Source organism: Paenibacillus sp. 203 (assembly GCF_037027525.1).
Classification (GTDB): Bacteria; Bacillota; Bacilli; order Paenibacillales; family Paenibacillaceae; genus Paenibacillus; species Paenibacillus polymyxa_B.
Genome location: NZ_JAXCHD010000010.1, coordinates 1 through 57671 on the forward strand (window position 1 = coordinate 1; position 57671 = coordinate 57671).

At 45.5% G+C, this 57671-nt stretch carries 56 protein-coding genes, 1 tRNA gene and 1 other annotated feature (1 of these 58 running past the window's edge); of the genes, 10 read left to right on the forward strand and 47 right to left on the reverse strand.

From position 1 onward, the window contains the following. Positions 1–226 precede the first annotated feature (226 nt). The 5 genes from WA407_RS20740 to WA407_RS20760 all read right to left on the reverse strand — a co-directional run bounded on the left by WA407_RS20740 (position 227) and on the right by WA407_RS20760 (position 4419). On the reverse strand, positions 227–1330 hold the full coding sequence (locus WA407_RS20740) for a glycerol dehydrogenase (protein WP_023989402.1): 1104 nt from the start codon (positions 1328–1330) through the stop codon (positions 227–229). A gap of 133 nt (positions 1331–1463) precedes the next feature. Beyond that, a complete protein-coding gene (locus WA407_RS20745; protein WP_268820018.1) occupies positions 1464–1997 on the reverse strand; it encodes a GNAT family N-acetyltransferase in 534 nt (177 codons plus the stop codon). Positions 1998–2213: 216 nt separating this feature from the next. Further along, positions 2214–3200 carry a ketoacyl-ACP synthase III gene (locus WA407_RS20750; protein ID WP_235309432.1) on the reverse strand — a complete coding sequence of 329 codons (987 nt, stop codon included), beginning with the start codon at positions 3198–3200 and terminating at the stop codon, positions 2214–2216. A gap of 31 nt (positions 3201–3231) precedes the next feature. Then, positions 3232–3582 carry a hypothetical protein gene (locus WA407_RS20755; protein WP_029517714.1) on the reverse strand — a complete coding sequence of 117 codons (351 nt, stop codon included), beginning with the start codon at positions 3580–3582 and terminating at the stop codon, positions 3232–3234. A 183-nt stretch (positions 3583–3765) separates the two neighbouring features. After that, positions 3766–4419 carry a cell wall hydrolase gene (locus WA407_RS20760; protein ID WP_235309430.1) on the reverse strand — a complete coding sequence of 218 codons (654 nt, stop codon included), beginning with the start codon at positions 4417–4419 and terminating at the stop codon, positions 3766–3768. Between the two features lie 457 nt (positions 4420–4876). Between WA407_RS20760 and WA407_RS20765 the strand changes: the two genes are divergently transcribed. Continuing rightward, positions 4877–5542, forward strand: a complete 666-nt coding sequence (locus tag WA407_RS20765; protein WP_235309428.1) for a cupin domain-containing protein — start codon at positions 4877–4879, stop codon at positions 5540–5542. Positions 5543–5654: 112 nt separating this feature from the next. After that, positions 5655–5885 (forward strand): hypothetical protein, encoded by a 231-nt coding sequence (locus WA407_RS20770; RefSeq protein WP_025719727.1) that lies wholly within the window; start codon positions 5655–5657, stop codon positions 5883–5885. Positions 5886–6072: 187 nt separating this feature from the next. Here the strand turns inward: WA407_RS20770 and WA407_RS20775 are convergent, their stop codons facing one another. Beyond that, positions 6073–6201: a hypothetical protein gene (locus WA407_RS20775; RefSeq protein ID WP_013371969.1), complete on the reverse strand. Its 129-nt coding sequence runs from the start codon at positions 6199–6201 to the stop codon at positions 6073–6075. Between the two features lie 168 nt (positions 6202–6369). Between WA407_RS20775 and WA407_RS20780 the strand changes: the two genes are divergently transcribed. Further along, a complete protein-coding gene (locus tag WA407_RS20780) occupies positions 6370–6636 on the forward strand; it encodes a DUF2642 domain-containing protein (RefSeq protein ID WP_025719729.1) in 267 nt (88 codons plus the stop codon). A 72-nt stretch (positions 6637–6708) separates the two neighbouring features. On the opposite strand, the gene WA407_RS20785 is transcribed toward WA407_RS20780, so the two are convergent. Then, a complete protein-coding gene (locus WA407_RS20785) occupies positions 6709–8253 on the reverse strand; it encodes a GH25 family lysozyme (protein WP_336078281.1) in 1545 nt (514 codons plus the stop codon). Positions 8254–8493: 240 nt separating this feature from the next. Continuing rightward, on the reverse strand, positions 8494–9519 hold the full coding sequence (locus WA407_RS20790) for a YeiH family protein (protein WP_235309422.1): 1026 nt from the start codon (positions 9517–9519) through the stop codon (positions 8494–8496). A gap of 118 nt (positions 9520–9637) precedes the next feature. Between WA407_RS20790 and WA407_RS20795 the strand changes: the two genes are divergently transcribed. After that, positions 9638–10525 carry a LysR family transcriptional regulator gene (locus WA407_RS20795; RefSeq protein WP_235309420.1) on the forward strand — a complete coding sequence of 296 codons (888 nt, stop codon included), beginning with the start codon at positions 9638–9640 and terminating at the stop codon, positions 10523–10525. Positions 10526–10589: 64 nt separating this feature from the next. Here the strand turns inward: WA407_RS20795 and WA407_RS20800 are convergent, their stop codons facing one another. From WA407_RS20800 to WA407_RS20830, 7 genes are all read right to left on the reverse strand, one after another. Then, positions 10590–12167: a glycoside hydrolase family 43 protein gene (locus tag WA407_RS20800; protein ID WP_336078282.1), complete on the reverse strand. Its 1578-nt coding sequence runs from the start codon at positions 12165–12167 to the stop codon at positions 10590–10592. Positions 12168–12183: 16 nt separating this feature from the next. Then, the gene (locus WA407_RS20805) at positions 12184–13140 is read right to left on the reverse strand and encodes a pectinesterase family protein (RefSeq protein WP_235309416.1); all 957 of its coding nucleotides are present in this window, start codon (positions 13138–13140) and stop codon (positions 12184–12186) included. Between the two features lie 25 nt (positions 13141–13165). Beyond that, positions 13166–14050 (reverse strand): dienelactone hydrolase family protein, encoded by an 885-nt coding sequence (locus WA407_RS20810; RefSeq protein ID WP_336078283.1) that lies wholly within the window; start codon positions 14048–14050, stop codon positions 13166–13168. 23 nt (positions 14051–14073) lie between these two features. Beyond that, positions 14074–15435 carry a glycoside hydrolase family 28 protein gene (locus WA407_RS20815; RefSeq protein WP_254330506.1) on the reverse strand — a complete coding sequence of 454 codons (1362 nt, stop codon included), beginning with the start codon at positions 15433–15435 and terminating at the stop codon, positions 14074–14076. Between the two features lie 131 nt (positions 15436–15566). After that, positions 15567–17087 carry an extracellular solute-binding protein gene (locus tag WA407_RS20820; RefSeq protein WP_028540499.1) on the reverse strand — a complete coding sequence of 507 codons (1521 nt, stop codon included), beginning with the start codon at positions 17085–17087 and terminating at the stop codon, positions 15567–15569. Between the two features lie 28 nt (positions 17088–17115). Beyond that, positions 17116–17739 carry a YesL family protein gene (locus WA407_RS20825; RefSeq protein WP_013311055.1) on the reverse strand — a complete coding sequence of 208 codons (624 nt, stop codon included), beginning with the start codon at positions 17737–17739 and terminating at the stop codon, positions 17116–17118. A gap of 21 nt (positions 17740–17760) precedes the next feature. Continuing rightward, a complete protein-coding gene (locus tag WA407_RS20830; protein ID WP_023989418.1) occupies positions 17761–18720 on the reverse strand; it encodes an ABC transporter permease in 960 nt (319 codons plus the stop codon). A 269-nt stretch (positions 18721–18989) separates the two neighbouring features. Between WA407_RS20830 and WA407_RS20835 the strand changes: the two genes are divergently transcribed. Next, positions 18990–19889 (forward strand): carbohydrate ABC transporter permease, encoded by a 900-nt coding sequence (locus WA407_RS20835; protein ID WP_013311057.1) that lies wholly within the window; start codon positions 18990–18992, stop codon positions 19887–19889. Here the strand turns inward: WA407_RS20835 and WA407_RS20840 are convergent. Next, positions 19886–22147, reverse strand: coding sequence for a helix-turn-helix domain-containing protein (locus WA407_RS20840; protein WP_235309414.1), 2262 nt, complete (start codon positions 22145–22147; stop codon positions 19886–19888). The genes WA407_RS20835 and WA407_RS20840 overlap by 4 nt on opposite strands. Positions 22148–22315: 168 nt before the next feature. Here WA407_RS20840 and WA407_RS20845 point away from each other — a divergent pair, with 168 nt between their 5' ends. Next, the gene (locus WA407_RS20845) at positions 22316–23812 is read left to right on the forward strand and encodes a GDSL-type esterase/lipase family protein (RefSeq protein WP_235309412.1); all 1497 of its coding nucleotides are present in this window, start codon (positions 22316–22318) and stop codon (positions 23810–23812) included. A gap of 280 nt (positions 23813–24092) precedes the next feature. Continuing rightward, positions 24093–24425 (forward strand): hypothetical protein, encoded by a 333-nt coding sequence (locus WA407_RS20850; protein WP_025718617.1) that lies wholly within the window; start codon positions 24093–24095, stop codon positions 24423–24425. Between the two features lie 90 nt (positions 24426–24515). Here WA407_RS20850 and WA407_RS20855 read toward each other — a convergent pair whose 3' ends face one another. Then, positions 24516–24734: a LysE family transporter gene (locus WA407_RS20855; protein WP_235309410.1), complete on the reverse strand. Its 219-nt coding sequence runs from the start codon at positions 24732–24734 to the stop codon at positions 24516–24518. Positions 24735–25092: 358 nt separating this feature from the next. Here WA407_RS20855 and WA407_RS20860 point away from each other — a divergent pair, with 358 nt between their 5' ends. Then, positions 25093–25335, forward strand: coding sequence for a PepSY domain-containing protein (locus WA407_RS20860; protein ID WP_235309408.1), 243 nt, complete (start codon positions 25093–25095; stop codon positions 25333–25335). 835 nt (positions 25336–26170) lie between these two features. Next, positions 26171–26566, forward strand: a complete 396-nt coding sequence (locus WA407_RS20865) for a (deoxy)nucleoside triphosphate pyrophosphohydrolase (protein ID WP_235309406.1) — start codon at positions 26171–26173, stop codon at positions 26564–26566. A 121-nt stretch (positions 26567–26687) separates the two neighbouring features. Here the strand turns inward: WA407_RS20865 and WA407_RS20870 are convergent. The 11 genes from WA407_RS20870 to lspA form a co-directional block, all read right to left on the reverse strand. Then, positions 26688–26761: transfer RNA gene (locus WA407_RS20870), tRNA-Ile, on the reverse strand. Between the two features lie 124 nt (positions 26762–26885). After that, positions 26886–27050: a hypothetical protein gene (locus WA407_RS20875; protein ID WP_014282411.1), complete on the reverse strand. Its 165-nt coding sequence runs from the start codon at positions 27048–27050 to the stop codon at positions 26886–26888. Positions 27051–27196: 146 nt separating this feature from the next. Beyond that, positions 27197–27838: an orotate phosphoribosyltransferase gene (pyrE, locus tag WA407_RS20880; protein WP_336078284.1), complete on the reverse strand. Its 642-nt coding sequence runs from the start codon at positions 27836–27838 to the stop codon at positions 27197–27199. Beyond that, positions 27835–28629 carry an orotidine-5'-phosphate decarboxylase gene (gene pyrF / locus WA407_RS20885; protein ID WP_336078285.1) on the reverse strand — a complete coding sequence of 265 codons (795 nt, stop codon included), beginning with the start codon at positions 28627–28629 and terminating at the stop codon, positions 27835–27837. The genes pyrE and pyrF overlap by 4 nt, the downstream gene beginning before the upstream one ends. A gap of 67 nt (positions 28630–28696) precedes the next feature. Then, positions 28697–31912: a carbamoyl-phosphate synthase large subunit gene (gene carB, locus WA407_RS20890; RefSeq protein WP_235309404.1), complete on the reverse strand. Its 3216-nt coding sequence runs from the start codon at positions 31910–31912 to the stop codon at positions 28697–28699. A 1-nt stretch (position 31913) separates the two neighbouring features. Beyond that, positions 31914–33050: a glutamine-hydrolyzing carbamoyl-phosphate synthase small subunit gene (carA, locus tag WA407_RS20895; RefSeq protein WP_336078286.1), complete on the reverse strand. Its 1137-nt coding sequence runs from the start codon at positions 33048–33050 to the stop codon at positions 31914–31916. 62 nt (positions 33051–33112) lie between these two features. Beyond that, complete coding sequence (locus WA407_RS20900; protein WP_336078287.1) at positions 33113–34435, reverse strand: dihydroorotase; 1323 nt, start codon at positions 34433–34435, stop codon at positions 33113–33115. A 58-nt stretch (positions 34436–34493) separates the two neighbouring features. After that, entirely contained in the window at positions 34494–35408 is a 915-nt protein-coding gene (locus WA407_RS20905) for an aspartate carbamoyltransferase catalytic subunit (RefSeq protein WP_023989427.1), read from the reverse strand. Beyond that, on the reverse strand, positions 35405–35971 hold the full coding sequence (gene pyrR, locus WA407_RS20910) for a bifunctional pyr operon transcriptional regulator/uracil phosphoribosyltransferase PyrR (RefSeq protein ID WP_043882258.1): 567 nt from the start codon (positions 35969–35971) through the stop codon (positions 35405–35407). The genes WA407_RS20905 and pyrR overlap by 4 nt, the downstream gene beginning before the upstream one ends. 505 nt (positions 35972–36476) lie before the next feature. Beyond that, positions 36477–37448: an RluA family pseudouridine synthase gene (locus tag WA407_RS20915; protein WP_069289976.1), complete on the reverse strand. Its 972-nt coding sequence runs from the start codon at positions 37446–37448 to the stop codon at positions 36477–36479. A 1-nt stretch (position 37449) separates the two neighbouring features. Then, positions 37450–37941: a signal peptidase II gene (gene lspA / locus WA407_RS20920; RefSeq protein WP_023989430.1), complete on the reverse strand. Its 492-nt coding sequence runs from the start codon at positions 37939–37941 to the stop codon at positions 37450–37452. A 235-nt stretch (positions 37942–38176) separates the two neighbouring features. Here lspA and WA407_RS20925 point away from each other — a divergent pair, with 235 nt between their 5' ends. Continuing rightward, positions 38177–38911, forward strand: coding sequence for a TraR/DksA C4-type zinc finger protein (locus tag WA407_RS20925; RefSeq protein WP_069289977.1), 735 nt, complete (start codon positions 38177–38179; stop codon positions 38909–38911). Positions 38912–38933: 22 nt separating this feature from the next. Here the strand turns inward: WA407_RS20925 and WA407_RS20930 are convergent, their stop codons facing one another. The 19 genes from WA407_RS20930 to spoVE form a co-directional block, all read right to left on the reverse strand. Beyond that, positions 38934–39326, reverse strand: coding sequence for a DUF5665 domain-containing protein (locus WA407_RS20930; RefSeq protein WP_250268823.1), 393 nt, complete (start codon positions 39324–39326; stop codon positions 38934–38936). Between the two features lie 140 nt (positions 39327–39466). Further along, complete coding sequence (gene ileS / locus WA407_RS20935; protein WP_336078288.1) at positions 39467–42556, reverse strand: isoleucine--tRNA ligase; 3090 nt, start codon at positions 42554–42556, stop codon at positions 39467–39469. Between the two features lie 79 nt (positions 42557–42635). Then, positions 42636–42915 (reverse strand) — a binding site (T-box leader). Between the two features lie 162 nt (positions 42916–43077). Continuing rightward, positions 43078–43587 carry a DivIVA domain-containing protein gene (locus WA407_RS20940; protein ID WP_023989434.1) on the reverse strand — a complete coding sequence of 170 codons (510 nt, stop codon included), beginning with the start codon at positions 43585–43587 and terminating at the stop codon, positions 43078–43080. Positions 43588–43759: 172 nt separating this feature from the next. Next, entirely contained in the window at positions 43760–44542 is a 783-nt protein-coding gene (locus WA407_RS20945; RefSeq protein WP_069289980.1) for a YlmH family RNA-binding protein, read from the reverse strand. A gap of 8 nt (positions 44543–44550) precedes the next feature. Next, on the reverse strand, positions 44551–44808 hold the full coding sequence (locus WA407_RS20950; RefSeq protein WP_023989436.1) for a YggT family protein: 258 nt from the start codon (positions 44806–44808) through the stop codon (positions 44551–44553). A gap of 7 nt (positions 44809–44815) precedes the next feature. After that, positions 44816–45268: a cell division protein SepF gene (locus WA407_RS20955; protein ID WP_013311078.1), complete on the reverse strand. Its 453-nt coding sequence runs from the start codon at positions 45266–45268 to the stop codon at positions 44816–44818. Beyond that, positions 45259–45960, reverse strand: coding sequence for a YggS family pyridoxal phosphate-dependent enzyme (locus tag WA407_RS20960; RefSeq protein WP_069289981.1), 702 nt, complete (start codon positions 45958–45960; stop codon positions 45259–45261). The genes WA407_RS20955 and WA407_RS20960 overlap by 10 nt, the downstream gene beginning before the upstream one ends. Before the next feature lie 8 nt (positions 45961–45968). After that, complete coding sequence (gene pgeF, locus WA407_RS20965; protein ID WP_336078289.1) at positions 45969–46853, reverse strand: peptidoglycan editing factor PgeF; 885 nt, start codon at positions 46851–46853, stop codon at positions 45969–45971. A gap of 82 nt (positions 46854–46935) precedes the next feature. Beyond that, complete coding sequence (locus WA407_RS20970; RefSeq protein WP_336078338.1) at positions 46936–47280, reverse strand: YlmC/YmxH family sporulation protein; 345 nt, start codon at positions 47278–47280, stop codon at positions 46936–46938. Between the two features lie 112 nt (positions 47281–47392). Continuing rightward, positions 47393–48175: an RNA polymerase sporulation sigma factor SigG gene (sigG, locus tag WA407_RS20975; RefSeq protein WP_007431182.1), complete on the reverse strand. Its 783-nt coding sequence runs from the start codon at positions 48173–48175 to the stop codon at positions 47393–47395. Positions 48176–48271: 96 nt separating this feature from the next. Continuing rightward, complete coding sequence (sigE, locus tag WA407_RS20980; protein WP_013311082.1) at positions 48272–49012, reverse strand: RNA polymerase sporulation sigma factor SigE; 741 nt, start codon at positions 49010–49012, stop codon at positions 48272–48274. A 106-nt stretch (positions 49013–49118) separates the two neighbouring features. Beyond that, on the reverse strand, positions 49119–50105 hold the full coding sequence (spoIIGA, locus tag WA407_RS20985; RefSeq protein WP_235309386.1) for a sigma-E processing peptidase SpoIIGA: 987 nt from the start codon (positions 50103–50105) through the stop codon (positions 49119–49121). 188 nt (positions 50106–50293) lie between these two features. Beyond that, positions 50294–51418 (reverse strand): cell division protein FtsZ, encoded by a 1125-nt coding sequence (gene ftsZ / locus WA407_RS20990; protein ID WP_013311084.1) that lies wholly within the window; start codon positions 51416–51418, stop codon positions 50294–50296. Between the two features lie 67 nt (positions 51419–51485). Continuing rightward, positions 51486–52760 carry a cell division protein FtsA gene (gene ftsA, locus WA407_RS20995; RefSeq protein ID WP_336078290.1) on the reverse strand — a complete coding sequence of 425 codons (1275 nt, stop codon included), beginning with the start codon at positions 52758–52760 and terminating at the stop codon, positions 51486–51488. Between the two features lie 199 nt (positions 52761–52959). Next, positions 52960–53724 (reverse strand): cell division protein FtsQ/DivIB, encoded by a 765-nt coding sequence (locus WA407_RS21000; protein ID WP_061828510.1) that lies wholly within the window; start codon positions 53722–53724, stop codon positions 52960–52962. A gap of 56 nt (positions 53725–53780) precedes the next feature. Continuing rightward, positions 53781–55091 carry a UDP-N-acetylglucosamine 1-carboxyvinyltransferase gene (gene murA / locus WA407_RS21005; RefSeq protein WP_336078291.1) on the reverse strand — a complete coding sequence of 437 codons (1311 nt, stop codon included), beginning with the start codon at positions 55089–55091 and terminating at the stop codon, positions 53781–53783. After that, positions 55081–55986: a UDP-N-acetylmuramate dehydrogenase gene (gene murB, locus WA407_RS21010; protein WP_235309384.1), complete on the reverse strand. Its 906-nt coding sequence runs from the start codon at positions 55984–55986 to the stop codon at positions 55081–55083. Before murB ends, murA begins: the two co-directional genes overlap by 11 nt. A gap of 146 nt (positions 55987–56132) precedes the next feature. Then, complete coding sequence (gene murG / locus WA407_RS21015; RefSeq protein WP_336078292.1) at positions 56133–57242, reverse strand: undecaprenyldiphospho-muramoylpentapeptide beta-N-acetylglucosaminyltransferase; 1110 nt, start codon at positions 57240–57242, stop codon at positions 56133–56135. Positions 57243–57248: 6 nt separating this feature from the next. Beyond that, positions 57249–57671, reverse strand: the end of a protein-coding gene (gene spoVE / locus WA407_RS21020) for a stage V sporulation protein E (RefSeq protein WP_061828513.1). Its footprint extends 675 nt past the window's final position; 423 of the gene's 1098 nt are visible here — the last part of the coding sequence; its start codon lies beyond the right edge, outside the window — the gene reads right to left on this strand; the stop codon is at positions 57249–57251.

Consider the following 57671-nt stretch of genomic DNA (forward strand, 5'->3'; position numbering starts at 1 on the left):
CTTCTACTGGATAGCTAACTCTCGTTGCCAACGTAAAAACACCTCCAAGGTTATCTCCATATCTTACGACATGGCTTGATTCTCTTGAAGGTGTTTTGATTTGTCTCACGTTATGGGGTCAGTTCCCTTCTTTTGTTTCACAAGTTAGTGCACGTAAACGAAACGGGTCTGCCAGTGATGTGACAGACCCGTTTTTGTAAACCCATTTTCGTGATTTAGGAAGAAACTATTCTTGATAGGATTCTGCTATTGCATTCGCTGCAATGATTGCATTGTACACGTCAGCAGGACTAACCGGGAACGGCATGTTGACCATTGTATCATTCGATGCACAAGCAGCTTCAGCCACTTGGCGCCATTCAGCCTCAACAAATTCCTCTACACCCAAGTCACGAAGCGTCAACGGAAGGCCTACATCCTTCACCAGTTTAATCACGGTTTCCAGTTCCTCTTTCGGTGCATTTTCCAGCACTAGCTGGGTTAACAAACCGAATGTAACTTTCTCACCATGCTGTGCTTTATGGAGCGAAGGAACAGCCGTCATGCCATTATGAATGGCATGTGCTGCTGCCAATCCACCTGATTCTGCACCAACACCGCTCAGATAAATAGTAGCTTCAATCGTATCCTCAACCGCACGAGTATATACTTTACGATCCACAGCACGTTTGGCCTTCACAGCATTTTCCAGCAACGTATCATAACAAAGACGAGCAAGTCCCAGTCCTGTAGTGGAAGGCTTGTTCAGAACCAGGTTATCTCCATTGGCCTGATAGCAGGCACGAGCTTCAAAATAAGTGGCCAGTGCATCACCGATTCCAGCTGCAAAGAAACGTGCAGGCGCTGCTGCCAGGATGCCTGTATCCGCCAGTACAACGTCTGGATTAGTAGGCAGGAACAGATATTCATCAAAAGAGCCATCTTTTTTGTATATAACCGCAAGCGCGGTACAAGGAGCATCTGTAGAAGCAATCGTTGGGAAAATAACAACAGGCAGCTTTTCATAATAAGCCGTTGCCTTGGCGGTATCCAATGTTTTTCCCCCGCCAATCCCTATGATAATGTTCGAACCATGTTTACGCACCAATTCGCGGTTACGATCAATCTCTTCTTTTGTACATTCATATTGAAATTTCTCGAAGACCACCTGGTTACCAGCTGCTTCAATCGAAGCACCTGCCTCCTTTTGGGCCCTTTCAAGTATGAACTCATCACAAATGACAAAGGCTTTATCGCCATAATCCTTAATATAGTCATTTAACGACGAGAGTAGATTTTGTCCAGAAATAAATTTCTTGGGTGAAGTAACGGACCTTACAACGTTTGCCATGTAAATTCCTCCTCAGCTTTGACTCATACTCAAATTAATAATGATTTGGGCATGTGACCCCTTAACTATAAACCTCTTTTCACGTTATTAAAAGGCTTATTATGGAATATTTTATGAACAAATTGTGTATCTATTATATTTGAACAGTCGAGCTCCATTCAGAATACAGGATACCCATCATGATACGATCATAACTGTTACCATCACGAAGAACAGCGGAACGAACTCTACCCTCAAGCTGGAACCCCGCCTTCTCATAAGTTCGGATCGCTTGTGTATTGTACTCAATCACATCCAAGCCGACCCGATTCAAATTGAGCTCATAAAACGCATAACGAAGAATGAGACGTACCGCTTCTGCCCCAAAGCCCTTGCCGAGGTAGTCCGTATTACCTATACCTATTGCTAGCTGTCCGCTGCGATTATTCCACTCAATCCCGTGGATAGCAACAAATCCGATCAAGACATCATCTGCCAATGTTCTTAATCGAAAATAGACCTCGTTAGAGCGGGGAGATCCTTCTGACTCCATCTGTTTCAACGTGTAGGGGAGCGCCAAATCCGTATCTACATTTCGCAGATACTTCGCATCCTCACCCCATTTGAACATCACTTCGGCATCTTCTTCCCTGACTGCGGCCAATTTTATTCGTTCCCCATAAAACAAATTTTCGATTTTAATGACTCTTCAGCTCCTATTATGAATTGTGTGCCATGTTTTCCGTCATAATTGTCATGCTATCCGATGTCCGCAATATAAGCTCTCCCTTTTAATTCAATGTTTAAATTTTACAAAATAATCAAACATAGCACAACCAAATCATTACAATTGTCATTGTGTGACACACAAAAAAGACCTTACAGCTGCAAGGTCTTCGCATAACTAATATTTAAACAACATAGCAACCAGCTGGTATCCAGCTCCAATCGTCCAGAACAGCACATAATCACCGCGCCGGATACGACCCGATTCAATACCTTCATATAGCGCAATGAACGGGCTACTGGTACCTGTGTAACCATATCGATCACCCACATAAATCATTTGGGCATCCTCTAGCTCCAAGTGATCCTGAATCTTCAATACATTTGCTAACGAGAACTGAGACAGACAATAAGCCCGTACATCCTGAGGCGTCAACCCATTCTTTTTTAAAATGCGTTCAAGCAGATCAAATGTAGGAGGTAAGGCCATATTGGCGTCAAACGGAAGCCACTGAATATATTTTCCGGGGGCGTTCCTTTGGAGTGTTGCCGCTAACCCCTGAGCCGGGTACAAAATTTTATCTATATTGACTGGGTCCGTAAAATACATTGAATCTATAAAACCGGTGTCTTCTTCTGTACGCTCCAAAATAGCCGCACATGCAGCATCTCCATAGTTCGCATAAGTAATCTCATCCTCCGGACCGGAAATGAGTGAATTATAATCTGAACCGATAATAAGGGCTGCCCGCACGTCAGGATTAGATAGCATCGACCGACTGGCTTGGTCGACAGCGACTGTCATCCCTGCACAATTCGCGTTGGAATCCATCACGGCCACATCATGTCTCGCCCCAATCGCCTGGTGAACAAATAAGGCATTCATCGGAAACAGTGACTCAGGAACTTGAGTGGAGAACACGATCATATCCACATCACGGCCTGTCATACCGGCTTGTTCCAGAGCTTTTTGCGCAGCTGCAATTCCCATTGTTAGGCCGTTTTCGTTCGGATCATCAATGATATAACGCTGTTTTCTACCCATATGCTCCATGAAGCGTCGAATATCTTTGCCCCGCTCGTCAAAATGGCGAACATAATATTCGTTATCCAACGAATGGGGCGGATGGTACACACCCAGTGCTTTTATTTTGATATGGCTCATCAGGTTTCCCCCTTACACATACGTCAGCGCATTATTGTACGACAATATCTACGTTGTTTAATCCTGCTTCACGTGCTACTCGACCAAGCTGCATTTTAATAATGGTTTGTTGAAGACTGATGCCAAAGATTACTTTGGCAAATCCAGTTTCTTTGTAACGTACAAATGAGCCCTTCAATTTTTCCACTTCTCCCGGACCCAAAAGTGCCATCTGGGTACAATCTACCTTGAGTGTAAAGCTTGACGCCTGAATGGATGAAGTTTTGGCTACATAATCTTTTACAAAGCTATCATACTCCTCCTGGCTAAATACTCCATTCACCGCCATATGTACCGTTTTCATGGCTTGATCGACTTCGATAGTGTAAGGATGTTGACTCATTTAGAAAGACTCCTTTGATTTCATTTTTTTGTCTATTAAGAGTATCGGAATAATAGGTAGAATTTTTAATATTAAATCAGATAAATTGCCACTAAAATATTACAAATTTGTGAATATAAAAAACCGTCACTGCTCCTAGAAGAAGCAACTGACGGCTGGAAATTTGCGTATTCTCATTTGCAATTAATTCGTAAACGTATGGCGACCGAGTGAGATGACAGCCGGGCGACTTTTACTCCATTTGGCTGTGGCAATGGCCGGGTTGTAATAAAACAAGGACCCATTGGTTGGATCAGCACCATTAAGTGCCTGTCTGGCTGCACGGTATGCCGTCTTGTTTGGTTTCAGGCGGTATTGACCATCCTGTACAGCGGTGAATTGGCCAGGCTGCAAAATAACGTCCGGGATCGAGCTTGGAAACTCGCCGGACTGCACACGGTTTAATACGACAGCGCCAACAGCCACTTGACCTTCAAACGATTCTCCGCGCGCCTCAGAATAAATGATACGAGCCAGTTGATCCAGCGCGGTTACGCGCACCTCTCCGAAGGATTTCAGCTTGGCTTGTGTTGCCGCTCCGGCTACTCCATCAGGTGCCAGACCATTATCTCGTTGAAAACGAGCCACCGCTTTACTGGTCAGAGAACCATAGTACCCAGTAAACCCAGCCTTGAAATAACCGAGCGAATGAAGCTGCTGTTGAAGCTCCAGCACCCGTTCGCTTTGAATCCCTTTCTTCAAAGCTGACGTTTGTGCTTGTGCTTGTCCTGGTGCGACTGACAATACAGTACCTAACATACATGCGCAGGACAGGATTAAAATAGATAATTTTTTCATATTCCAGACAACCTCCTCTTTCATGTTCTGTCCGGTGCAACCATTCCGGCCTGTACAACTCAGGGACGTTTATCCGATGATGTTTCTTATGACATAACTTATGCCTAGCTGCAGAAATGACGCGTGGCTACATACGGAATGGGACAATCAAGCTTTCACACGTCCGTTGCAGTATACCACAAGCCGCATTTACGTATCATCCGGCTCTGGTCCTAAGACTACCCAAGCAAATAAAACGCCATCCCTAAAGGGATGACGTGTATTAAAAGCAATGAATCATGTACTGACCACACTTGAATACGTGACTTTTTTCGCTATTTTTCGCTTCAACTTTCCCGGGATCGGAGCCTGATTTCTACTAATTCAAATCATATTTGCGCGCACACATATATAGGCGTATGCATAGGGTAGCGTACGATCATCAAATCTTGATTAACAGAAAGGCTGGAAACGACGCGTGAATTCATATATGGATTACACCTCTCCTACTGTACAATTCACCTATGATTTAAGCGACAATGTTTTGTTTCAGAAGGATGCTCAAAATTCGATCAACGAGCTGTCGATCCAGCAGCTGAATACATTAGCAAATGTATCGCTGCTGGATATTCGCCTCAGCACTGCTAATGTTGTGGAGCCTCACTATCACCAAAATGCCACAGAACTGGTCTACTGCATCTCTGGAGCAGTAACCGTGTCACTGATTAACCCCTTTACCCGTGAGTTACGACATTTTCCGATCACACCTGGCCAAGTGGCTAACGTCCCTCAAGGATGGTGGCATTATCTGGTCGCCACGATGGATAACACTCATTTGTTGACGATTTTTGATGCCCCGACCCCTGAATTCATACTGGGATCTGACATTTTGCGCCTAACGCCAAATAACATTCTGGCTCATACTTACTGCCTGGATGAGAATAAGGTTCAGGAAGCGCTCGCCCCTATTAAAAAACCTGTCATCATCGGTCCTCCCAATGACTGCAAGCAGCAGCCCCCCCGAAAACCAGGGATACATGTAAGGCTTGCTGATGCTTCATCACACCCTCAGGTCGTCCCCCAAAGAGATTACGCCTATACTAACGGATATCCCGGCTTCTCTTTTAATCCCTATCAAGAATAGGCTAACTCTAGTCAGGTCTTAAGTTGAAGGGAATACCTTTTCCCTGTATGTTCGCCGTTACCATAAGACCGTCCCTCTCATAAAATGCCAATGTATAAGAGGGGGTGATGGAATGGACGCTTACTACAACTGTTTGAACTGCATGAATAAAAAGGTGCGTATTCTCACCATTGACGGAAAACAGTACGAAGGAACCATTATGGATGTGGATCGTAATAATGTGTACTTAAAAACAGAACGGAACGGACGTGTACAAACGTCTGCCTTTTATCCTGGCTACGGGTATGGGAATCAAATCTTAACTTTGAGCCTGTTCACCCTGCTGGCGATTGCGTTAATTTAATCCTGATCCATTGTCCGTTCCTGTCTATAGATGCCAATGTAACTCAAATGACAGCTGCCCAGCCCGGCACAGTTTGTGTAGGGCTTGTACGCTGTTATTTGAGGTGTTTTACATACGTTCCATCCTCTAATACACTTAACCCCCCATCGGTTATATACCAATGGGGGGTTAAGCTACTCAGTTCATTTTAAACCCATAAAGACTTCGTAATGATAACGAGCAGAATGAACAGTACCAGAATAGCTCCTGTCGATGTCCATACTCCTGGGTAGCCCCCTACTGAACCGCCACCACAACCTCTTTCACATTCACTCATGGTCATTGCCTCCTTCAATTCAAGGTACAACATAGCTTATGTATTGAGCTTTCCTACGGACCGGGCTTTTCGGCAATGTTATGAATGTTTTTGCTGATGGGCATTAGCCTACACCTTTCCTAGGCAGGAGCATAGGATAACACAACTAATCTTGAAGGAGTGAAGCAATTGAATTCAAATCAAATGCTCAATTACAACGTTAATCAACCTTTCCCCCACCATCCTACCTCTCACCACGTCGTGGTGCACCCTGTAGATCCGTACGTCGTAGAAACATTAAAATCGGTGATCGGCAAGTACGTTGTACTTGAGACCACACGTGGCAGAATTGATGGATGTGTAGTGGATTGTAAGCCTGATCATGTCATTTTAGATGTATACGGAAAAAAATTCTTTGTTCGAATCAGCGAAATCGTATGGATCATGCCCAACTAAACAAATTAGACATTAAAAATCCTCGCAGATCCTATTCCGGATTCGCGAGGATTGATTATAACGTTGATTATGCTAATCAAGCTCTCCTGCCAGTGAAGCCCGGAGTTCATCTATCGTTCCGTTGTATTCATCCAAATCGACTTGGCCTTGAATACCCGGAACACTGCCTGTGCTACTGTACTGCCAAGCCCACCAGCTATTCCAAGCTGGGACTGCGGTCGGCTTTTGCGTAGTGCTGTATCGGGCTACCCACAGCTTATACATAGAAAATGTAGGATCAAACTTGGAAGCAAAGACATTGCCCGTGTATACGATCGGCTGACGCCCGGTAAGCCTCTCCATTTCATCCAAAAAAGCATGCGCCACTTCACTAATTTGTGCAGGAGTAAGACCTTTGGGGTTATTTTCATAATCCATCACAGGGGGTAAATCCAGCCTGCCTCCTGCTGAATCTATAGCCCTGGCAAAATTAGCTGCTTCCTGACGAGCTCCATCCGCAGTAGTAGCGTTCAAAAAGTGGTAAGCGCCAACCAGGATGTTAGCATCTCTGGCACCCTGCACATTTACTAAAAATTGATTATCTTGATATTTTGTGCCCTCTGTAGCTTTAATAAAAGCAAATGTCTTGCCTGCCGCCGCCACTTGCTGCCAATCAATATTGCCATTATAGTGTGAGACGTCAATCCCTTGCGCGTGTCCATCGGAAGAAATCTCAGGTACAACAGGTATGGTAGGTATAACGTTCTCGGTAGTTGATGGCTCCTCTGTTTGCTGATCCAACGCTATAACCACCTTACCATCATCCGCATTGAGTACATGAAAGGGTGTACTCTGATTAAGATCGACCACGATGCGTACCGAGGCTGGGTTTGTACTAAACATGGAGTATCTTACTTGGGAAACATCTGGATCTTCTGTGACTGGAAACCTTCCTTGTCCACCATTGTTAAATGATTGCGAGGATGGAAATTCCTCAGCAAACTTTGTATCCGGTATATCTACAACAATACGGTCTGCATGAGTCAACGTGGTTACTTTGGGGGTTACTTTTCCATTAACAGTTATAGTTAATTGGTGATTAGCGAAGCTAATTTGGTTTATAGCCGTGCGCGCACTCTCTTTAGGATTACTTACAGCTGGAGTAGTAGGATGATCATGAGTGGACTCGCTATTGCCGCTTGAAGTAGGAGGAGTCGTCAGGAACACGGTTTTAAGCTCGTTGTTCCAGGTCACATTCATTCCTGTCTGCTCCGATACAAAGCGAAGCGGAACATAAGTCGTCCCCTCTTTAAGCAAAGGAGCTACAGCCAATCCCATTTGATGATCATTGACAGAGGCTATGGGATTGTTGACCTGAAGACTGAGGTTAAGATTTTGCTTATGTATAGTTATGGTCCCTGTCTTCGACTCCCAATTCACGCTATAACCCAATTCCTCTACAATGAGACGGAGTGGAACCAGTACATTCCCCTTTACTTCTTGAATCTGAACACCTTTGCCAACACTTATATCTTTACCATCCAACTGAAGATGTGAACTCGAAGATGCAGCATGACTTTCTCTTGGAAATGCTAGTAGAAACAGAAACAAAAAAGCAAATAAACAAATTTTCTTCATTATGTAACCTACCAATCTCTATATTTTCGCTTATGAAATTCTTGCACTCTATGATTCTCAGGACCTCTATTTTGATAGACGCGAATCATATGGTAAAAGTTACGATTGATTCAGTACATATTTCAGTCTTATCATACAAAAGTACTAAAAAGCTCTGCCAGCTATACAGCAAGCAGAGCTTTTTTCAGTTTTATTAATCTAGTTTACTAGCAATCTTATCACCAAACGAATACTTCATGTTCACACTGTTAAAAATGTTAACCCTATAAGAATGATCGAGGTAACAGATAGTACCAGTAAGGGAAGCATTGCTTTCTCCCGCAAAGCCTTAAAGCTCACATTCAGCCCCATACCTACCATAGCCATCGTTAACATAAAGGTGGTAACTTGAGAAATTTCGTTCGTCAGACTAGATGAAACTACAATATATTTCCCAAAAACATAGCTACCCACAATACTTGTAGCCATAAAGCCGATGAGGAACCAGGGAAACTCCACTTTAGCGTCTGTACGAATTTTTCCAGTTCGTTTCATCCAAACCATTAAAACAAAGCTGAGCGGTATGAGTAAGAAAACACGCCCCAGTTTGGCTAATAAACCCATTGCAAGAGCATCCTGTCCGGCAGGCGCTGCAGCTAAGGCCACATGTGCAATTTCATGTAAACTGATGCCCGACCAGATTCCATATTGCATATCCGTCAAAGGAAGCCAGGGACGAAGCACAGTAAACAAAATGGCAAATACCGTTCCAACCAAGGCAATGAGTCCTACTCCTATGGCTGTATCCTCATCTTTGGATTTTAACAAGGGAGAAACCGCTGCAATCGCTGCTGCACCGCAAACTCCTGTTCCAATACCAAGAAGAAGCGAAAGCGAAGCATCTGCCTTAAAACGTTTTGCCAGCCAAACCGTAAAAAAGATGGAAAATACAACGGTGCCCACATCACGCAAAAGTAAACCCAACCCATGATGAATGACAACATCCATGTTCAGCTTCAGCCCAAATAACACAATCGCTCCACGTAGTATTTTCTTTGCTGAAAACTCAACCCCCGAGCGCACAGCTTCAGGGTATCCCCACAACTGTCGGTACAGAATAGCGAGAAACATAGCACCGGCCAATGGACCTACATAATGAAAACCTGGCAATTCGTTCAGGCCGTAGCCTGCCAAAGCAAATAACATCGTGAAGATAATGCCAAATATACGCTGGAATAATCGCCCTCTGTTCGAAAATAATTTGGTGTGTTGTGTATGACTGTTCATGGTGAACCCCTCCAATTCTACATGCATCCAGCTTAATATGTTTTTTGTCATAAGAAAAATAAATCATTATAATAATTATAATAAGTAAATAGATATGACGTATTTGGAGGAATGGGCTTTGGACCAATCTTTAATCGTATTTGTTAGGGTCGCGGAGAAACAAAACTTCACACGAGCTGCCGAGGTGTTACACATGACCCAACCAGCGGTAAGTCAATATATTCAAACGCTGGAACGTAGCGTAGGGACCCGCCTCCTGGAGCGTAGTAATAAATATGTGCGCTTAACCAAAGCAGGTGAAATTGTGTATCATCATGCTCAGGAGATTATCCGTCTCCATACACGGATGCAATATTTGGTGGACGAGCTGATACATACGGCAAAAGGAAACCTGTCGATTGGCGCAAGCTACACATATGGCGAATATGTGCTGCCGCACGTGATTGCGCAAATGAGAATCCAGTATCCACTCATTCAGCCCTCGATTACCATCGGCAACACTCAGGAAATTGAAAAACTCATGATCCATAATCAACTGGATGTAGGCATTATCGAAGGAGAATTTCAGCATGACCATTTACACATTGAATCATTTGCTGATGATCGAATGTATATCGTCGTTCCGCAAAATCATCGTTTGGCGGGTAAATCTCAAGTGGATTTAAGTGAGCTGCAAGAGGACATCTGGATTCTGAGGGAAGAAGGTTCTGGAACCCGGGAAGCGGCTGAAAAGATGTTTGCACGGCTTCGGTTCTCCCCTTCTCATATGATGAATTTTGGCAGTACACAGATCATCAAAGAGTCTGTAGAAGCAGGCTTGGGGATTTCTTTGCTGTCCCAATGGGTCATTCAGAAGGAACTTGCTCTGGGCACATTAAAAGTACTGGATATTCATAATCTTCCGGTCATTCGAAAATTCTCCTTCCTAACTCCTTCTTCGACATTTGAAACGAAAGCAAGCACCGCTTTTTTGGAGATTTTGCGAAGTTATAATGTGAAAAGGTAAAGTGCAGAAACCATGAAAAAAAGCACCCATTAAGGTGCTTTCAACATATTCATTATCATGTTTTTTATGAGGAAAGATGATCCATACCCTGATATAAGAAATGAGAAAAATCAGCGTAGCTTCCTTGGAATTGTTGCATATCATGAGCAGCAATACCTACAAAATTCCCTGTAAAACCACCGGATAAAAAGCTGATATCCTGCATTTCAAAAAGCCGCTTCCACGCAGGTTTGTCTCCGACTCCATAATAAAATTGCCCGTGGGATGCATGGACTTCCACAGCTAAATGTATAGGAAAATCGTCCTGAAGCGTAATCGCTTGGGGAACTAAGGTAAATGTGTTGGCTTCACATCGCATTATGCGCAGTACCTTCCCTTGTCCCTCCTCATAGCTAATATAGGCGTACAAATAATCTTCTTCATTAAGGTACAGTAGAAGCCCCGCCATTTGCAAATAGCTTGTTGGCTGATACTCCAATGCTGTTTCCACCCGGAAATGATGATCCGTTTGCCGAATGGCAAGCACATGATGCTGGAACAGACTTTGAATGGATTCTCCAGCTAGAATCCGAAGATAACCGGGGCGCTGGCTTAATGAACACCAGCTATCATCCGCCAGGATACGCAATGTGTTCCACGTTTTATCTAATGTGGGTCCCTCGAAAAAATCCTCGAAAATATAACTCTGCTGCTCTTGATTAACCGAGAACTTCCCTTGAGGTGCGGGCACTTCCAATTGAGGTGTATGGCCCCCAGCGGTTAATCGCAGCCAGCCTTCATCATTCCAGTACACTTGCTGCAAGGCTGTTTCCCGTCCTAAAATGGCATATTTCCCCTCTACTGGACGTGTGCATAAATGAGCCATGTACCATTCGCCGTCCGGTGTTTGTACAAGACTGCCATGTCCTGCGCATTGTAACGGGAAATCCAGTCGATCACGTGACGTAAGCATGGGGTTGTGCGGGTCTACTTCATATGGCCCGGATATCTGCTTCGACCGTGCTACGGTAACGGCATGCCCCGTACCCGTTCCGCCTTCCGCTGTAACAAGATAGTAATAACCGTTTTGCTTGTAGATGTGAGGCGCTTCTGTTTTCTTCAAAGGAGTACAATCAAAGATTTTAACAGGCTCGCCAATGAGTTGTTGTTGCTTGCTGTCATACTCCTGCATGACGATACCGGAAGATTTATTGCTTTCCAACATACGGTAATCCCACAATGCGTTCAACAGCCATTTGCGTCCGTCCTCATCGTGAAATAAAGACGGATCAAATCCGCTACTGTTAAGATAGACGGGTTCCGACCAAGGCCCTTGGATCGTAGGCGCCGTCATCACAAAATTATGAACATCCTTGAACGGACGTTTGGTGCTTTTCACATCCGTATAGAGCAGATAAAAAAGGTCATCCGCATAGCTAAGCTGCGGTGCCCAAATGCTGCAATTTTTCGGGTTTCCTCTTAAATCAACCTGATCGGTCAAAATATCTGTGCAATGTTCCCAATGGGCCAAATCTTTGGACTGGTACACCCGTACTCCAGGCAACCACTCAAACGATGACACCACAATATAGTAAGTATCCTCGACTCGTGTAATACACGGATCGGGATTAAAGCCTTTTAATATGGGATTTTGGATCATCATGAGACCTCACTTCTCCTTACTTCCAAAATGTGACTTCATCAAATACCTGTTCCTTGCTCCATACTTCTGTTCCCGTTTCAAAACAATCTGCCCACGGAACACGTTGCTTACGTAACGTAGCAACTTCATCGGGTCCGTTATATTCCTGATAACAGACCGTTTTCTCGTTCGCGACATTGTTCCAATTGTCCCAGCCACGTGGGTCAATATGATCGCCCATTTTACAATCGACAAATACGGTCTTGGCATACTCCCGCCACGGACGCCCCAAAAAAACCGGGGTAATATCAGCTTCTGCGGTTAAGTAGCAATGGTTGAATACATAACCATACGCTTGTCCTTGCGGCGTAGAGGCGGCTGTGACGTAGCTCGTTTGGTTGTCATGATGGCGTAAACTGCGAATCTCGCAATCTTCAAAATACGCGGTAGCCCCACCAAAAATAAAGTCCACCGTCCCCTCTATATAACAATGCTGGTAGAGCTGCCGATAGTGCCTATGATGCTCCTTCAAATGGATTCCACCAAACTGGAGTCGTTCTTTCGGTGCAGGAGGTAGAGGGCCTGTAAATAAAGTATCCTGGTGCCCTTTAAAGGTACAGTTTCTAAAGACCGTTTCATCACAATGAGCGTATACCGCAACGGCCTGCCCAATGGCTTCTCCCTGTCCTGCCGTGTTGGAAATCGTGAGATTTTCCAAGATCAGATGGCTACCACCTAAAAATAAAGTAGGTGTGGCAAAGGTCCCTATTTCCTCACCCGCTTCATCCTGCTCCTTGGCATACCGATCCATTCGAATCTCTACCTGTCCGATGCCTATAATATGAAGATATGAACGGTAAATTCGCACCTCTTCCTCATAAGTACCTGATAAAATAGTTAGCGTTTCCATTTCGTTGGAATCCGACTGCTCCAATACAGCAATCGCCTCCTGAATCGTATGGAAATCGCAAAAGGATTCTTTTCCAACTAGCATGGTTACCCCGATCCTTTCATTTGATTTACAGGTGTTCAGCTAAAAATAACTGCCACGCCGTTCGCATTTCCAACGTCTCCATATGTCCACCGCCCGCAATCACAGGCTGCCAATGCTCAGGGTGACCTGCTTCCTGGTAAGCTTCCAGCAGACCTTTTGCCAAATGCTCGACTCCCTCAATAGGACACATCCGATCATTTTGACCTGTTATACTCATCCGTGGACGAGGTACGATCCGCTTTTGAATATCCAAGGTGGTAAAATGCTTCAACAAGCCAGGGACATAGGAATAGAAACCATGATGATCCAACCCCCTTTTGGCGATTAGCGTATGGGCATCTACCTGTCCACAAATATCAACCGTCACCTGTATCCGTTCATCTAACGCAGCCATCCACCATGCCACGAGTCCACCCATCGACATACCGATTGTTGCGATACGGGAAGCATCAATATCTTCACGCTGGCACATATAATCCACCAAGCGACGGTTATCATACAGCATCATGCCCCACAGCACTTGGCCCTGCCAGAGCATTTCCTTTACCAGCTCGCTCTCGGTTTTGCCCCCACGTTCATTGAAGCCCCACATGTCAATACAGCACACACAGTACCCCATGTCTGTCAGGGTTGTAGCAAACGAGGGCTGCTGCAAGTAAGAGCTGCTATGGATCAGTTCCTTGCGCCCGTTCGTATAATTGCCTCCATGCGAATGGTTAAAAACGACCAATGGGAACGGACCGTTCCCTTGTAAGGGTGCAGCTACATAAGCGGGTACAGACTCGATCCCGTTCAAGTCGAGCAGGAGACACTCCAGTCGGTATCCCTCGCGCTCTTCTTGATTCAGCAGAGTTGCCGTTACAGGGCGATCTGCCGGAAGGTCGCCCAACAATGCTTGCAACTTATCCACGTTGTACCTCCTTTCATGCCCTCCTAATTCATCTTATTTCGTTCAGAAGGTTGTATCGTTACTTGTTCTATCAGCTTTTCGGGCTGAGCTGTATTCTTCGAATGACAACGATTGATTTCAACGTCTTCTCCATTTTCAATGTAAAAGGCAGGACCTTCATGATTCTCAATCGTCACATGTTGAAAACGAATATCCTTCACATTACCTAGATAAAAACCACGGTTGTTCATATCTTCAATCCCTGTCATCATCGCCGGACGACCGGGAATTGCATTTTTAGCCATAGAAATATCAATATTGGAAAATGTAATTTCAGCAATATATTGCTCTGCAAGTCCGTATAAGAATCCAGCAGCCGCATGAACCTGTCGTGCCGTAATATCGGAAAAATGGATTCGTCTAAAGCATGGGGTTTCATTGGTAATCGGATAGGGATTTTTATCCCACACATATTTGTCTTTGCCCCGAGGGCCGCAGAAATAATAAAGGTTCAGAATAAATGGACAAATTACATCTTCCATCACAATGTTGCTGACGCGAATATCCTCGATGGTTCCGCCACGTCCTCGTCTGGATTTCAGACGTATACCCCGATCCGTTTGCTTGAACACGCAATTACTGATCGTAACATTACGAATATCACCACTCATTTCGCTTCCCAGTACGACTGCGCCATGTCCATGTACCATCGTACAGTTGGTAATCGTAATATTTTCACATGGAATTCGCTCTTGTGTATCTTCGGTTCCTGCTTTGATGGCAATACAATCATCGCCCACATCTATATTGCAGTTGCTAATACGAACATTGGAACAGGATTCAGGATTAATGCCATCCGTATTGGGGGAGTCCGCAGGGTTAAGAATGGACAAATTATCAATCGTAACGTTATAGCAAGCGATGGGGTTTACAGTCCAACTGGGGGAATTTTTTAACATAACATCTTTAATGGTAACCCGCTGACAACGGTCAAAACTGATTAATTTGGGTCTCGGATATTGTAACTCCTCTGGATGATTCCGGTGCTTTTCCCACCACGGTTGGCCATTTCCGTCCAGCGTTCCGCTACCTGTAACTGAAATATTCTCAAGGTTCTGTCCATAAATGCATGACGCATGCACTTCCCGCTGAACGCCTTCCCATCTGGATTCTACTACAGGGTAATCAGCCAGTTCCGTACTGAAGGACAGAGTTGCGCCAGGGCTTACATGCAGCTCAATGTTACTTTTCAGAAAGATAGCTCCTGTCAGATACGTCCCAGAAGGAACATAAACGGTTCCTCCTCCAGCATTGCTGGCCGCTTCAATGGCAGCCGCAATCGCTTCTGTAGCCAACGTCGTACCATCCTGAACTGCTCCATAATCTACAATGTTATACAATTGCATTTCGTTCTCTCCTGTCTTTATATTTTGTGGATGTTAGATCCATTTTGTATTGGGAAAGCATAAGCTGCCCCCGGGTTTCAACATCCAAGAAATCATTCAAGGAGTCTGGGGGCAACAGCCATACTCAGCTATTATTTTTTCGTTTTTTTATACGCTTCCTCATACTCAGCAGTAATCCGTGATCCACCGGAGTTTTTCCAGTTTTCTACGGCTGCTTTAAATCCGGCTTCGTCAAGCTCGCCCATAATAAATTTGAAGGAGGCGTCGGTAATGATTTTCTCCAGCTCTGTTCCTTGCTCATTAGCGGTGACTGAATCCAGTGGCACGGTTGGGTCCAGAACAGCAAATTCATTATTTTCACGGACTAATTCATTAGCCAGTTCCTTTTCTGGATTGGCATCTTTTAAGTTATAGGTCACTTCACTTGGTCTGGAGCTTGAAAACGGCTGAACATCTGCTTGCCACAAATCTGTATTCGTAATTTTGAAGGCTCCATCTTTTTCGATTTTATAATGAGTGCCTTCAATACCACCGGTCATATACATATATACATCTTTGTCAATTAAATCATCTACAAATTGCAGCAGTCTCTTCAACTCAGCTTCTGTTTTTACTTCGGATTTTGGAAATGCCAGCAAACCTCCTACCCCGCTTCCTTCAGACCATACATGGTATTTGCCATCTCCATTCGAAATCTTGTTAACCGGTACCAGCTTCAGTCCCTTTTGTAGGCCTTGAGACAAGGTTCTGAGGTTAGAGATATCGATCATGCCTGTATAAATACCTGCTTTACCTTGTGCAAATTGTTGCTGCTGATCCGTTTTAGCGGTTACAGCAAAGTCTTTAGAGAGATATCCATTTTTGTATAATTTATTGGAATACTTTAAGGTCTCCAAATATTGAGGAGTATCAAATTCTGGCGTAAACTTTCCGCTTTCATCTACTTTCCAGCCATTAGGTGTGCCAAAGTAGGAACTTAAAGTTTTGAAGCTGCTGTAGCGTAGATCTGATCTGTCAACAAACCCAGTCGTATCATTTTTTCCATTTCCATCCGGATCATCTTCTGTAAACGCTCTCGCAACTTCATACAACTCATCCAGTGTCGTCGGCACCTTCAGTCCTAAGCGATCCAGCCAATCCTGACGAATGACTAGACCCGCCCGAGCCAGATTCTTCTGGAACGGAACGCCATACAGTACCCCTTCAATGGATGCGGCTTCCCGAACTTCAGGCGGGATCTTCTTCAAATTTTCATAATCATCCAAATACTTTCCTACATCCCAGAATAGCCCTGATTTCAAAGAGCTTCGTACTGAAGAATTTGTCATCATCGTCAGCGTCACCATATCGGCCAATTCGCCGGATGCAAGCGCGGTAGTGATTCTCTCTTCTTTGGAAGCGTCAGGCACCCAATTGAACGTGATTTTAGAATTGGTGTATTCTTCAATTTTGCTTTTGATCGTTTCTGTAGGCGGAGAAGCGGTATGCAATACGTTTAACCAGGTAAATTCCAGTTTGGACTTCGGATCATAGGTTTGGCCGCTTTGATCCTCAGCTCCCTTGTCACCGCAAGCAGCTAAAAAAACACTCATGACCATTAGTACAGCAAGAAGGCCCGATACTCCCTTTTTCGTCGTGATTCCCTTTTTCATCGTGTTTGCTCCTCTTCTGTTTATATATTTATGCCATATCTTCCTCTTTCACCAGAACCTCTCGCTCTATTTTGCTGAACACCTGATGCGTCATCCACATCACGAGATAACCCATAATACTTGCTCCGGCAAAAGTTAGAATTCCTGGGTACAAGCCTAGAATCAATGCAAAAAGCACGACAATGGCTACAAAAAGAACAAGCGTATATTGTAAATACGAAAATCCAATCACTATCGACATTTTGACCTTCAGTCTGATACCTTTCCAATCATAGTGAGCCAGTAGCGGGAAAATGTAGGCCAAAGAGATGAGATACAAAAAGGCTCCAATAAGCGTCACCACACGAACATACCAGGACGAGACATTGACTATATCCACGTAGAGTACGTAACCCACAAGGCTGTAAAGCCCGCCAATGATTGCTGCTTCTTTAAAGCTTTCTCTAAAGTAACGTACAAACGTCGAGAAAATGGCGACTTCCTCATTGCCCCGAATCCACTGCCTTAAAATACTAAGCATAGCAACGGTCGCAGGTCCGACACCTATAAAACCCAAGCCTAGAATCGTCGCAACCGTCCAAAGCAAATTAAGGTAGACCAGGCGCAGCAGGCGCATGCACCATTTGTTCATGTTTTCTACAAACCGTACCATTTTGCATCCTTCCCGTCGTCATTAGTAAACGCCGTCTTCACCAAATTTCTTGGCCAGTCGATTGGAGCCCATAATCAGGATTAAACCTACCACACCTTTAAAAAGTCCTACCGTCGTACTGAAACTTAATTGTCCATTCTTTAAACCCGCAGTATAAATGTAGGTGTCAAAGATTTCGGCAACCTCGCGATTTAATGAGTTCAATAACAGATACATATGCTCAAAGCCCAAATCCAAAGTGCTACCGATTTTCAAAATTAACAATGTAATAATGACCGGGCGAATCGCAGGCAAGGTAACGTGCCATGTCTTTCTCAGGCGTCCAGCTCCGTCCATCTCTGCTGCCTCATACAATTGCGTATCTACCACTGTAATCGCAGATAAATAAATGATGGTAGACCAGCCGAGTTCCTTCCAAATCACTTGCCCGATGTAGACGGTTCGCAGCCATTGGGGAGAAGTTAAGAAGCTGATCTTCTCACCGCCTAGCGCGGCAATCATTTCATTCAGCACCCCACCATCTACGGTTAGGAATACATAAGAAATCGAAACAATGATAACCCATGACATAAAGTGCGGGATGTAGATAATGGTTTGAATAATGTTTTTAAAAAACATCTTCCTAACCTCGTTCAGCATGAGTGCCAAAATGATGGGCAATGGAAAAAAGATTACAATGTTCAATGCGAACAAAACCAGCGTATTGCGAAGCAGCATAAAAAACGTAGGCTCGGTAAACAAACGAATAAAATGCTTCATTCCTACCCATGGACTGCCCGTGATTCCCTGAAAAGCTTGATAATCCTGAAATGCAATCACCAATCCCCCCATAGGAAAATACTTAAAAATAATGAAGTACACCAGTCCGGGTAAAACCATTAAATAGAGCAACTTGTGTTTCTGCATTCGTAAAAGGCTTTCCGTCGTTCTTTTGTTCTTTTTCATTTTCATGTTTGGTGCGGGGACACTTGAAACTTTCATTAGTTCGACCTCCTTCAAACGTTCCTGTATACGTTTTCAAGAGTATGCGATTTTCGGCATTCCGCATATAATCATCAAATGATAGCGTTTACAAAACTGGGTGTGCAGCCTACTTTTCAACCTTATCACCTTAGCTAATGATTACTACACAACCTAATGAGCATCCGCTTATTTCCATGATTAGAGAACACCTCAAGATTTGATTATATACGGAATTCTTTCCTCTTGATAAAGTTGACATGTAAACGATTACGAGGAGGTCAACCACATTGACACAGCCATTACGAAAACAAAAATTACGAAAAAAAGAATCGCTGGGCAGCCGTATTTTCAACATTGTAAACAGTACACTATTGATTCTCATTGCCCTCACTTGTCTCTTACCTTTTTTGAATATCATCGCCAGCTCTTTTGCCTCAACCGAAGAGGTGATAGCCAAGAAGTTCATTTTATTCCCAGTTACTTTTTCCTTGGATGCCTACCGCTATATTCTGTCGACTCCCACCATTTTTAGAGGTCTCGGGGTTTCGGTCGGAGTAACGATCGTCGGTACAGTTGTAAGTATGATATTTACTGCTTTTATGGCTTATGGATTATCCCGAAGATATCTACTTGGCCGCAATACGATTAACTTCATTGTCGTGTTTTCTATGTTGTTTAGTGGGGGGATGATTCCGACATTCCTGGTTGTAAAAAGCATGGGGCTTATCAACTCGTATTGGTCCTTGATTCTTCCCGTGGCCATTAATGCGTTTAACCTGATTATCATGCGTAACTTTTTTCAGGCGCTGCCAGATGATCTGGAGGAATCAGCCAAGATGGACGGGTGCAACGATTTTGGTATCTTCTTTAAAATTATGTTGCCATTAGCCCTGCCTTCTATTGCAACCATCTCTCTATTCTACGCTGTTGCCTACTGGAATACGTATATGCACGCCATTCTCTATATCAATGATTCTGCCAAATGGCCGATTCAAGTCTTGCTACGACAAATTGTAATCGTTTCCAGTGGTATGCAGGCAGAAGGAACTGCTGTAGATGTCATCCCGCCTGCGCAGACGATTAAGATGGCGGTCATTGTCATTGCGACCGTTCCGATGTTAATCGTATATCCATTTGTGCAAAAGCACTTTGTCAAAGGAGCTTTATTAGGCGCGGTAAAAGGCTAATTGGCTTGCTTCATCTTTCGGTAAGCTCCCGGTGTAACCTGTTCTTTTTTCCGAAAAGAGCGGATAAAGTTTTGCGAATTATGATATTGCAGTCGCTCGGCGATTTCTTTAATCGTCATATCTGTCTCAACGAGCCATTTCTTGCCCATTTGTAAGCGGTAGCCCATCAGATATTCACTAAACGTCGTTCCGTATTCTTTTTTGAAAATACTGCTTAAATAATTCGGATTGTAATGAAGTCGGTCTCCAATGAGTTCTAATGATAATTCCTGGTCATATTCAGCACGGATAATAGCAGCAATTTTCTCCGAGAGACAACGGAATTGCTGGTTGGTCTTCTCTTTCATGCTTTTTACCATGGGGAAAATAACTTGCTCTATTAGCATACGTTCTATCTCTTCCGGGTTACGGATGTCCAGCAAACGATGATACAAGGCATGATTGTCTTGCGTCAGCAGCACTTCAATCCCTAATAGTTGCTCCAATTGGATGAGGTTATTCACAAACCGTACCAACAGCACTTCAAAGTTCATGGAATGATTATTTTTTATCATCATTTCCTCTAATAAAGAGTGCACGGTATGATATACCTGCTCTTCGTCCCCTATTCGGATGGCATCAAACAGTTTTGATTCCAATTCCGTAGGATAATGAAGCAGCACCGGACCTGAAATGACCATGGAAATATCTTCATAAAAAATAATCGACTCTTTGCCTAAGTTTAAACGGTGATGCAAAGCTTGCTTGCTCATCTCACAGGCTTCTTTACTTTCTAATAAGTTATCATACACCGTACTAATGCCGATGCTGATGGATACATTCAAATACTCTTTTACGTTTCGAACTAAAAGGGTCGCATCATCTAGGACTTGCTTTCTCATTTCCTGTTCGCTCTTACCTGTCAAAATTAATATGGTGGCCTGAGTGTTATCGTTCAAAATGATGGGAAGCATTCGCTGCTGCTCTGGAATCGTTTCTTCTACGATTTTGTTAATAGCCAGCAGCAAAACATCTTTATCCGAGGGCTCTCGATCTCCCAGATTATCCAGTTGGACTAACAAGGTAATATACATTTGATTCTCGATCTGCGGATAACCCAGGCGTGGCATTTTTCGTGCCAATTCCTCTGCAGAAATACGTTTGCGGAACAGGTTGAGAATCAATTGGGTTTCCAACTGTGGCATTTCGGACTGAATGAGACTTTCCAAGCTTTCCTTCTCGGTTACAATGTTGTCGATGGAATTAATAATCCATTCAATTTCATTTTTAGAAGGTTCATTTTTGAAAGCGAAATTAGGATTTTTAGGCAAGCTTCGTTTTATTTGCTGAAATGGCTTTGTAAAGTAAATGGCAATGAAGTACGCCACTACCACCATTAAGAGCGTTAATACAAGTCCCATCATGATGATTCCGAATTTGGTCGTTTGAAAGGCATCCGCAATTTCTTTCTTATCCAATACCGTTAAGTAAGTCCAATTGTTATAGGCAGATTTGGCGTAAATGACTTGTCGTGCAGGCTGCTGATCCGTTTTCTCCAAAGTTAACATACCTGTGTTGTTCGGCTTCACTGTAGCTTCTGAAATGTGCTGAAGCTGCTGGGTGGACAATAATTGTTCAGCAGGCTGGGTTTCATACATTAAATCGCCTTGTTTATTCAAAATAAAAACAGCCATATGATCCTCGGTTTGAATCGTATGATTTAACGTTTGCAGCGAAATATCCGACAAAGCAATGGCTTGCTTCTTCTTAGAGAATACAGGCAAGGTATTCACAAAACGAATTCCTTTATCTGTTTTAACCCAGAATAGCCCCTTCTCTTGGTGGTCGATATAGGTACTAATCAGCTTTTCTCGTTCCGCTTTCGTCAAATAGGACAGGCTTCCATTGGAGATTCTCCAATTCTGATCCAGACTGATTAGTGAGTATTCCGTTCCTTCTAATCCCATCGTAGCAATATAATTGAGCTGAGTATTCACATTCCGATACGCTATAAAATCTTTTTCTGTAATGGGATTTTTCACAACATCATTAAAGGAACTGGTCGTGCTATACGTATTAAAAGCATATTCAATCGTTTGAATTTTCTGCTCCAGACTATTTCTGATCTGTGCCATGTAGCTTTGCTTGGTATTGGAAACTCTCTCCACAACGGAGCTAATTGTTGTAAAATAGATGTAGCTGCCAAAACTGGCCACCAATCCTACTCCCAAAACCAGAATCGTAATAAAAATAGTGTAGAACATTCTTCCTTTTTTCATTGCGCTCCCCCTCTGGCTCTTTGCTTCACATCAAAATTATAGCGCTTTCATAACAAGGTTTAAATCATTTTTTTCACGTGTGCATTATTTTTTACATCCGTATCATTCCAATTTAAGTCGATTTTGTTTGGTTTGCGGCAGTTAAAAAGAAATTTGGAGGAGTTACTTATGTTACATGTTGTTAGTCCTAAAGAACCGATTATAAAAGGAGAATTTCTGTCAGACACTTCCTTTCTCTCCCTCTATCCCGTAGCAGTTCGTGAAGCTCGTCCTTTTATATTGGTATTACCTGGCGGTGGCTACGAGCATTTGGCCTCACATGAAGGAGAGCCTATAGCTCGGTGGTTGAATGATCTAGGTATTCATGCGGGTGTGCTGGAGTATCAAGTCGGCGATTTCGAGATTACTTCTTTGTTGGAGGATGTAGAACATGCTCTGCAATGGATTCGCCAAACACCGCATGACTGGCTAGTCATTCCTGATCAAGTGGGGCTTATCGGTTTTTCTGCAGGCGGTCACTTGGCCTCCATTGTCTCCACTATAGGGACAGTAAAGCCAGATCTTCTGTTGTTGGGATACCCTGTAATTTCATTTCATGAGCCTTATACACATATCGGAAGCCGTACACATTTTTTAGGTGAACAGCCGACGCCGGAGCAGCTTCAAGCCTTTTCATCCGATCAGCAAGTAACTTCACAGACACCTCCAACTTTGATGTGGACTACAGCTAATGATGGCGCTGTACCAGTAGAAAATAGTCTGTTGTTCGCTTTTTCATTATCCAGAGAACATATTCCGTTTGAACTGCATGTATTTGAGGAAGGAAGACACGGATTGGGACTGTCAGAGGACAACCATGAATGCCATCAATGGCTTAATCTGGCGGAAACTTGGCTTCAAAAACATGGATATGCTCAGGCAAGGCAACAGATGACAACTCGACTGTTTATCGCTGGGGACTCCACTGCAGCTCAAAAAGGGGCTACCGAAAAACCGATGACAGGCTGGGGCGAACACTTGCAAAGCTACTTGGCACCGTCTGTTCATGTGGACAATCGTGCCGTCAATGGACGAAGCACCAAATCTTTTATAGCAGAAGGCCGGTTAGCTGATATTGAAAAAGATATTCAAGCTGGAGATTATCTGTTTATTCAATTTGGACACAACGATGAGAAACAAGAAGACCCCACTCGCTATACCGATCCTGATGGAGAGTATCGTCAAAACTTAATTCAATACATTCAGTCCGCTCGGGAGCGTGGTGGAATTCCAGTGCTATTGACCTCTGTAAGCCGCCGCCGATTCACCGCAGACGGTGAACCTGATCCGTTGGCTGTAGGAGCCTATCCTGCTGCCATGAAAAAAGTAGCCGCGGAAACCAAGACACCCCTGCTCGATATTTTTGAAGCTTCTCAGCAGCTTTATCGTTCAATGGGTGAAAAAGAGTCACAGCAGCTATTTATGCATTTGCCTAAAAAAGCGCATCCTAATTACCCCGCTGGTGTAACAGATAATACCCATTTTTCTGACGAAGGAGCCAAACAGGTCGCCCAGCTTGTAGCGGAAGCCATTCGACAGTGTGCGGAACTGTCTGCATTAAAACAGCGTATCGTAGAAAGGAATCTAGACAGCGATGAGAGGCTTGCACACCAACTTGTAAACTGATTTCAAGAACTAACTAGATACAAACACAAAACGGACTTGGAGCTAATCACTCTGACGTCCGTTTTTTATTCCGTGTGGATCAAAGACTATACAGCTAGGAGAATAGTTCAAAAGTACAGTAGCTTAAAATAAAATTCTTTAATTGTTATATTTTGTATTTCATAGGACTTTAGAATCGTTTTATTGTATTATTTTGACAACTTTTGTCAAATGGAGTGAGGTCTATAACTTTACATGGTATATTTTAGGAGCTCACATCATACATAAGGAGGATTTTTTTATGAAAACCAAGAAAATATTATTATCAACAGCTATGTCTCTGGGACTTATCGGGAGTATTATCGTCCCTAGCGCGTCCGCATCTGTAGGCCCTTCTCCGGTAATTACGCCTGTCGTAGAAGTTAACGGAGTATACTACAGAACGGCTACGTTGCCACGTAATTATTCCTATGCGTTGTCAAATTACCCAGGAGATACTTATAAAGTGGCGAGCGGAAATGTCACCGTCTCCGCTTCCGGGGTGGTAACCACCACTACTGCAACGAATGCAAGAGTTGAGATTTACGGCGGTAACGGTAAATTGAGAATGGTATACACTGTTAAGGTATCTTAAGATAAAAACGGTAAAAATAGCACTGTCCGTTTATTGGGGCAGTGCTATTTTTATGGACGGGCTGATGTCAACCCCTATTCTCATAGCTATTCAATGTCCTGTTCTTTGAATTCTAAAGATCATGTTTAAACCGAATCCAATTAAAACGAGGCCCGAATGAATAAGAACACCAGTAGTTATACCTAGTGCAATTTTGATACCATCCTTTTTACCATCAGTGAGTGTTCGCTTTGTGATTAATGCAAAATCAATCCCCGGTGACATGACTATGAAAATAAGTAATATCACAAAAGCTAATATGTCATTCATGAATGTGCCTCCATTAATTTAAATTTTGGATACATAATATTAACGCGTTGCTGTTCTTTTTTCAACCACCATAGTCATCCTCCTGCGGTATGTAATGAACAATTTATTATTATGATAAAATTGAGATTAAGTTGAGATTAAGTTTATTAATTTTAGATGTAGCTACTAGATGATCAACACTTTCACCAAGCCATATTCAAACACTAGGATTAGCAAAAAGATCACTGGTGCTTCCCATGACCAGTGATCTTTTTATTTTCAGATCCTTCATAGCTGGCAACTAAGTAAAATTTGCACCAAAAACCTGTTTGATACATATGGATGAATGAACTAATTTTTTAAAGGGGAATGATTTTGTATGTATGGTATTGGCTATAATTCTGGTCCTGTATTTAGACAAAGAATTTCACTACAGCAAGCACAAGAAATAGCCCTTAGAAATGTGCCTGGGCAAGTTGTTCATGTAGGCATGGATTTAGAGAATGGAATTTTCATTTATGAAATTTTCATTTTGACACCACAAAACAAAATATTTGAGGTTGAGGTAGTTGCCAAAACAGGACGGATAATAAAGATTGAAGAAGAAGATGATTTTGATTGATACCTTCGGATTGCAACAACCTTCTTCCAATTCATATTTGAGTCAGAGGAGATGGAGTGAAGAAAAATATCGTGGATGAAGATTCGTGTGGTGTGGCAACGTGGGATTCGAAATTTAGAGAGACGTTACGACGATATTCTAACACTTGATCAAATCCAACAATTTCGTCGAACAGATAATTTCTCGCAAGGGTACAGGACTTTAATATGCTAGCAAAGAAGCAGTCGGTTGGATAACTTCCTTCCGATTGTTTTTTCGCCTATGGGTATTACACGTAGTTGTTTTACATATAACTTATGATTCAACTAATTGAAAACGATAGTTCAATAAACACGATAAGACGGCAGACGATAAACTGGCTGTCGTTTTATCAACTAACGTGCAGTATAGCATAACAAAGTATAGCTTCTGTTATACTGAGAATAACAATTATCTGAAGAGCTTATGTATGATTACCATATCCAAAGAACAATTAATTGAATGCTTTAAATCTGTTCTTCAGCAAGGATTTTGAAAACCAAGTCAACATGGCGGAACACGCCGCATTACTGGTTTGGGTTCATCTGATCCGTTGGATACAGATGATACTATGTGGAAAAAAACCGAACTAAGATCTTAGATTAAAGCTCTCGTTACAAAAGATGTAAAATATCGTCATATTCCAAGGAATTAACATGATACTGTAGATTTAAATTGTAGAATTAAAAAGGGGACAATTTCTAAATAATTAATGGGGATCAGAAATGGATAGCTGATGTAATTATTGGTGATTTAGTACAAACTCGTGTTGGACAAGACAAGTTTAAAGTTATGTATATTATAAGAGGTGTCGGCGATGAAATTAGTTACGGCGGCCATTATTCACAATGATGACGAATTTTTAATCACCAGACGAGGCCCCGACAACAAACATGCTGGTAAGTGGGAATTTCCTGGTGGAAAGCTTGAAATCGATGAAACACTTGAAGAATGTATTAAACGTGAGATCAAAGAAGAACTTGGAATTGATATTGAGGTTGGTCAACAATTTGGAGAGTCTGTTTATTCATATGGTCATGGTTCAATAAAATTAATTGCATTTTGGACAACGTGGGTATCTGGTGAAATTCAATTAATAGATCATGATCAATTACGTTGGGTCAACAAAGAAACAATACTCCAATATGATTTCTTACCTGCAGATTTACCATTTGTGATGCAGCTTAGTAAGGGCGATAAACCTCGACAATAAATTCACGTTAACAAATATGTTAGCAAATTATAATCGCCCCTTATAAATGCTACTTCCCTCCATTTTCTAACCCTCTATAAACAACAAAAAAACCCTTGCTACGCAAGGGTTTTTGAGGAAATGGGCCCTGAGGGACTCGAACCCCCGACCAATCGGTTATGAGCCGACCGCTCTAACCAACTGAGCTAAGGGCCCTCAAAAAAATTTGTATATTCACGTTACATATTCATAACAGCAACGTTAATTAATATACAACATTTTCTTGTGTTTCGTCAATAGTCTTTCGAAAATTTTCTTTTATAAAATTATTTTTGTGGACTTACGGAATAAATCGGACACCATAACGACCTTTGCGCGAGCGGTACACCTCCACTGCGCGGGGATCATTGTAGCCATACATCCAGCCGTCGTGTTCCAACCTTTTTGCCAGACATCCTGCCTGAAATTTAGTCGTGTACAGTCTGCCATAGTAAATCCAATACATCCGAGCTCCCTCTTTTCACATGATGGTAGGAGTAGTGTAACCGGATCGAATTCGATTTACACGGCCTGAGCCATAACAATCTACAATAGTTAGCAATGAGTACGAATCGTTCTAATCATTAGCTCTGTTGTCCCCTATAGCTCATCTTATTTGCCAAAGGAAGCCGGGTCCTGACGCCAAGAACGCAGCAGTTCCATCTCTTCTTCCTGAATGGTTCCTTCACGCAAGGCAACATTCATCAGAGCTGTATAATTGGACAAGCTTTGCAGCTCCACACCTGCTTCTTCAAAAGCTTGAGTCGCTTTGTCTAGCTGGTAGCTGAAAATAGCTAGTACCGCTAACGGCTGAGCGCCTGCTTGTGCTACAGCCTGCGCTGCTTTAATGGAGCTGCCTCCTGTAGAAATGAGATCCTCGATGACCATAACCTTTTGTCCTGCGCTGATGCGGCCTTCAATTTGGTTCTCTTTCCCATGTCCTTTGGCTTTGTCCCTTACATAGGCCATTGGCAGATTTAGCTTTTGCGCCACCCAGGCCGCATGAGGAATCCCTGCTGTAGCTGTCCCTGCAATGACTTCGGTTTCGGGATATTGCTCACGAATGAGGGCAGCAAATGAGTCTGCGATCAGCTCGCGCACCTCCGGGTAGGACATAGTCAGGCGATTGTCGCAGTAAATTGGCGATTTAATGCCGGATGTCCATGTAAAAGGCTGCTGCGGGCGCAATGCCACCGCCTGGATACGTAACAGATGGGATGCAATTTGCTCGGGTATATTATTCAATGTGGTCATACTTGTATCATCTCCTTAATAATGTGTTCCGCTGCGGCGCGTGGGTCTGCTGCTGCGGTGATAGGACGTCCAACGACAATGTAGCTGCTGCCTTGGGCCATGGCTTGTCCAGGTGTAAGCACACGCGATTGATCGCCTGTAGCACTACCTGCCGGGCGTATGCCAGGGGTTATCGTCTTAAATTCTGATCCACATACAGCACGAATGGCAGGCACTTCCAAAGGGGATGCTACCACACCATCCAATCCCGCCTCACGGGTCAGTTGTGCGTAACGAACCACTACATCCTGTACCGTACCAGGAATACCTAACTCCTTATTCATAGTCGTCTGATCCGTGCTGGTCAGCTGTGTGACTGCAATAATGAGCGGCATGGAAAGCGAGCTGTCTGCGGAAATAGCTGCTTCTGCACCAGCTTTAGCGGCTGACATCATATTAACGCCCCCAGCAGCATGTACGTTGAACATATCCACACCTAGGCGGGTAATGCTCTCTGCCCCTCCCCGCACCGTGTTAGGGATATCATGCATTTTCAAATCCAGAAATACGGAGTATCCTCTGGACTTTAGCTGTTCTACAAAAGCTGGCCCTGCACTATAAAACAGTTGCATACCTACTTTTATATAACAGGGAATCCCCTCTAGCTGCCGAATTAACTGCTCAGCCTGTTGTGCATTGGGATAATCTAATGCAACCATCAGCCGTCCTGCCATCTGCTGAAATGCTCCATTCACCGTTCTACATCCCCTTTTCGCGTCAATTCGGGTACATTTGCCCGTGATAAAGGACATCCGTCAGCCGAAGCTGATGAATGTCCTTCCCTGTGCTACTTATTTCCTCACATCTATTCGTAACGCATTATTTGCTCAGGACTGGCATGGATTCGGATGTGAAATTGATCGTTTCCAGCATTCTTAGCAAAGCGCGTACTGTATCCAATGAGGTCATGCAGACGATGCCATTCTCAACTGCTTCACGGCGGATACGGAATCCATCACGCTCTGGCGTTTTGCCTTTGGTCAGCGTATTGAAGACAAAGTTGGCTTCACCCGTACGGATCATATCCAGGATGTTTGGGTTCCCTTCGCTCAGCTTGTTGATCGTGTTCACTGGAATGTTGGCCTGCTTCATAGCAGCCGCCGTTCCACCTGTTGCAATAATTTTATAGCCCAGTCTGTAAAAGCCCTGCATCAACTCGACAGCTTCTTCCTTGTCCTTATCCGCCACTGTAATGATGATCGCCCCAGTGGATGGAATTTTCATACCAGCCCCCACAAGTCCTTTGTACAGGGCTTTGGCATACTGAATGTCGCGTCCCATAACTTCACCTGTCGATTTCATTTCCGGGCCCAGCGTCGGCTCTACACGGCGCAGTTTGGCAAAGGAGAATACCGGAACCTTAACCGAGACATAATTACTCTCAGGCCATAGACCTTCTGAATAGCCTGCATCTTTAAGCTTACCGCCCAAAATAGCCTGTGTAGCCAGATTCGCCATCGGGATATTTGTTACTTTACTCAAGAAAGGAACTGTCCGCGAGGAGCGAGGATTAACCTCGATCACGTACACCTCATCTTGATGAATAACAAACTGGATATTTACCAGACCGATCGTTTTCAATTCCTTAGCGATGCTGATTGTAATTTCCACAATTTTTTGTTTCAGCTCGGCAGACAAGTGCTGTGGTGGATACACCGCGATCGAGTCACCTGAGTGAACCCCGGCCCGTTCTACATGCTCCATAATGCCTGGTACCAATACTGTCTCGCCGTCGCAGATGGCGTCGACCTCAACTTCTTTACCCAGCATATAACGGTCGATGAGCACCGGATGCTCTGGATTGATTTTAACCGCTTCTTCCATGTACCGCAGCAATTCCGTATCTGAGTACACGATTTCCATAGCGCGCCCGCCCAAGACGTAGGATGGCCGTACCAAAACCGGATAGCCTAGCGCCTGTGCGGTTCCTACTGCTTCATCTACCGATGTGACCGTGTTGCCTTTAGGCTGTGCGATAGCCAAACGAGATAAAAGTTGCTCGAACTTTTTCCGGTCTTCCGCTTCATCGATACTTTCCAGACTCGTACCCAAAATATTCACGCCTGCCGCACTCAGCGGAGCTGCGAGATTAATGGCCGTTTGACCACCGAACTGGACGATAACCCCAATCGGTTTTTCCTGCTCGATGACATTCATGACATCTTCGAAAAAGAGCGGTTCAAAGTAGAGGCGGTCGGATGTGTTAAAGTCCGTAGATACCGTCTCCGGGTTGTTATTGATAATCACTGCTTCGTAGCCCGCTTTTTGAATAGCCCATACCGCATGTACGGTGGAGTAATCAAATTCAATCCCTTGCCCGATCCGAATCGGTCCAGAGCCGAGTACGATAACTTTCTCTTTGCTAGATGGAATCACTTCATTTTCCACCTCGTAAGAGGAGTAGTAGTACGGAGTTGTGGCTTCAAACTCGGCTGCGCACGTATCTACCATTTTGTAGACCGGACGCAGGTTTTGAGCTAGACGAAATTCACGTACCTCACGCTCGGTTATCATACTGTCGTTTTGGCCCATACTGCGAATCTCGGCGATCGAGCGGTCGGTAAAACCTTTACGTTTGGCCTGATAGAGTGTTTCGTAGGTCAGCTCAGACTCTCCAGCGATGATGGCTTCGAACTTGACGATTCCCTCTACCTTATCGAGGAACCACCAGTCAATTTTCGTCAAATCTTGAATCTCCTGCTGCTGCCAGCCGCGACGGAACGCCTCGGCTACCAAGAACAACCGCTCATCATCTGCTTTAATCAGGCGATCCTGGAGTACGTCATCAGACAGCTGTTCGGCTCCCTTAAGATGCAGACGGTGTACACCGATTTCCAACGACCGTACCGCTTTATGGATGGATTCCTCGAATGTGCGTCCGATGGCCATGACTTCACCCGTTGCTTTCATTTGCGTGCCCAGCTTGCGGTTGGCAGAAATGAATTTGTCAAATGGCCAGCGTGGTATTTTGCTCACGATGTAATCCAGTGTTGGCTCAAAGCAAGCATACGTTTGTCCCGTTACCGGATTCACAATTTCATCCAACGTGTAGCCCAGTGCGATTTTGGCAGCCATTTTAGCAATCGGATATCCGGTTGCCTTGGAAGCCAGTGCCGAGGAGCGACTTACGCGCGGGTTTACTTCAATTACATAGTATTGATAGCTGTGCGGATCAAGCGCAAACTGTACATTACAGCCGCCTTCGATATTGAGGGCGCGGATAATTTTCAGAGAAGCGGAGCGCAGCATCTGGTATTCGCGATCTGACAGCGTCTGACTCGGAGCTACGACGATACTGTCGCCAGTATGCACGCCGACTGGATCAAAGTTCTCCATATTACAGACAACGATGCAGTTATCATTGCCGTCACGCATGACCTCATATTCGACTTCCTTCATACCTGCGATACTCTTTTCCACCAAACATTGTCCGATTGGACTGTATCTCAACCCAGAACTGACGGTTTCACGCAGTTCTTCTTCTGTAGAGCAGATACCACCGCCTGTTCCCCCTAGCGTATAAGCCGGGCGAACGATAATTGGATAACCGATTTCGTTAGCAAATTCTAATGATTCTTCCAAGGTTGTTACAATTACACTCTCCGGTACAGGTTGTTCCAACTCGCGCATCAAATCACGGAACAGATCACGATCTTCGGCTTTTTCTATAGAATTCAGTTGAGTTCCCAGCAGCTTGACGTTTTCACGCTCCAGCACTCCGGCGCGAGCCAGTTCCACTGCCATATTCAGACCTGTCTGTCCTCCCAGCGTAGGAAGCAGCCCATCTGGACGCTCTTGACGGATAATCTGTGTTACAAAATCAAGTGTAATCGGCTCGATGTATACTTTGTCTGCCATGTTGGTGTCTGTCATGATGGTTGCCGGATTACTGTTGATCAGTACTACCTCGACGCCTTCTTCTTTGAGCGCTTGACAAGCTTGTGTACCAGCGTAATCAAATTCTGCTGCCTGACCAATGACGATAGGACCGGAACCGATCACAAGTATTTTTTTAAGTTCTGTATTTTTCGGCATATTAGCGCTCTCCTCTCACTGCGGCGGCGATAGCAGCCTGACGCGGTTGCTTTGGATGATTTCTTTTGTGCTCACGGATCATGTCCAGAAAGCGGTCAAACAGGTAGCCATTATCGTAAGGTCCTGGTGCAGCCTCTGGATGATATTGCACCGAAAACGCGGGATACTTGGTATGTTTAAGACCTTCAATCGTTTTATCGTTGTTATTAATATGCGTCACTTCAAGCTCAGTACCTTGGATCGAATCCTCATTCACCGTGTAGCCGTGATTTTGTGATGTGATAAAGCAGCGTCCGCTCTCCAGTTCTTTCACCGGATGGTTACCACCGCGATGTCCGAATTTCAGCTTTTCCGTATCCGCGCCGGAAGCTAAAGCGAACAACTGGTGTCCCAAGCAAATTCCGAAAATTGGGTATTCCCCTAACAGTTCAGCTACCGTACGAACGGCATGGGGTACGTCTTTTGGGTCTCCAGGGCCGTTAGACAGCTGGATACCGTCCGGGTCCAAGCGACGAATTTCCTCAGCCGTCGTATCATGTGGAACGACAACTACATCGCAGTCCCGTTTGTTCAGTTCGCGCAAAATGCCGCTTTTGGCACCGTAGTCAATCAATACGATCCGCTCTCCGTTGCCAGGACTGCTGTACGGATGAGGTGTGGAAGTCATAGGAACCTGATTGCGCAGTTCTTCAATGGTCAAGTCAGACATCATTTCTTTCAGTTCTTCCAGCGGCTGGGAACCAGTCGTCAAAATGCCCTTCATCGTGCCGTGATGGCGAATAATCCGGGTAAGCATGCGGGTGTCGATATCGCTAATGCCAATGATGCCATATTCCTTCAGCAAATCGCCCACGCTGTATTGAGCACGCCAGTTACTTGGCGCTGCCTCGTAATGTCTAACAGCAAAGCCATGGACATAAGGCCGTACCGATTCAAAGTCATCACGAGTAATTCCATAGTTGCCAATCAGCGGGTAAGTCATCGTTACGATTTGTCCGCAGTAAGAGGGATCAGTCAGCACCTCTTGATAGCCTGTAATCCCTGTGTTGAAAACGACCTCGCCTGTTTTATCACCTTCCGCACCAAATGATGTGCCTGTAAACAGCGTGCCGTCCTGAAGTAACAATCTTGCCTGCATCCCGTCTCACTCCTCTATATTGTTTCCTGCTATAAGGTTCTATTTTTTTTAGTGGTTTCTATTTATTTTGCTTCGTCAGCAGACCATACCAGTTTGCCGTCTACCCAAGTTTTCACAGGCCAGCCTTTGAGCTTCCAGCCTGTAAAAGGAGTGTTGCGTCCTTTGCTGGCAAACGTTTGCGGATCAACTGCCTGCTCCTGCTCCAGATCAATCATGGTCAGGTCAGCTGGAGCTCCTTCTTCCAGGCGTCCCGTATCCAGGCGGAAGACACGCGCTGGATCAGCAGTCATACGACGCACCAGAAAGTCCAGCGTCCACTGTCCGGTAGCTACGAATTTCGTGTACAACAGCGGGAAGGCCGTCTCAAATCCAACGATCCCGAATGGCGCCAGCTCCATACCTCTTGCCTTCTCTTCCTCACTGTGCGCTGCATGGTCGGTTACGACGATGTCAATCGTGCCGTCTTCCAGTCCCTCGATGCATGCCTGCACATCACGTGGGGAGCGTAGCGGAGGATTCATTTTCCAGTTCGCATCCAGCCCAGGAATGTCCTCATCTGACAATACCAAGTGGTGCGGGCATACCTCAGCCGTTACCTTGATACCAAAAGATTTCGCGTGGCGGATTAACCGCACTGACTGCTCTGTGCTGACATGGCATACATGATAGTGTGCCCCGGTTGCCTCGGATAACAAAATGTCGCGTCCGACGTGAATGGCTTCGGATTCGTTCGGAATGCCTTTAAGTCCGTGGCGCTTGGCAAATTCGCCGTCCGTCACTGCCGCTCCTTCAACAAGCGTGTTATCTTCACAGTGTGCAATAACCGGCATATCCAGTGCCTTGGCCCGCGCCATGGCGTCCTTCATCATTTGCGCGCTTTGCACCCCGACACCATCGTCAGTAAAGCCGATTGCACCTGCTGCTTTGAGCGCTTCAAAATCTGTCAGCTCACGACCCAGTTCGTTTTTCGTAATGGCTGCGTAAGGAAGAACCTTGGCAAACCCGGCTTCCTGTCCCTTTTTCAATACCAGCTGGACTGTGTCAACATTGTCCGTCACTGGACGTGTGTTTGGCATGCAGGCAATCGTCGTAAATCCGCCTTTCACCGCCGCACGGCTGCCCGTTTCAATTGTTTCTTTATATTCAAAGCCAGGTTCTCTCAGATGCACATGCATGTCGATTAAACCGGGGATGACCAGTTTTCCCTGGGCGTCGATCTTTTCGATTTCGCGCTCCTGCCCAGATGCCCCTTCTTCCATAAGTAGGCTGACTCCAGCATCCGCATTTGCAATAGCCAAAATCTTTCCGTCGGCGATTAGGATGGATTTCAATTCAGCCTCGCCCTGCTCGTTCAATACGCTTGCATTCATAATTAATTGTTTCATCTGAAATATTCCTCCGCTCAGTTTTCTGCAACTTTTCCTACGATCCTACTGACAGTTTCTACAGCTTCATTGCCCGTTCCATAACCGCCATGCGGATCGGAACCCCGTTTGCCATTTGTGGAAAAATTCGTGATTGTTCGCTTTCCACAACCGCACTATCAATTTCCACGTTCCGATTCACTGGAGCTGGATGCATGATAATTGTTCCGGGCTTCAGGTTCGCTGCTCTTTTCTCTGTCAAACCGTACTGCTCTCGGTACTCATCCGCTGACCGCAACATCCCTTCGGCATGCCGTTCCAGCTGTACCCGAAGCATCATGACCACGTCCGCCTGTAGTGCCTCTTGCATCGGAACATAAGGCGCGTACGCCGCAAGATCAGGTGCTTGCATATTATCAGGAGCGCAGAAGCTAACCTTGGCTCCGAATTTTTGCAAGGCCCACAGATTCGAGCGAGCGACACGGCTGTGCAGAATGTCTCCTATGATGGATACTCTCAAGCCTTTAAGCTCACCGAAAGTTTTGCGCATGGTGTACAGGTCCAGTAGAGCCTGCGTTGGATGCTCATTGTTGCCGTCCCCTGCATTAACCAGTGGAACACTGACCTTCTCAGCGAGCTCTTGCAGCACCCCGGCTGGCTTTAACCGGATGACTCCTGCATCAATGCCCATGGATTCGAGCGTACGTACTGTATCGTAAATGGACTCCCCTTTTTCCACACTGGAAGCCGCAGCGGAAAAGTTCAAAACCTGAGCGCCCAGCCGCTTCTCTGCCATCTCAAAAGAAAAGCGGGTGCGAGTGCTGTTTTCAAAAAACATGTTGGCCGCAAAGCGTGATTGCAGTACTGGAACCAGTTTTTCTGGTTGAGATTCCCAATAATGAGCACGATCCAGAATGGACTCGATTTCATTTCGGCTAAGTTCCTTTAACCCGAGCAGGCTACGTTCTTTAAGTTGACTGGCTGTTGTGATCATAGCTGTTCCCCCCGGTTCTGAATGATTGTCACTTCGTCCTTACCGTCCGTCTCTTGAAGGGCTACTACGATTTCCTCAGATTTGGAGGTCGGGATGTTCTTGCCGATGTAATCCGGACGAATCGGAAGCTCACGGTGTCCGCGATCTGCTAGCACTGCCAGCTGAATCATTTGCGGTCGTCCGCAGTGCATCAATGCATCCATCGCCGCGCGGATGGTGCGGCCTGTGTACAGCACATCGTCAAAGAGAATGACTTTCTTATCATGAACCGATACGTCAGCAGGATTCATCAAAAGCTCTTTTCCATTTCCTTTAGCTTCGGCTACACTGCTTCGGTCATCCCGGTAGGCTGTGACATCCAGCTCTCCCCATGGAATTGGTGCGCCTTCAATCTCAGCAATTTTTTCAGCCAGTCGTTGCGCCAGATGAACTCCGCGTGTTCGAATACCTACTAGCACACAATCGTCAATACCTTTGTTTTTCTCCAAAATTTCATGTGCAATCCGTGTCAATGCCCGACGAATCGCAATTTCATCCATTAGTACATGTGTTTCATTACTCATGCTTCCAGCCTCCTCAGGTGATGTTCCCTTCAGACCTGGTCCCGTGTTCGGATACAAAAAAGACTCCTTGCCCAAGTTTGGCAAGGAGTCTCGTATGAACAGTCTTCCACTGTTCTCCGATCTCTCGGACACACTGAAGACATACCGCCGCAGCGGATGCACTGATCAGTGATCCATTCACGTTACCTTGCCAGCCTCACGGGACTGATTTAAAGGTGCTATTCAGGATTTCCTTTGTCCTGCTTCTCATAGTGTGAGATGGTTAGCCATCTCTTGGACAAAGTTCATCGCAACTACAAGAAGTATGACAGATTGAAAATCGTGTGTCAACACCCGTTCAACCGGAACCACCGGAAGCACTCTAATAATTATACAACTTCATTGTATAATTATCCATAGTTGTTTTTACCCATACCTTATCCCACAATAAAAAAAACCGCCATTTAGGCGGTTTAACTTAATAATTTATTCAGGTTTGTGAATAGGAATGCAAATTGTCATTGTTTTAGCGACTACGCAGGGACGCTAAAACATCCTCCATATCAGGAGGGATCGGTCTGTTGAATTCCATGTACTCTCCAGTGGATGGATGCTTAAAGCCCAGTACCGCCGCATGCAGCGCCTGACCATCCATACGAACCCCTTTGCTGCGCCCATACATAGGGTCGCCAACCAATGGGTGTCCAATAAATTTCATGTGAACACGAATTTGGTGTGTGCGTCCTGTTTCCAATTGAAGTTCAAGCAGGGTATAATCTCCCAATCGTTCAATGACGAGAAAATGGGTGACTGCGTGCTTGCTGTTACGTTCCGTCACTGTGAACAATTTGCGATCACCGGAATCGCGGCCAATCGGAGCATCTACCGTTCCCTGATCGTGGCTCAAATGACCGTGAACTAAGGCTATATATTTCCGAGTCACACTATGGTCCTTAAGCTGTGCTGCAAGTGATGCGTGAGCCTGATCATTTTTAGCCGCCATCAGCAGTCCTGATGTATCCTTATCAATACGGTGAACAATACCAGGACGTAATTCCCCGTTGATGCCGGAAAGATCGTGACAGTGGTACATCAGTGCGTTAACCAATGTTCCCGAAGAGTGTCCCGGTGCAGGATGCACGACCAGACCACGTTGCTTGTTAATAACAATAACGTCCGAGTCCTCGTAAACGACATCCAACGGAATATTTTCCGGTACAATATCTACACTTTCTGGCTCCGGTACCGATAATACAATACGATCTCCTTCAGCCAGCTTGTAGTTCGCCTTGATCGCCGTACCGTTCACCAGCACGCGACCGTTTCCGATCCACAGCTGTATCTGAGAACGAGACACTTCCTTCATTTCTTCGGCGATATATTTGTCTATACGCGTTTTGGCATCCCCGGAATCGGCCGTCCATTCCAGAGATTCACCCTCCAGTTCGTCCTCATAAGACAGACCTGCGGCTTCGCCGTTTTCATTCACTTCGCTCATGCTATGACTTCCCTTCAATGCTATCATTGCCATTTCCTTTTTCCCGACGCGATTCCAGCAATGTATCCAAAATAATCAGTGCTACACCGATGACAATTGCCGAATCTGCCACATTAAAAATGGGGAACGTATAGCTTCCAAAATTAAATTGTGCAAAATCAACTACTTCCCCTGAAATAGCTCGATCCAAAAAGTTACCGACTGCTCCCCCCAGCACCAAACTTAGCGCAACAGGAAGTAGCTTTTGTCCAGCCTTGACTGTTTTTCGCAGGTACCAGACGATACCAATCACCACTACAATTGTAATCACGATAAAAAGCCAACGTTGACCTTCCAAAATTCCAAAAGCGGCTCCACGATTTCGATGGGAGGTGATTAAAAAGAAATTGCCGATGACTGGTATTTGTTCGTACAATTCCATCCGCGTAGCCACCAAATATTTGACTCCCTGATCAATCAAAAAAATAATTAGCGCAATACCAAAATAAATCACAGTCCTTCGTCACTCCGATCCGCTTATATCCGTTGTTGAACCCATTTATTGTAGCATAAGCATTCTCAGATCGTCCACGAATCCCGCAAGCTTCAAATACAGATCATCCATAAAATGAACTCCTTCGCATTTGATTAGAATTTCCTATGTAAAAGAGGTCTTCCCGGTGCAAACTACATGGAGCATACTCGACACAACGCATGCGCATGTAAACCTAGAACAAGGAGAGGATTCCATGTCCCCATTGACGGAGCAACAATTGCAGGGCTTGCGTAACGAACTGCTGGAACGCAAAAAAGAAATTGAGCATCGTTTGCAAAACAACGACCATTACGGACTCGGCGATTCCCAACGCGACCAAACCGGCGAGCTTTCTCCTATTGATAACCACCCAGGAGACCTGGCTACCGAAACCTACGAGCGAGCCAAGGATATTTCCTTACTGGAACACGACGAATTCCAATTAGAACGCATCGAATCAGCTCTGATGGCCATGGAAAAGGGGACGTATGGCATTTGTGCCGCCAGCGGTAAACCCATTCCCTATGAGCGCCTACTGGCTGTTCCCTATACCATTTACTGTAAAGAGTACAGTCCCGAAACAGAAGTGTCTAACCGCCGCCCAGTAGAGGAAGAATTTCTCGCTCCCTCGTTCGGCAGAACGAGTCTGGATGAGCGTGATGATCAAAACGGCTTCGACGGTGAAGATGCTTGGCAGATCGTCGAAAATTGGGGTACATCTAACACACCAGCCATGGCCGAAAGTGGAGAAATCCACAGTTATGATGATATGGAAATTGAAGCAGGTGATGATAATATGGGCTTCGTAGAGCCATACGAAAGCTTTATTGCTACTGACATTTATGGACAAAATGTATCTGTTATTCGCAGCTCCATTTATCAGCGTTATATAGAAGATGGTGAGGGCGAAGGTCTACTGGAGCCAGATACGCACGAAGACGAATCGTGAACTTCAAAGTGGAGATCGCTGCCTAATAGGTGGTAAGCTCCAATTGTCGCTGTACGATCCGTACAATATCAGCGATATAATCACCGATAATCGGCAAATTCAACGCTCCGAGCACTTGCAGCACATAAATAATGGTAGCGGCAAAAAAAGTAAAACCTAGCGCGATGCCGATTCCCCGGGAAACGCCTGATATTAGATTTAGCCAGAGTAATCGCCAAGGCTTATTCAGCAGCAAAGCGTAATCTGCAATTCGTGTCCGTTCCATCTGCTCTGACACAGCACGTATCAGCTTTTCAACACGACTTAATTGCTCTGCCTGATTACCTGTTTTGCTTTTATCTGCGGCTATGGCAGCCCCTTCTCCGTTTACCCCTCGGAGACTCCTTCCCTGTCTACGCCTTGATCGTGCCGTCATATGCACAATCCCCCTTTTCCCATGGCTGCCCTGAACGCAGCAAACGAGCCGAAGCACGTAACGGAGAAAACCCGTTTCCGATGCTTAGGCTCGTTTTTATATGCTGCCTGTTATTGTATTATGGGACAGGGGGCTTGTAATTATTCCCCAATATGAACGCCGATGGTTTTACCGTTCACTTCCACATGTTCTGCCGGTTCGGCTTGACCAAATGTCACAGTAGTAACCAATACGTTCTCACGCAACACAGAGTCGAAGCTTTCGATGGCCAGACGCAGCTCATTATCTACATCCAACGTCAACGCCACATACTTTTCAATCGGCAGATCCAGTTTTTTACGATAATCCTGTACCGCACGAACCACTTCACGTACCCAGCCCTCTTGCTCCAGCTCCGGTGTAATGTCTGTGTTTAACGCTACCGTTAAGCCATAACCGGAAGCAGAAGCGAAGCCTTCTTTCGCTTTTTTCTCCACCAGCAATTCTTCGGCCGTAACTTGCAGTTCTTCACCTTCTGGAGAAGCGACGTTTAACACTCCTTTTTCTACAACAGAACGGGTATCCTCAGCAGACATTCCTTTGAAAAAGTTTTGTAGGAAACCGACATTTTTGCCGTATTTCTTGCCTGCTACTTTCAAATTCAGTTTCAGTGTAAAATCTACAAAGCCGCTATCGTCCGTCTCCACATGAATATGCTTCACGTTAATCTCATCTTTGATGATTTCCTCATAGCCACTCAGTTCAAAGTCCTGATCCATGGACAGAATCAACTCGGACAACGGTTGACGCGTTTTCAAACCCGTTTCGTTGCGGACGTTACGCGCCAATTCAACGACACGGCGTGCCGTTTCCATATCTCGTTCCAGTTCCAAATCGATCAAGGACTCATTGGCAGTCGGATAATTATCCAGATGAACACTTTCCCCGTTGCTTAGGTTGAGGTAAATATCCTCTGCAAGCAGTGGTGTAAACGGCGCAAGTAGTTTGGCAGTCGTTAACAGCACTTCGGTCAGTGTACGGTATGCATCCAGCTTATCTTCTGTAAGACCATTGCCCCAGAATCGGTCGCGTGAACGACGGATATACCAGTTGCTCAGCTCATCTACAAAGGACTCAATCGCTTTGGATGAATTCAGGAAGTCATTTACAGCCAGCGCTTTGTCCACTACCAAAATGAGGCTGTTCAGACGGGACAAAATCCAACGATCCAACTTATGGGCCGATGGTTTGAACGGATGCTGTGCCGGATCAAATCCGTCGATATCTGCATACAAGGTCAGAAAAGCGTGTGTATTGACAAGCGTATCGACGAGCTTCGATTTAGCTTCGCCTACAATGCCTTTGGAGAAACGTTTGCTATTCCATGGTGCACTATCGGACAGCAATGCCCAACGGAAAGCATCTGTACCGTACTCGTCAATCACTTCCCACGGATCAATAACATTACCCTTGGATTTAGACATTTTCTGCCCTTGCTCATCCAGTACATGGCCTGTCGCCATGACAGCTTTATAAGGAGCTTTGCCAGTCAGCATAGTCGAAACCGCAAGCAAGCTATAGAACCATCCACGAGTCTGGTCAATTCCTTCACAGATCATATCTGCCGGAAATTGCTGCTCAAACGTTTCATTATTCTCAAAAGGATAATGATGCTGCGCAAACGGCATGGAGCCGCTATCAAACCATACGTCGATTACTTCCGGTGTACGAGTCATTTCGTATTTACCGCATTGGCTACGAACCTTGATATCATCTACATATGGTTTGTGCAGCTCGATATCCGCTGGTACGTCGCCGATCGCACGTTCCCTCAACTCAGCAATACTATGCGGAGCGAACTGTTCTCCAGTTTCCTCACAAACCCAGATGTTCAGTGGTGTACCCCAATAACGATCGCGACTGATGTTCCAATCCACCAGTTCTTCCAAGAACTTGCCGAAACGTCCTTCACGTATATGACCCGGGTACCATTCGACTTCGCTGTTGTTAGCAATCAGTTGATCCTTAATCGCAGTTGTTTTGATAAACCAGCTGTCCATAGCATAGTACAATAATGGAGTGTCGCAGCGCCAGCAGAACGGATAGCTATGCTCGTATTTTTCCTTGCTGTACAGCAAGCCTTTTTCGGACAGCATTTTAACAATATCTACATCACAGTCTTTAACAAAACGGCCTGCAAAATCAGTGATTTCCTCTACATAGTTACCTTGAAGATCCACCACGTTGATAAATTCAACACCATTTTCACGGCATACCCGGTAATCATCCTCACCATGCGCCGGAGCCATATGAACGATACCTGTACCGCTGGAGTCTGTTACGAACTTCGCACCCAGAATCTGATTACCCTTTTCAACCTGAAAATACGTAAATGGCGGGGTATACGTTTGGTCAACCAGTTCTGAACCGGATAGCGTGCCAATCACTTCATGTTCGCCTTTAATTACGTCCTCAACCAGATTTTTAGCAACGATGTATACACCGTCTTCCTGCTTCACACGTGCATATTCCAGTTCAGGGTTGACGGCGAGCGCCACGTGACTCGGCAAGGTCCAAGGCGTTGTCGTCCAAGCCAGTACATATTCACCACTGCTATGCAGCTTGAATTTAGCCGTGGCGCTCAGATCCTTCACATCTTTGTAGCCCTGCGCTACTTCATGAGAACTTAGCGTCGTTTGACAATCCGGGCAATACGGACTCACACGATGACCACGATACAGCAGATCTTTTTCATGAATCGTCGCCAAAATGTTCCATACACTCTCGATATAGTTATTATCCAATGTAATGTACGGGTTATCGAGGTCTGTCCAGTAACCGATCGCTTCGGTTAGATCACGCCATTGTTGCTCGTACTCAAACACGCTCGCCTTACATTTTTTAATAAACTTTTCAACACCGTATTCTTCAATTTCAGGTTTGTGGGAGATTCCCAGCTGCTTTTGTACACCCAATTCTACCGGCAAGCCATGCGTGTCCCAGCCTGCCTTACGTACGACGCGGTATCCCTTCATTGTCTGATAGCGACCGACGAAATCCTTAATTACACGGCCCAGCACGTGACCGATATGCGGTTTACCGTTAGCTGTTGGTGGGCCTTCATAAAACACAAAATTTGGCTTTCCTTCACGATTTGTGATGGATTTACGGAATGTGTCCTCCTGCTTCCATTTGCTCAGGATGCGTAGGTCACGAGACCGTGCTTTTTCTTTAACATCCACTCTGTTCATACTGTCATACTCCCTCTCTGCTCATCATTGATTTCTCTAGCATTTCCTAAAAAAAGCAACAAAAAAAGCCCCATCCCTGTAAAGGGACGAGACTGTGCTCGCGTTACCACCCTGATTCCGTAAAAACAGACCATTAAAAATACAGTCTCATTACGGCTCTCTGAGCCCCACTCAACTACAGCAGGGCGCCATTATAACGCATGGCAAACGGTGATTGCTTACACACGCCATAAATCTTAAGCGCTTCAGCTCACTTCTCCGGGAGGATCTTCGGTCATGTTCTGAACGTTGGCTTGCACCGGAAGGCCAACTCTCTGAGGGACAAATCATGACGTACTCGTTCCCATCAACGAATTAAACATGTTAAATTCATCGAAATCAGCAACATCGTTGCCTTGAATAACAATCATCAGCCGACAGACGGATAATCATTGAATTCAGTATAGTATTTACAGTTATAGCCTGTTTAAAGATAAAAGTCAACCCTAACTAAGCCTAATAAAAGCTTGTCAGAAATGAAATTAGTAAATTTCTTTCATCTCACGCTCGCGCTCCAGTACTTCGCGTTCCCGGTTTTCAAGTGCTTCCCAGCCGTCTTGGCTTAACAAGTCAAGCTGTGCTTCCACCAGTGTACGAAACCGTGCTCGGTAAATCGATGCCTGCTTCTTCAGTTCTTCAACCTCCAACGCGATCTTGCGGGATTTGGACAATGCTTCGTTCACAATACGGTCCGCATTTTTTTCCGCTTCCTTCACGATCAGTTGGGATTCTTTCTTGGCGTTGTTACGAACTTCATCAGCCGCTTCCTGCGCTACGATAATCGTCTTACTCAGCGTATCCTCAATCGTCGCGAAATGATCGAGCTTCTCCTGTACGTTCAACAACTCGGTGCTCAGTTCTTTATTTTCACGAATAACGCCCTCGTAATCTTTGATCACCTGATCCAAAAATTCATTAACCTGATCCTCATCATAACCGCGAAGCCGGCGGGCAAATTCCTTGTTATGTATATCCAATGGCGTTAATGGCATGCCGTCCACCTCCTATAAGATTGACAAAAAATACATTTTCCGCGTCACGACGCTCACTATCATCTATCGGTCATCATACCCCGTTTTGTGAATACTGTACAGAGCAAAATCGTTCCAGTTCTTCGCTATAGCTTAATTCTTTCGACAGAAAGCTCGCGATTCCTGCCTACAGCTATACAAACTTACCAATTTTGACACGGAATCTTCCCTTTTTTGTCATCCCGTCTGTTTCAAGCACTTTGAAACGCCCAAAACCCTGCATGGAAATAACGTCCCCCGCTTTAAGTGGAGTGGATGGATTCTCCTCCACCTTCCAATTTACCCGGCACCGCCCCGCCCGAATCGGTGTTAATATTTTACTTCGGCTTAGCTTGTACACATCGCTGGCAATACCGTCCAGGCGCAAAGAAGCGACCGTCAGATCTAGCGCATCTAATGCAACTTCCTTCGTTCGCAGACTCGCTACAGGCAACAGTTCTGTCCATACATGAACACGATGTACCTGCTGTAAATGCATCGTCATAAAATCACCAATCTCTGAAGCTACCAATACATGGCACCCATCATCCAGTACATGAATGTCCCCGATTTTCCCACGTTTGATTCCAAGCCCAAGTAGGGCACCTAGATAATCACCGTGCTCAAGGGTACCTATTTTATGGTCGTCAGATGTGATGGAAAGGACCTGAATCCCCATCTCCTCACCGTCCAAATACGAATAATCGGGCGCAATCAGCGCCCGCTTTCGTTCCGAAGCCATGTATCCGCCATCTACCCTAATCGTGACCTTATCTTCCTTCGAAGCAAGTGTCTCCAATATGTACTGTTGGCGCGGGTCCAAAAAATCAGTCAGCTTCTGCTCATGATAAGCTCCCGCATGACTGATCCATTCGGAAGCGCGATCCACATAGTCCCGTTCATCCGGGTGAAAATGCTCATAAATCTCAGTTCGCATAACTCCTCCTAGACGAAATTACCAATTAAAGAAATCAAGCCGTATGACGCAAAACGCAGAGCAATCAGCGCAACGATGGGCGAAATATCAATCATCCCGAAGATTGGCGGTATAAATCTGCGAAAAGGAGACAAATACGGCTCCACAAACTTGGCAAGTAAATCACCAATTACACTCTCTCTGGCATTAGGAAGCCATGACAGCAGAACATATGCAATGATCATGTACGAATAAATCTGAAATAGCCAGTAAATTACCTCGATCAAGAAAAGTTCACCTCATTCTATTAAGTTCTTGTTCAGTGTCAGCCAGTATTTCTGTAATAGAGCCTTGAATCTCAACCGTATCTGGTGTACACAGAAAAATATTATTCCCGACCTTGGAAATACCACCACCCAGTGCATACACAGTACCACTCAAAAAATCAATAATGCGCAGCGCCTGATCCTTGCGAATTCGTTGCAAATTAACTACGACGGTACGATGGGAACGGATATGGTCGGCAATTTCCTGTGCTTCATCATAAGAACGCGGCTCATACAGGACAACTTTCACATTTTTCTGTGAATGGATGCTGACAACATTAGTGCCCTTCTGGTTCTTACGTTTATCAAAGCTTGGGGTTTCAATTTCTTGATCTTCCGGCGTATTCATAACCTCTCGCTCTATAACTTCCTCTTCTTCCTGAAGCCCCAGAAAGTTCATGAACTTATTCATTACGCCCAATGGAAATCCTCCTCTCGTCCGACCAGTACGGAACCAAGCCGCAGCCAGGTCGCTCCCTCTTCAACTGCCACTTCAAAATCATTGGACATCCCCATTGACAAGTGAACGATGGGTTCTCTGGTCAAGGCTTGTCCATTTAACGTATCCCGTAATTCACGCAATCCCCGAAACACAGGCCGAGTTTTTTCCGGGTCTTCTTCATGAGGAGCCATCGTCATCAAGCCAATCACGTCCACATGCTCCAACTCGCGAATTTGTTCCAAGAAGGGGGCAACCGCCTCAGAGGACAAGCCATATTTGGACATTTCTCCAGAAATATTGACTTGCACAAAAGCTTTAACTCGCAATCCCAGAGCGGCTGCTTTCTTGTCCAATTCCTGAGCGAGCGATAAGCGGTCAAGCGAATGTATAAATTTAAATTTTCCAATCACATCTTTAACCTTATTCGTTTGGAGATGACCAATAAAATGCCACGTTCCCCGGTCACCCAACTTGCTCCATTTATCAGCAGCATCCTGCCAGCGATTTTCGCCCACATGCTCCAAGTTGCTATCCAATACTGATGTCATTGCCACTGCCGAAACATATTTCGTGACAGCGATCACATTAACTTCATCACGCGAACGCCCGCTTCGGGCACATGCCGCTTCTACACGAGCATTCACTTCTTTAATTCGTTCCTCCAAAGACACGGGAGGACTCACCTCTCTTCCAGACCAATCCAACTCGCCATTCTTCCTGTGACGCCGCCTTCTTTGCGATATGAAAAAAACAAATCGCTACGGCTACTCGTGCATAAGATAGTACATTCGATATGGCTCGGCAATATTCCTGCTTTCATCATAATGTGTCGATTGCATTGTTTCAAGTCAAGTAGTGTTTTTCCGTCGGTTAAGGGGAAGTAAACAGAACCTTCCCATTTATCATTACCCGGGCAATCATGCTCCAAAACCTGAATTTGGCTCATCACGTACTCATCCACCTCATAGGATTCAGAACCAATAGAAGGACCGATAGCTGCTAGTATATCAGACGGCTGAGATCCATATTCGTTCTGCATGGTCTGTACCATTTTCAATGCAATTTCCGCAACGGTTCCCTTCCAGCCTGCATGCGCCAACCCAATCACACGGCGCACTGGATCACAAAAAAATAATGGTACACAGTCTGCATAAAAGGACGTCAGCAAAATGCCAGGTACATTCGTCAAAAGTCCATCTGTGTCCTGAAAAGCGGATGCACGATCCCTAAAGCCCCGCCCGCGATCAGCAGCCTTGACGACAGCAACATGATGACCATGAACCTGCTCACCGCACGTCCATGCTTCAGCAGAAAAACCAAGCTGCTCAGCAATGAGCTGCCGATTACGAATGACTTTCTCGGGGTCATCCCCTACATGAAACGCACAGTTCAGACTAGCGTAGGGCACCTCACTGACACCGCCATGACGACCTGTAAAACCCGCTGTTAATCCCTGAACCTGTCGCTCCCAAGATTGAATATATAACAACTCTGGTACGGGACGCCCGCCATCTTGCATTGGCTTTGCCCCCGTAGCCTCGGTATTCACTACAAATGGTTCCATTCATTCTCACCTCTACTGCCCAGTGTACCAAAAAGCCGCCGCCGTGTCTTCACAACACACTAAAATACGTAGATCTGCAAGTTCAGAAGCCCCTTCGGTCACTCCGCTCTTGACGTTCGATATACAACTTTTCTTCCCCTTCACCCGGCGGCTCTTGCAATCCTTCCAGTCGTACAAGCACAACATCCGAACCAATTTTCACAATGTTGCGCCACGGAATGACCAACTCGCTTCCGCCTCCAAACCAGCCCATAAAACGACTGCTGCCTGGAACCACAATGGCTTCAATTTTCCCCTGCCGCACGTCAATCTCCAAATCACTGATTTGTCCCAGGCGTCGTCCATCTACAATGTTAATGACATCCTTGGTTTGAAACTCGGAAATTTTCATTGCTCTTACTGACGTTTCCGGTGCACTCACACACATCACATCCTTTATTTCACTATATGAGCGGAAGAGCCCAAAAAATGTCCTGTAAACGCAAAAACGATCCAAGTAGGATCGTTTTTATCGTTGGATCATTCAAGCATTCATTTCATTAGGACTTTACATGTTTTTGCATTTGCTGTATAGCCGACTTCTCTAATCTTGAAACCTGGGCTTGAGAGATACCGATTTCGTCGGCAACCTCCATTTGCGTCTTTCCTTCATAAAAACGCATAGACAATATCATCTTTTCACGCTGGCCCAGGCGATGCATCGCTTCCCGCAGAGCGATTTCCTCAATCCATGAGACGTCTTTATTTCTGTCATCACTGATCTGATCCATCACATAGATTGGGTCGCCCCCGTCGTGATATATCGGCTCGAACAGCGAAACCGGATCCTGAATCGCATCCAACGCGAACACAACGTCTTCTTTAGGCACATTCAGTGCCTCTGAAATTTCAAAAATCGTTGGTTCTCGCGAGTTCAGATTCGTCAGACTGTCCCGCACCTGAAGCGCCTTATATGCAATATCCCGTAACGAACGAGACACACGGATCGGATTGTTATCCCGCAAATAACGGCGGATCTCTCCGATAATCATCGGCACCGCATAAGTGGAGAACTTTACGTTTTGCGAAAGGTCAAAATTATCAATCGCCTTCATTAGGCCGATACATCCTACCTGAAACAAATCGTCCACAAACTCTCCCCGATTGTTAAATCGTTGAATCACACTCAGGACGAGCCGGAGATTGCCGTTGACCAATTTTTCTCTGGCTGATCGTTCATTATTTTGCTGAAGTGATGTGAACAACTCGCGCATTTCTGCATTGGTTAATACCGGCAGTTTGGCGGTATCCACACCGCAAATTTCCACTTTGTTTCGGGTCATCGTGTCTTACCTCCCAAGGAGCAACATTAATGTACATTATCTCCTGAGGGCATTTTTTTATTCGCCGTTTCCATCGCTTCCGGATATACCCATGCATTATACCATTTTATTAAATTCTTTTCGTAAGCGCTTTATAATTCGCTTTTCCAGACGCGAAATATACGATTGCGAGATACCCAACAGGTCAGCAACATCCTTCTGTGTCTTCTCCTCTCCGTCTTGTAAGCCGAAGCGCAGCTCCATAATCAAACGCTCTCGATCCGTCAATTTATCCAGTGCCTTATGCAATAATTTACGGTCCACCTGCTCCTCAATATTACGGTAAATGGTATCATTTTCCGTGCCCATCACATCAGAAAGCAACAATTCATTACCGTCCCAATCTATATTCAGAGGCTCATCAAAAGAAACTTCCGTTCTCGTTTTACTATTGCGACGCAAATACATCAAAATCTCATTCTCAATGCATCGAGAAGCGTATGTGGCAAGTTTGATTTTCTTCTCCGGATCAAAAGTGTTAACCGCTTTGATTAGTCCAATAGCACCGATGGATACGAGATCCTCAATGTTGATGCCCGTATTCTCAAATTTACGGGCAATATATACGACTAACCGCAAATTTCTTTCGATTAGCATCGACCGTACTGCCGCATCTCCAGAAGAAAGTTTTCCCAGCAAATATTCTTCTTCGTCTCTCGTCAGCGGTGGGGGGAGCGCCTCGCTGCCGCCAATATAATAAATTTCTTCACTTTTTAGCCCAAATAAAAATAAAATACGATAATATTGCAATTGCAATGCTAACCTAATTTTCATCTTCAATTTCATCTGTTCCCGCATATCATTCTCCCCCTTTTGAAAATAGTGCAATTCCAGCTGTGCTCCGCCCATTTCACCATTGGATATTTCTCGTCGCCTTCAGACATCATTTTGTGTTTATGCACTGTCATCCTGATTCTGTAAAATGCTCACCAATATGTGCATCTTGTTTCTGGTTGGTATCAGCACTGCCCTCTTCTTGTGCCGTCACATCCGGGTGGATGATGGCGCGATACTTACCCTCTGCCGACAATGTCCCCCCGTCCAAGCCAATCAACACTCGATGATGTACAAAATGAACCCCATTCATCATCACCTCTACCCGGTCTGGTTTAAGGGCGAGCATAAAGGAATGATTGCGGTTAATTCCACGATAGGGGACGAGCCGAACACGATCCTGCCAGCTAAACGATTCGTCCCCCAGTTCCATCACCAGTTGGTCAGCATTACCCTCAGAACATTTTCGGAGCCAGGAGGCGGGCAAATGCGATTCCCACAAGGCCGCCTCCATGACCATCACCGGGGTTCGGGTCAAAGGATCATAAAGCTGATTACCTGTATCCAACAAGCCTGTACACTCAATATGATCCTGCCCAATCCATACCTGCACTTGTCCCAAAAACCCACTCATCCTTTCTGTGCGCTGCTTTGAGGACTGCACAATACGAAAGAAAAGCATCACTCCGCCAAATGCGCATAAAATAAACCAGAATGCGATTTTGAGTTCAAAGGACATTCCACCCGAAGCGGTATACCAGATGCCGTTAAACAATTCCCCCGTATTTTGGAGAAAATAATGCATCCCCAAAATGCCACCTGCAGCTACAAAATTGATCATGTAAAAAGCACCCATTGTACGAAGATACTTTTGCATGCTGCCAAATCCAAAAGCCACCAGCAGCATTATGACCGATAATGCCAGTTTGATCAGGAATGTAAATAAAAAGGACAGTTCCGGCACAAACATCATGACCACATACATTGCGCCGATTCCAGCTGAAGTCAACAACCTCCACCACACTGGACGGATTTTTCTCATCCAGGCGGTGACCATCAGCAACACAGCATCAATGAACAAATTGGCCAAAAAAATCAAGTCGATATAAACAACCAAGGCTTCACCCGCCCAGCGTTTGCAGGATAGGATTAAGTATAGTAGTCATGCTGTTCAAAGTCTGTCTAACGGTGGGGACGGTGACCGACTAATTTTGTCGGAAAGAGGAGAAGCGCCTGAACTGCAAGACACGGAAAACAGAAAGAAGCCCGCATCTCCAGGGAGAATGCGGGCAATCCGAATTGAAACTAGTTATCGTTATTATTATTGCGCGAACGGTTACGTAAGAATGTAGGAATGTCTAATTGGTCACTGCTTTGAGTGTTACCAAATGGACGCAAGTTAGGAGAGCCTTTTTCCGCCGATTCGGAAGTAGCCGGGTTGGCTGCCGGTTTACGTCCCGGTGCCGGTTGACTTGGCTTGCCTTCAAAGCCAGTGGCAATGACGGTAACCTTGATCTCTTCTTTCAACTCTTCGTCAATGATAGCACCGAAAATCATGTTTACTTCCGGATCGGAAGCCGATGTTACAATTTCAGCTGCTTCATTAACCTCATACAAGGACAGGTTGTTGCCGCCAGTGATGTTCATAATCACACCACGAGCACCTTCAATGGATGTCTCCAACAACGGGCTCATGATAGCCTTGCGTGCTGCTTCAGCCGCACGATTTTCACCAGTTGCTTCGCCAATCCCCATCAAAGCGGAGCCACGCTCCGTCATGATCGTCTTAACGTCAGCAAAGTCGAGGTTAATTAGACCCGGTACAGCGATCAAATCTGAAATACCTTGAACCGCCTGACGCAGAACATTGTCTGCTTCACGGAATGCTTCCAACATTGGGGTTTTCTTGTCCACAATTTCAAGCAAACGGTCATTCGGGATTACAATCAAAGTGTCTACTTTTTCTTTTAATCCTTCAATACCAAGTTCAGCTTGATTGGAACGCTTACGACCTTCAAACGTGAATGGTCGGGTTACCACGCCTACAGTCAGCGCGCCGCATTCCTTGGCAATTTCAGCAATGACAGGAGCCGCTCCGGTTCCAGTACCGCCACCCATTCCCGCCGTTACGAATACCATATCCGCACCTTTGAGCGTATTCATAATGAGCTCACGCGACTCTTCAGCCGCTTTTTTACCCACATCAGGGTTAGCGCCGGCACCCAGACCGCGGGTCAGCTTATCCCCAATTTGAAGCTTATGCTCAGACTTTGCTAAATGAAGTGCCTGGGCATCTGTATTGACTGTAATGAACTCCACACCCTGAACACCATTTTCGATCATTCGGTTAACCGCATTGCTGCCGCCGCCTCCGACGCCGATCACTTTAATTTGAGCCAAGCTCTCCATTTCAAAATCAAATTCCAACATACTATTCCATCTCCCCCTCAATGTGCATGGATGGCCCGTCCATGATTGGCATAATTAGCAATGAACGTTATATAAATTCACTGAACATATTTTTTAAGCGTTCAATCAACCCCTGCTTTTGCTCGCCTTCCGTAGCGGGACTACTACTACTTTTGGTTCGGTTAGTCGGCTTCTTGGTACTTCCGCCACTGTTGCTAACGCTAGTCGATCTTCCGCGATAGTAACGAATAGCATTATGCAAGATTCCAACTCCGCTCGTGTAGCCCGGATCCCTTACACCGATAAAATCAGGTACGGCGATCCTTACGGAAGCGGCCAGTTCGCTTTGTGCCACCTGAAGTACACCAGGCATGGAGACGGTGCCTCCGGTAAGTATATAACCTCCCGGAAGCTCTGTGTAACCCAAGCGCTTAACTTCCGCCTGAATGAGTTGAAAAATTTCCTGCACTCTCGGCTCAATAATAGCAGCCAAATCCTGCTGGTTGAATTCCTTATCCACATTACTGCCGATACGCGTCACTTTAAAGACGACATCGGCTGCCGCATCATCATACCATGCGCAGCCGTATTTAAGCTTTACCTTTTCGGCTTGATCGGTAAGGGTTCTCAGTCCGTAGGCAATATCATTGGTTACAAATTCTCCACCAATCGGAAGTGTTGATGTGGCAACAATCGTTCCTTCCTGGAAAATGGCAACATTCGTAGATCCTGCACCAATATCCACCAGCACTGAACCCATCACCTTTTCATCCTTCGAAAGAGACAATTGTCCGGCTCCAAGAGGCAGCAAGACCAGATCTTTAATCCTCAAGCCGGCTTTCTCAACGCAGCGCAACAGATTATGTATCGGGGTCTTGCCTCCAGTAACAATCGTAGCCTCTACTTCGAGACGAACTCCAATCATACCGCGAGGGTCCTGAATGCCTTCAAGGCCATCCACGACATACTGCTTGGCTACCACGTCAATAATTTCTCTCTCCGGTGGTACGGCAATAACCTCAGCTGCCTTCAGTACACGCTCAATGTCCTCCTCACCGATTTCACGGTCCTCGTTGGACACGGCTACTACGCCATGACTATTTTGCAGGCCAATATGATTGCCTGAAATCCCCACATACACTTCTGTTATTTGAATACCAACCATGCGTTCTGCGTGATCCACGGCGTTACGGATTGATTGCACGGTTTGATCAATGTCTACAATTGCACCTTTGCGAATCCCTTCCGAGTCGGCAGATCCAACTCCAATAATATTAAAGGTTCCATTATTCATTTCCCCAATAATAGCCCGAACTTTGGATGTACCGATGTCCAAACTAACAATGATGTCATTGTTGCTCAAGTCTGTGGCACCTCCTGACTCCAAAATGAATTTCGTTCTTTAAACACACTCTGTACATATTCAACAAACTCCATGCTTTCCCTCTTTTTTCTACAAATTTTTTAGAAGCCAATTTATGGTTGCAGTCACATAAAAATTTGAAGAAAAAAGAAGGAGGCAAGTCTATTACCCATAAAATCAATTCTAGCATTTTTTCACATCACTGAGTAGTATCTTTTTCTTGGCCCTCTTCACTCGTATCCGGTTTGAACGGAACGTAGGAATCCGCCTCCAACATGGTGATCAAACCTGGATCTTCTGTTTCTAGCACCTGGTTCAAATAGCTGATTTTAGAATTCAGTAGAGAAACAGTTGTAATAACCTCAAACTGGGAACGCGTGTACATTTTGATGCGATCCGGAAAAGAAGGAATCGGTGCGGGAATGATTTCCGAAATATCGGCTGTCCATTCCCCCGGAATGCGCGATAAAGCATCACACAGCTTCGCTTTGTACGGATCATCAGATTTCCATTTGGTCAAAATAGGCTTCTCAACAGCTATTCCGCTACTTCCCACGCTCACGCTTGTCCCATTCGCTAGAATAGCACGAAGGCTCCCGTCACTCTGCAACTCGTAAGCGACCGTAGCAAACTCTTTAATGTGAATAGCAATAATACCCGGAAACTGCTTGTCCACTGTGACTTGCTGTATCGATTGAATTTCCCGCAGCTTCTCAGAGATGTCGGATGAACTGACTCCGAAATACTGGTCTCCAACAGCCAGACCGCTTCGATTAAGAAGCTGATCTCGGGTCGAAAATACATTACCATCAAAACGAATTTCAGAAACCCGACTCAACGAAGAACGGAAAAAGAGAACAGCGAGCAGTACGATAAACAACAAAATGAGAAGAATAGCAATCTTCCGGCTTGTTCTTTTTTTCGTTCTGTTCTTTTTAAGAACAGGTATTTGAGCATTTGGCATAGCTTCTCTCCACAAAAGCCTTTTGTCCCCCCGTTAACGGAGGGACATTACAGGCATTAATTTACGAAATCCAGTTGCTCCGGCACCGGAGACTGACGGCTCATTCGGGCACCCAATCCCTGGAAAAGACGTTCGATCCGGTCATACCCTCTGTCAATATGATGAACCTGCTCGACAATAGTACGTCCTTGAGCCGCTAGACCCGCTATGACCAGCGCTGCTCCTGCCCGCAGATCGGTAGCCTCTACCGTAGCCCCGTACAGACGAGAAACTCCTCTTATAAAAGCAGCATTTGCATCAACCGTAATATCAGCACCCATTACATTTAGTTCATCCACATGTTTGAATCGGCTTTCGAAGACGGTCTCTTTCATGACACTAAATCCGTCCGCCAAAGAAAGCAAAACCATGACCTGTGATTGCAAATCCGTCGGAAAAGACGGGTAAGGGGAGGTAACGATCCTCTCCACTGCTTTGGGACGACTCATACAACTTACGGTCATTATATCATTCAAGATGCCGATTTGAACACCAGCCCGCCTGAGGACGTGAATCAGAGCAGACAAGTGGGATGGATTGCAGTGGGTCAGCGACACACTTCCTCGTGTAGCTGCAGCTGCAATCATAACCGTTCCAGCTACTATGCGGTCAGGAATGACCTCATACGTACACGGATTGAGACGACTGACCCCCGTGATTGTAATCGTGTCGGTTCCAGCACCAATAATGCGGGCTCCCATGGCATTCAAGAAGTTTTGTAGATCCTGAATCTCCGGTTCCCTCGCTGCATTGGTGATCGTTGTTCGTCCTTCAGCCAACGCAGCGGCCATCATAATATTTTCCGTTGCACCTACACTCGGGAAATCCATGTGGATGTCCGAGCCGATTAGCTTGTGGGCTCGAAACGTAATTTGCTCGTCTTTTTCCTCTATCTCTGCGCCAAGAGCTTTTAAGCCCTCTAGGTGAAGATCAATTTTGCGCTCGCCTATGGCGCAGCCTCCGGGCTGGTAAATGGAAACCTCTCCATATCTGGCGAGCAGCGGTCCCATCAGAAAGATAGATGAGCGCATTTGCTTCATCAAATCTTCCGGAATTTGGAACGTTCGGACGGACGACGTATCCACGTATACCGTTTCCTTTTCATGTCGGCATGTACAGCCGAGTCTTTCAAGGATGTGCAGCATGACCTTAATGTCTAAAAGATGGGGCACATTCCGAATTTCTACCTTACCTTGTGCAAGTAAGCTCGCTGCAAGAATAGGTAGTGCCGCATTTTTTGCCCCATGGATACGTATGGTGCCTGACAGGGGACGGCCTCCCTCAATCACCAATTTGTCCAATGTATCACCTCCGAGTTTACCGCTCACCCACTACGAAAACCTCCGGAACTAGCTTGATGCCGGTTTGAGATGATATTGTACTTTGAATATGCTTCATTAGGGTAAGCACGTCCTCTGCTGTCGCTTGACCGGTATTTACAATGAAATTGGCATGCTGTACAGATACCTCAGCGCCTCCCGCCTTCAAGCCCTTGAGACCTGCGCTCTCAATAAGACGAGCAGCATAGTCACCTGGAGGATTACGGAACACGCTTCCTGCACAAGCTAACTGTAGCGGCTGGGTCAGCCGACGGCGGTCTTTAAAAGCCGCAAGCGCTGCTGAAATTTCCTCCCGATCGCCCCGCTTCATCCGAAACACTGCCTCTGTCACCATTCCACGTTGCTCATGCAACACGGAATGACGATAGCTGAAATGCATATTGTCAGCATCGTACACAGCCAATTCCCCTGTATCCAGCACAATCTCAGCGGACTGGAATATTTGTGACACATCAGACCCATGGGCACCGGCGTTCATGTAGACAGCCCCACCGACTGATCCTGGGATACCACCAGCAAATTCAAGACCGGACAGGCCCTGCTTGCTGGCCATAACGCACAGTTTGACCAGTGAAACGCCTCCTCCAGCAACGATCTGTTCATCCTCAAAATGAACATAATCAAATCCTGGCCCCAGCTTGATCACAAGTCCCCGTATCCCTTTGTCAGAGACGAGCATGTTGGAGCCCCGCCCCAACTGCATCCAGGGAATTCCGTGCTCGCTAGCTAGCTTCAAAACTCTTGCCAGCTGCTCTTTGGTATCCGGGATGACAAGTGCATCCGCAGGGCCTCCAATCTTCCATGTCGTATATTTGGACAGCGGCTCATGCTCCAGCACTTTTCCGATATCATGCTCCGCTAATAATGGCATCCATTGCTGCATTGTACTGAAACCTCCTTGTTGCTTGCCCCGCATGGTTATAAGGCTCTCACCTGACAACCGGCAGCCTGAGTGATGGTCACAATCTATAGGGTATCCTATGTAAATACCATCCGGTGTGTGACAACCGCCCAATTCTGCGCTGCAGACTACCTTTTATGGGCAAGACGTTCCATTTCTTTTACTAAAATATCTGCTGAGTCAGGCTTGCCGAGCGCAGACGCCGACTCTGCCATGCGACTTCGCCGTGCCTCATCCTTCATAATTCCCGCTATAGATTGAAATAGGGCCGGGCCACTCAGTTCCTTTTCTACAATCATGACGGATGCGCCTGTCTTTTCAAGTGTACGAGCATTAGCCTCCTGATGGTTATTCGTCACATTAGGTGATGGGATCAGAATGGACGGAATGCCCAACGATGTGATCTCTGCCAAGAAGGACGCACCTGCGCGATTAACAATTAATGAGGTACAAGCCAGCACCTCTGGCATATTGTGAATATAGGGAAGCACATGTAGATGATTGGGCAATGAGCCGATCTGATTCCGTATGCTACCCAGCGTTTGCTCATAATAAGATTCACCGGTTACATATACAAAATGGACGTCTTTCAGTTGCGAAAGTTGCGGAGCCATTGCAATCATGGCGTCATTAATGGCCTTCGCTCCCCTGCTGCCACCGACCACAAGGACGACCGAACTGTTCATCGGAACCCCAATTGTAGCAAATCCCCGATCCCGGTTAGCCAAACGAACTGTTGTAGCACGCGGGTTCCCAGTGTACAGTACATTTTTAGCTTTGGGGAAAGCTCCTTCTGAGCCTTCAAAGCTAACAGCCACTGTATCCACATAGCGACTCAGAAATGTATTAGTCAACCCTGGAATTGCATTTTGCTCATGAATAATGCTGGGAATTCCCAACTTGGAAGCTGCATAAACGACGGGTCCGCATACATATCCCCCAGTGCCAATAACGACATCTGGCTTAAATTTCTTTAATAATGCTTTGGATCTGCGAACCCCTTTGAAAAAGCGCATGATCGTCTTTATATTTTCCACAGACAAGCTGCGACGAAATCCTGTGATATCAATAGCCTCAAATGGAATTTTTTCCTGAGGAACCAACTTGCTTTCGAGTCCTCGTTGACCGCCAATATATAAAAATTCAGCGTCCGGATCAATCTCTTCGCACTGTCTGGCTACGGCCAGCGCCGGATAAATATGCCCTCCGGTGCCGCCGCCGCTCAACACGACGCGCATAAACGTTCACCTCGCATAACGTGATAAATTTAGTAAAATGCCCAGAGCTGTTAGCATTAAGGTCAGAGAAGAACCTCCATAGCTGATTAAGGGCAGTGTTATTCCTGTCACCGGCATTAAACCGATAACGACACCAATATTAATGACGACCTGTACGGCGACCATTGCGACAATACCCACCGCAAGCAAACTGCCATAGGTATCGGGAATGGTTATAGCGACACGCATTCCTCTCCATACGAGAACCAAAAAGAGCCCCAGCACCGTCATTCCACCGATAAAGCCAAGCTCCTCCGCCAAAATGGAAAAAATAAAATCAGTTTGCGGCTCAGGAACGTAGCTATATTTTTGTCGACTCATGCCGAGTCCCAAGCCCGCCAGCCCGCCAGGACCAATCGCATATAGCGATTGAATAATTTGATAGCCTGC

Excerpts from the sequence above, each read along its gene's own strand:
- WA407_RS20740 (WP_023989402.1), bottom strand. The coding sequence starts at position 1,330 with ATGGCAAACGTTGTAAGGTCCGTTACTTCACCCAAGAAATTTATTTCT.
- WA407_RS20750 (WP_235309432.1), bottom strand. The coding sequence starts at position 3,200 with ATGAGCCATATCAAAATAAAAGCACTGGGTGTGTACCATCCGCCCCAT.
- WA407_RS20755 (WP_029517714.1), bottom strand. The coding sequence starts at position 3,582 with ATGAGTCAACATCCTTACACTATCGAAGTCGATCAAGCCATGAAAACG.
- WA407_RS20760 (WP_235309430.1), bottom strand. The coding sequence starts at position 4,419 with ATGAAAAAATTATCTATTTTAATCCTGTCCTGCGCATGTATGTTAGGT.
- WA407_RS20770 (WP_025719727.1), top strand. The coding sequence starts at position 5,655 with ATGGACGCTTACTACAACTGTTTGAACTGCATGAATAAAAAGGTGCGT.
- WA407_RS20775 (WP_013371969.1), bottom strand. The coding sequence starts at position 6,201 with ATGAGTGAATGTGAAAGAGGTTGTGGTGGCGGTTCAGTAGGGGGCTAC.
- WA407_RS20785 (WP_336078281.1), bottom strand. The coding sequence starts at position 8,253 with ATGAAGAAAATTTGTTTATTTGCTTTTTTGTTTCTGTTTCTACTAGCA.
- WA407_RS20790 (WP_235309422.1), bottom strand. The coding sequence starts at position 9,519 with ATGAACAGTCATACACAACACACCAAATTATTTTCGAACAGAGGGCGA.
- WA407_RS20800 (WP_336078282.1), bottom strand. The coding sequence starts at position 12,167 with ATGATGATCCAAAATCCCATATTAAAAGGCTTTAATCCCGATCCGTGT.
- WA407_RS20805 (WP_235309416.1), bottom strand. The coding sequence starts at position 13,140 with ATGCTAGTTGGAAAAGAATCCTTTTGCGATTTCCATACGATTCAGGAG.
- WA407_RS20815 (WP_254330506.1), bottom strand. The coding sequence starts at position 15,435 with ATGCAATTGTATAACATTGTAGATTATGGAGCAGTTCAGGATGGTACG.
- WA407_RS20820 (WP_028540499.1), bottom strand. The coding sequence starts at position 17,087 with ATGAAAAAGGGAATCACGACGAAAAAGGGAGTATCGGGCCTTCTTGCT.
- WA407_RS20825 (WP_013311055.1), bottom strand. The coding sequence starts at position 17,739 with ATGGTACGGTTTGTAGAAAACATGAACAAATGGTGCATGCGCCTGCTG.
- WA407_RS20830 (WP_023989418.1), bottom strand. The coding sequence starts at position 18,720 with ATGAAAGTTTCAAGTGTCCCCGCACCAAACATGAAAATGAAAAAGAAC.
- WA407_RS20840 (WP_235309414.1), bottom strand. The coding sequence starts at position 22,147 with ATGAAAAAAGGAAGAATGTTCTACACTATTTTTATTACGATTCTGGTT.
- WA407_RS20845 (WP_235309412.1), top strand. The coding sequence starts at position 22,316 with ATGTTACATGTTGTTAGTCCTAAAGAACCGATTATAAAAGGAGAATTT.
- WA407_RS20850 (WP_025718617.1), top strand. The coding sequence starts at position 24,093 with ATGAAAACCAAGAAAATATTATTATCAACAGCTATGTCTCTGGGACTT.
- WA407_RS20855 (WP_235309410.1), bottom strand. The coding sequence starts at position 24,734 with ATGAATGACATATTAGCTTTTGTGATATTACTTATTTTCATAGTCATG.
- WA407_RS20860 (WP_235309408.1), top strand. The coding sequence starts at position 25,093 with ATGTATGGTATTGGCTATAATTCTGGTCCTGTATTTAGACAAAGAATT.
- WA407_RS20865 (WP_235309406.1), top strand. The coding sequence starts at position 26,171 with ATGAAATTAGTTACGGCGGCCATTATTCACAATGATGACGAATTTTTA.
- WA407_RS20875 (WP_014282411.1), bottom strand. The coding sequence starts at position 27,050 with ATGTATTGGATTTACTATGGCAGACTGTACACGACTAAATTTCAGGCA.
- pyrE (WP_336078284.1), bottom strand. The coding sequence starts at position 27,838 with ATGACCACATTGAATAATATACCCGAGCAAATTGCATCCCATCTGTTA.
- pyrF (WP_336078285.1), bottom strand. The coding sequence starts at position 28,629 with ATGTCCTTTATCACGGGCAAATGTACCCGAATTGACGCGAAAAGGGGA.
- carB (WP_235309404.1), bottom strand. The coding sequence starts at position 31,912 with ATGCCGAAAAATACAGAACTTAAAAAAATACTTGTGATCGGTTCCGGT.
- carA (WP_336078286.1), bottom strand. The coding sequence starts at position 33,050 with ATGCAGGCAAGATTGTTACTTCAGGACGGCACGCTGTTTACAGGCACA.
- WA407_RS20900 (WP_336078287.1), bottom strand. The coding sequence starts at position 34,435 with ATGAAACAATTAATTATGAATGCAAGCGTATTGAACGAGCAGGGCGAG.
- WA407_RS20905 (WP_023989427.1), bottom strand. The coding sequence starts at position 35,408 with ATGATCACAACAGCCAGTCAACTTAAAGAACGTAGCCTGCTCGGGTTA.
- pyrR (WP_043882258.1), bottom strand. The coding sequence starts at position 35,971 with ATGAGTAATGAAACACATGTACTAATGGATGAAATTGCGATTCGTCGG.
- WA407_RS20915 (WP_069289976.1), bottom strand. The coding sequence starts at position 37,448 with ATGAGCGAAGTGAATGAAAACGGCGAAGCCGCAGGTCTGTCTTATGAG.
- WA407_RS20925 (WP_069289977.1), top strand. The coding sequence starts at position 38,177 with ATGTCCCCATTGACGGAGCAACAATTGCAGGGCTTGCGTAACGAACTG.
- WA407_RS20930 (WP_250268823.1), bottom strand. The coding sequence starts at position 39,326 with ATGACGGCACGATCAAGGCGTAGACAGGGAAGGAGTCTCCGAGGGGTA.
- ileS (WP_336078288.1), bottom strand. The coding sequence starts at position 42,556 with ATGAACAGAGTGGATGTTAAAGAAAAAGCACGGTCTCGTGACCTACGC.
- WA407_RS20940 (WP_023989434.1), bottom strand. The coding sequence starts at position 43,587 with ATGCCATTAACGCCATTGGATATACATAACAAGGAATTTGCCCGCCGG.
- WA407_RS20945 (WP_069289980.1), bottom strand. The coding sequence starts at position 44,542 with ATGCGAACTGAGATTTATGAGCATTTTCACCCGGATGAACGGGACTAT.
- pgeF (WP_336078289.1), bottom strand. The coding sequence starts at position 46,853 with ATGGAACCATTTGTAGTGAATACCGAGGCTACGGGGGCAAAGCCAATG.
- WA407_RS20970 (WP_336078338.1), bottom strand. The coding sequence starts at position 47,280 with ATGTGTGTGAGTGCACCGGAAACGTCAGTAAGAGCAATGAAAATTTCC.
- sigG (WP_007431182.1), bottom strand. The coding sequence starts at position 48,175 with ATGACCCGAAACAAAGTGGAAATTTGCGGTGTGGATACCGCCAAACTG.
- sigE (WP_013311082.1), bottom strand. The coding sequence starts at position 49,012 with ATGCGGGAACAGATGAAATTGAAGATGAAAATTAGGTTAGCATTGCAA.
- ftsZ (WP_013311084.1), bottom strand. The coding sequence starts at position 51,418 with ATGTTGGAATTTGATTTTGAAATGGAGAGCTTGGCTCAAATTAAAGTG.
- WA407_RS21000 (WP_061828510.1), bottom strand. The coding sequence starts at position 53,724 with ATGCCAAATGCTCAAATACCTGTTCTTAAAAAGAACAGAACGAAAAAA.
- murB (WP_235309384.1), bottom strand. The coding sequence starts at position 55,986 with ATGCAGCAATGGATGCCATTATTAGCGGAGCATGATATCGGAAAAGTG.
- murG (WP_336078292.1), bottom strand. The coding sequence starts at position 57,242 with ATGCGCGTCGTGTTGAGCGGCGGCGGCACCGGAGGGCATATTTATCCG.